Genomic DNA, 54401 nt, shown 5'->3' with positions numbered 1-54401 from the left:
CGCCGGTGATCGAGTTCTTCTTGTCGAGGCGGTTGAAGGTCAGGGTCATCACACCGGCTTCGGTGTGGACGAGGATGTCGCTCATGGGAGGTCCTTGAAAAAAATGAATGGTCGGTCAGGCGCTAAGCGCCTCGCGGACGAACTCGAGCCGGTCCTGGCCCCAGAACATCTGGCCGCCGACGAACATCGTCGGCGCGCCGAACACGCCGCGCTGCACCGCTTCCTGGGTAGCGGCCTTGAGCTGGTCCTTGACTTCCTGCGTGTTGGCGAGCGCAAGCAACTGCGCTGCGTCGAATCCGGCTTCCTGCAGCACGGCGCCGACGGTGGCCGGCTCGTTGAGGTTGCGCGGCTCGACCCACATCGCGTGGAACACCGCGTCGACATAGGCGCGGAAGCGGTCGGGCTCGCGCATCTGCAGGCCGGTGGCGCCGCGCATCAGCAGCAGCGTGTTGATCGGGAAATGGGGGTTGTGCTGGAAAGGCACCCCATAGCGGCGCGCGTGACGCTTCAGGTCTTCGTTGAGGTAAGGCCTCTTGGCCGGGATCTCGGCCGGCGAATGGTTGCCGGTGGCCTGGAACACGCCGCCCAGCAGCATCGGCTTCCAGACCAGCGCCGCGCCGGTGTCCGCGCACAGGTGCGGCAGCTGGGTATAGGCCAGATAGGCGGCGGGGCTGCCGAAATCGAAATAGAAGTCGACGGATTTCGTCGTCGTCATGCGGGTCTCCTTGCGCTGCCCCTCATTGTCGCGGCAGCGGGCCGGCGCCGGGCCGCCCCAAGGCGGCCCGCAGCCCCCTCGGGGGGCAGTGAGTACACGAAGTGACGGTGCGTGGGGGCCATGTCTATTCCTTGAAGTAGACGATCTGGCTGCTGGTCGCCAGCAGGGCGCCCGCCTCGCTCCAGAGCTGCGCAGCCTGGTCGAAGTATCCATTGCGGAACTGCTGCCCGGTGGCCCGGCCCAGCAGGTAGCCGGTGCCCACTTCGGCCAGCAGCGCGGCGTCGGTATGAAAGTAGGTCGTGAGCGACACCGTGCCGATCGGCACCGGCGTGGCGCGCCGCAGCCAGACCCGCGGGTAGAAGGTGTCGCTGAGCGCCATGAGCGCGGCGAAATCCAGCGGCCGCGGCTCGGCGTCGCGCAGCCACATGCGCGTCTCGCTGGCTTCGCCGCTGCCGTCCCAACGGCTCGGGATCGAGCCGATGATCGGCCGCATCTCGTAATGCCGGACCCATTCCACGCCCTTCGGGCCGATTTGCATGGGCTCGACCGCCGAAGGCGGCGGCGCCTCGGGCATCGGAAAGTCGTTGGCGCCCCAGGTCTCGCGCCGCAGCGCCGTGACCGCCGTGCCCGTGGTGGTCACGTGCAGCTTGCCGTCGGCGCCGGTCTGCGACATCTGGATCGTCCAGTGCTGCGTCGAGCGGTTGGTGCGAACCGGCACGGCGAGCACCTCGAAGGCGCCTTCGCCGAGGGCTGCCGCGAAGTTCACCGTGGCCGCCACCGGCTCGCCGAGCAGGTCCGGATGCCGCAGCACCGCCTGCAGCATCACCGCCGCGGTCATGCCGCCGAAGGGGCCGACCATGTTCCAGTAGTCCGGACTCGTGGCGCCGAAGAAGTGGCCGGCCTGGAGGTCGCTGTGCGCGAGATCGAGGGCCTGGTCGAGAGGGTGTCGTTTCATGGTCGCAGTGTGCCTCCGTGTCGGCAAGTCGTGCAGTCGTATCGGAGACGCCTGCGCATGGTCACAAACCCTGATGGCCTAGACGCGCTCGAAGATCCCCGCCGCGCCCTGCCCCATGCCGACGCACATCGTGACCATGCCGTACTTGAGCTTCTTGCGCTGCAGTGCGTGGATGACGGTCGCCGAGCGAATGGCGCCCGTCGCGCCGAGCGGATGGCCCAGCGCGATCGCGCCGCCCATCGGGTTGACCTTGGCCGGATCCAGGCCCAGGGTGTTGATCACCGCCAGCGACTGCGCCGCGAAGGCTTCGTTGAGCTCGAACCAGTCGATGGCGTCCTGCGTCAGCCCGGCATAGCGCAGTGCCGCGGGAATCGCCTCGATCGGGCCGATGCCCATGATGTGCGGCGGCACGCCCTTGCTGGCAAAGCTCACGAAGCGCGCCAGCGGCTTCAAGTCGTACTGCTTGCAGGCCTTCTCGCTGGCGATGATCAGCGCGCCGGCGCCGTCGGAGGTCTGCGAGCTGTTGCCGGCCGTGACCGAGCCGCGCGCGGCGAACACAGTGCGCAGCTTGGCCAGCCCTTCGAGCGTGGTGTCGGGGCGCGCGCCCTCGTCGAGGCTCACGATGCGGCTCTTCGCCTTCGATTCGCCGGTGGCGAGGTCGGGCGTGCGGTCGGTGACTTCGATCGGCGTGATCTCGTCGGCGAACTCGCCGGCCTGCTGCGCGGCCAGCGCGCGGCGGTGCGACTCGAGCGCAAAAGCGTCCTGCGCCTCGCGGCTCACCTTCCACTGCTGCGCCACCTTCTCGGCCGTGAGGCCCATGCCGTAGGCAATGCCGACGTCGCCTTCGCGCTCGAAGATCGAGGGCGACAGCGACGGCGAGTTGCCCATCATCGGCACCATGCTCATGCTCTCGACACCGGCCGCGATCATCACCTCGGCCTCGCCGACGCGGATGCGGTCGGCCGCCATCTGCACCGCCGACAGCCCGGAAGCGCAGAAGCGATTGACCGTGATGCCGCCGATGCTGTGGGGCAGGCCGGCGAGCACCGCGCCGATGCGCGCCACGTTGAGGCCCTGCTGCGATTCGGGGATCGCGCAGCCGCAGATGATGTCCTCGATGGCCTTCGGGTCGAGCCCGGGCACGGCCGCCAGCGCCGCCTTCAGCGTGGTCGCGAGCAGGTCGTCGGGGCGGTAGTTGCGGAAGAAGCCGCGGTGCGACTTGCCGATCGGCGTGCGCGTGGCGGAGACGATGTAGGCATCTTGAATCTGTTTCATGAGGAGCTCCTGAAATCTCTGTTCGGGGAACACCGAGGAACCGGCTTTGCCGGGCCGCTGGTGTTGCCCCCTGGAAGGGGGTGGGCGCGCGCGACACGAAGTGCGCGAAGCCTTGGGGGTGGGCTAGTTCCTCACCGGCTTGCCGGTGCTGAGCATGCCCATGATGCGTTCCTGCGTCTTGGGATGCACGATGAGCGAGCAGAAGGCCTTGCGCTCGAGCGTCATCAAATACTCCTCGGTCACCAGCGAGCCGGCATCGACGTCGCCGCCGGTGACCACTTCGGCGATCAGGCTCGCGATGTGGAAGTCGTGGGCGCTGATGAAGCCGCCGTCGCGCATGTTGACCAGCTGGCCCTTGATGGTGGCGGCGCCGCTGCGGCCCGCGACCTTGAACATGCGGCGCAGCGGCGGGCGCCAGCCGGCGTCGGCCATCGCCTTGGCCTGCTGCAGTGCCACGTACAACAGCTCGTCCTTGTTCGGCACGATGACGTCGCTGTCGAGCAGGTAGCCGAGCTTCTTCGATTCGAGCGCGCTGGTGCCGACCTTGGCCATGGCCGCGGCGGTGAAGCCTTCGGTCAGGAAAGGCAGCAGGTCGTTGCCGGTCGATGCGGCGGCGTTCTCGGCCGCGCGGCGCGCGATGTAGGTCAGGCCGCCGGCGCCCGGGATCAGGCCCACGCCGACTTCGACCAGGCCGATGTAGCTTTCCATCGCCGCGACGCGCTTCGCCGAATGCACCGCGAGTTCGCAGCCGCCGCCGAGCGCCATGCCGCGCACGGCCGACACCACCGGCACGCTGGCGTAGCGGATCTTGAGCATGACGTTCTGCAATTCCTGCTCCGCGCCTTCGACCGCGCCGATGCCCGCGACCACGAAGGCCGGCAGCATCGCCTGCAGGTCGGCGCCGACCGAGAACATCTCGTCGGGCGACCAGATCACCAGCGCCTTGTAGTCGCGCTCGGCCAGCTCGACGCCGGCCGCCAGCGCTTCGGCGACATCGGGGCTGATGGCATGCATCTTCGAGTGGATGCTGGCGATCAGCACCTCGCCGTCGAGCGTCCAGAGGCGCACGTCGCCTTCGTCCTGGATCGTGGTGCCGGCCTGGCTGGCGTCGGGTGCATCGGCGCCGAGCACGCTTTCGGGGAAGAGCTGGCGTTCATGCACCGGCAGCTTGCGGGCGGCCACGAAGCCGTTCTTCGAAGCGCTCCATGAGCCTGCGGGCGTATGGACGCCGCCGGCTTCGGCCACCGGCCCTTCGAACACCCACTTCGGCAGCGGCGCGCTCGACAGCGCCTTGCCCGCATCAATGTCTTCCTGGATCCACTTGGCGACCTGCGTCCAGCCTGCTTCCTGCCACAGCTCGAACGGACCCTGCTTCATGCCGAAGCCCCAGCGCATCGCGAAGTCGATGTCGCGCGCGCTCTCGGCGATGGTCGCCAGATGCACGGCGGCATAGTGAAAGCTGTCGCGCAGGATGGCCCACAGGAACTGGCCCTGCGCGCCTTCGCTCTCGCGCAAAAGCTTCAGGCGCTGCGCCGCGGGCTTCTTGAGCATGCGGCCGTAGACCTCGTCGGCCTTGTCGCCCGAGGGCACGTAGTCACCCTTGGCCAGGTCGAAGCGCAGGATGTCGCGCCCGGCCTTCTTGAAGAAGCCGGCCTTGGTCTTCTGGCCCAGGTTGCCCAGTTCGAGCAGCTTGGCCAGCACCGGCGGCGTCGCGAAGTTGGGGTAGAACGGATCGCTCTTCTCGTCGAGGTTGTCCTGCAGCGTCTTGACCACGTGGGCCATCGTGTCGAGGCCCACCACGTCGGCGGTGCGGAAGGTGCCCGAGCTCGCGCGGCCCAGCTTCTTGCCCGTGAGGTCGTCGACCACGTCGGGCGTGAGGCCGAACTTCTCGACTTCCTTCAGGGTCGCCAGCATGCCGGCGATGCCGACCCGGTTGGCGATGAAGTTGGGCGTGTCGTGCGCGCGCACCACGCCCTTGCCGAGCGCGCTGGTGACGAAGGTCTCGAGCTGGTCCAGCACTTCGGGTTCGGTGGTCGGCGTGTTGATCAGCTCGACCAGGAACATGTAGCGCGGCGGATTGAAGAAGTGGATGCCGCAGAAGCGCGGCTTGAGCGCCTCGGGCAGGGCCTCGCTGAGCTTGGTGATCGACAGGCCCGAGGTGTTCGAGGCCAGGATGGCATGCTTCGCGACATGCGGCGCGATCTTCCTGTAGAGATCGAGCTTCCAGTCCATGCGCTCGGCGATCGCCTCGATCACCAGGTCGCATTCGCCGAGCTTGGTCAGGTCGTCTTCGTAGTTGGCCTGCTCGATCAGCACAGCATCGGCCACGTCGGCCAGCGGCGCGGGCTTGAGCTTCTTGAGGTTGTCGATGGCGCGCGTGACGATGCCGTTCTTCGGGCCTTCCTTTGCAGGAAGATCGAACAGCACGACCGGCACGCGCACGTTGACGAGATGCGCGGCGATCTGCGCGCCCATCACTCCGGCGCCGAGCACGGCGACCTTTTTCACTTGGAATCTGGACATAACTTGCTTTCGAAGTTCTGATTCTGTTCGGGAAACACCGTGGAACCGGCTTTGCCGGGCCACCGGTGTTGCCCCCTTGAGGGGGAGGCTGCTACACGAAGTGAGCAGCATTCGGGGGTGGGCTATTGAATGCGGTTCCAGGTTTGGGTGCGCCAGAAGGGCCCGAGGTAGCCGCGCACTTCGAGCTTTTTGCCGCCGTCGATGGGCGTGAAGCTGGCGCGGTATTCCTTGCCGTTCTCGGGGTCGAGGATCTTGCCGCCTTCCCAGACGTCCTTGCCCTCGGCCTTCTTGCCGCCGCGGATGATCTCCAGCCCCGTGATCGACTTGCCTTTGCGCTCGTCGGTGCACTCCTCGCACACCGCATCGGCCTTGGCATCCTTCTTCAGCGACTTCTCGATGCGGCCGGCCAGCGCGCCGCCCGACTCGGCGATGCGGATCTCGGCTTTGGACTCGCCGGTCTTGTCGTCGATGCTGCGCCAGACACCCACGGGGCTCATCTGGGCAAAGGCGCTGCCGCTTGCCAATACAAGCACTGCGGCAAGCGCAGCGAAGCCCGTTCGGGAACTGCCGCGGAACCGGCTTTGCCGGGCCGCAGGCAGTGCCCCCTTGAGGGGGAATCCGAAGCGACACGAAGTGCGCGGAGATTCGGGGGTGAGCATATTTATGCCAGCGCGGCGTCGGTGTTCATCAACGGGGCGCTGCCGGCGCGCGCGGTGCGCATCAGCGTCGCGGTCTCGGGGAACAGCTTGGCGAAGTAGAAGCGCGCGGTCTGCAGCTTGGCGACGTAGAACGGGTCGGTGTTGCCGGCCGCGATCTGCCGCAGCGCGGTGCGCGCCATCAGCGCGAACATGTAGCCGAACACGAAGTGGCCGGCGACCCGCAGGTAGTCCACCGCGGCGGCGCCGACTTCGTCGGGGTTCTGGAAGCCCTTGAAGCCGATCTCGGTCGTGAACTTGGTGAGCTGGTCGCCCAGCACCGCCACCGGCGTGATGAATTCGCTCATCTTCTCGTTGACGCCCTCTTCCTCCACCAGCTTGCCCACCAGCTTGCCGAACTTCTTCAGCGTCGCGCCGTTGTTGCCCAGCACCTTGCGGCCCAGCAGGTCCAGCGACTGGATGGTGTTGGTGCCTTCGTAGATCATGTTGATGCGGTTGTCGCGCACGAACTGCTCCATGCCCCATTCCTTGATGAAGCCGTGGCCGCCGAAAACCTGCATGCAGGCGTTGGTCGCGGTGTGGCCGTTGTCGGTCAGGAAGGACTTCACGATCGGCGTCAGCAGCGCGACGATCTCGCCCGCGTCCTTGCGCACCTTCTCGTCGGGGTGGTTGTGCTCCTTGTCGAGCAGCAGCGTGCAGTAGATCGCCATCGCGCGGCCGCCCTCGGCGTAGGCCTTGGCGGTCATCAGCATCTTGCGCACGTCGGGGTGGACGATGATCGGATCGGCGTCCTTGTCCTTGGCCTTGACGCCCGACAGCGAGCGCATCTGCGTGCGGTCCTTGGCGTAGGCCAGCGCATTCTGGAAAGCCACTTCGGTCAGGCCGAGCGACTGGTTGCCGACGCCCAGGCGGGCGGCGTTCATCATCACGAACATCGCCGCCAGGCCCTTGTTGGGCTGGCCGACCATCGTGCCGGTGGCGCCTTCGATCACGATCTGCGCGGTGGCGTTGCCGTGGATGCCCATCTTGTGCTCGAGGCCGCCGCAGTAGATGCCGTTGCGGCTGCCCAGCGAGCCGTCGGCCTTGACGTTGAACTTGGGCACCACGAACAGGCTGATGCCCTTGCTGCCCTTGGGCGCGTCCGGCAGGCGGGCCAACACCAGGTGGATGATGTTGTCGGCCATGTCGTGCTCGCCGGCCGAGATGAAGATCTTGTTGCCGGTGATCTTGTAGCTGCCGTCGGCCTGCGGCTCGGCCTTGGTGCGCAGCAGGCCGAGGTCGGTGCCGCAATGCGGCTCGGTCAGGCACATGGTGCCGGTCCACTCGCCGCTCGTGAGCTTGGGCAGGTAGGTCTTCTTCTGTTCGTCGGTGCCGTGCGCCGCGAGCGCCTCGTAGGCGCCGTGCGACAGCCCCGGGTACATGGTCCAGGCCTGGTTGGCCGAGTTGAGCATCTCGTAGACGCACTGGTTCACGACATAGGGCAGGCCCTGGCCGCCATAGGCCGGGTCGCAGGAGAGCGCCGCCCAGCCGCCTTCGACGAACTTCGCGTAGGCATCCTTGAAGCCCTGGGGCGTCTTCACCTCGTGCGTGCTCTTGTCGAGCACGCAGCCTTCCTCGTCGCCGCTGATATTGAGCGGAAAGGTGACCTCGGAGGCGAACTTCCCGCCTTCCTCGAGGATCGCGTTGATGGTGTCGGCGTCGACCTCGGCGTGCTTGGGCAGCGCCTTGAGTTCCTCGGTGATGTTGAACACTTCGTGCATCACGAACTGCATGTCGCGCAGAGGCGGGGTGTAGGCGGGCATGGAAAGGTCTCCGGAGGGCAAGTGGAAAGGAAGAAAACGAAGGGAATCGAACCGTGCGCGTTCAGCGCGCGGCCTTGAGCCGCCGTGGCGCCGGGCTGCCGGCGGCGGGCTGCATGTCGGTCGCGCCGCTGCGGCGCAGGATGTTGTCGAAGCCCACGTTGGCGCGAGCCAGCGAGTCGGGCGAGCGCAGGAAGCGGGCCTCGTAGTGCAGCGCCAGGATCAGCGCGTGGATCTCGAACGCGATCTGCTTCTCGTCGGCATCCTCGCGCAGATGGCCTTCGGCCTTGGCCTGCACCACGGCGCGGTACATCGCCGCCAGCCAGGTCTTGACCGAGTCGGCCAGCGCGTCGCGCACGGGGCCGGTGCGGTCGTCGAATTCGACGGCGCCGCTGATGTAGATGCAGCCCGAATCGATCTCGGTCGAGGTGCGCTTCATCCAGTTGGCGAACATCGCGCGCAGGCGCGGCAGGCCGCGCGCGGCCTTGAGCGCCGGGTAGAAGACTTCCTGCTCGAAGCGCGCGTGGTACTCGCGGATCACGGAGATCTGCAACTCTTCGCGCGAGCCGAAATGGGCGAAGACGCCCGACTTGCTCATCTGGGTGACGTCGGCCAGCGCGCCGATCGACAGGCCTTCGAGGCCGATCTGGGCGGCCAGGTTCAGGGCTGCGTCAATGATGACGGCCTTGGTCTGCTGGCCTTTCGCGGGCGCGCGGACGGGCTTGGCAGGAGCGGCGGTGTCGGGCATCGGGGGGAATTGGAATAAAACGAACGGTCGTGCTATTTTGCAGGAAATTTCCGGGTTGCCAAAGTCAAAAGACCCACGCAATTTGCGGGTCTTTCGGATGGTTGGCCGCGTGGAGGGTCGGCATCGCGAAGCCGGCCTCCCGGGCCGGCTTCTGCGGGTTCTTCCAAGGCCACCCGAGGCCGAGGGTGTTCGTTCGATCGAATTTCGCATCGAATCGGCATTCGCTTGCGATGCATCAACAAGACGTTCGCCGCGACTGCTACCGTGAACGCTGAACGCGCGGCGCCAACGCCGCGTCCTCCCCCGCGAGCTCACACCATGTCATTCACTTCGCGCTCGTCTCCCCGCCGCCGTGCGCCGTGCCGCGTGGCGCCCTGCCGTTTCGCCGCATGATGCCGAAAGTTCCACGCTGGCGACGCTGGCCGCTCGGCCTCAAGCTGATGCTGGTGGCCGCGCCGTTCCTCGCGTTGTCGCTGGGCGCCATCGCCGCGCTGGTCTGGATGTCGGTGCAGCTCGAAGGCGGCGCCGCGGCCGTCAACGAAGCCGGCCGCATGCGCATGCAGACCTACCGCATGCTGCTGGCGGCTGGCACCGGACAGACGCAAGACCTGCCGCGGCAGGTGGCGGAATTCGAACGCAGCGTGCAACTGCTGCGCGACGGCGACCCCGAGCGGCCCTTGTTCGTGCCCTGGGATGCAGGCGTGCGCAGCAGCTTCGCCGTGGTCGAGCAGGAATGGGCGGCGTTGCGCGAGCGGCTCGCGGCGCCGCACGAGCCGCAGGGTCCCACGTCCGTCGCGGCGGACGCCGACGCGGCCTCGGTGTTCGTGCGCCACATCGACGTGTTCGTGCGGGGCATCGAGGCGCACATGGCGCGCTGGACCGCGCTGATGTATCTGCTGCAGATCGCCATGATGGGGCTGGCGCTCGTCGGCACCGCGGCGCTCCTGTTCACCGGCTACCTGTTCGTGCTGGAACCGGTCGGCCTGCTCTACCGGGCGATCTGCAGCGTGCAGGCCGGCAACATGGACGCGCGCGTCGAATGCGAGACCCACGACGAATTCGGCACCCTGGCCGAGGGCTTCAACAGCATGGCGAGCCAGTTGCAGGCGATGTACCGCAACCTGGAAGCCCGGGTGCGCGAGAAGACTGCCGAACTCGAGGAGAAACGCGGCCGGCTCGAGAGCCTGTACGAGGTTACCAAGCTGGCGAGCCAGGCCACCACGCTCGAGGCGCTGGCGCAGGGCTTCACCCGCAGCATCGCCGGCATCGCGCACGCCGACGGGGTCGCGCTGCGCTGGTCGGACCAGACCAACCGGCGCTACCTGATGCTTTCCTCTCAAGGTCTGCCCGAATCGATGGTCGAGGCGGAGCACTGCCTGATGGCCGGGGACTGCCACTGCGGCTCACCGCAGGCACCGCACGGCGCGCGGGTGATCCCGATCCGGTCGATGCAACCGGCGCGCATGCGCAACTGCGCGCAGGCCGGCTTCGAGACCGTGGTGTCGATCCCGATCCGGCTGCACGATCGCCTGATGGGCGAGGTGGACCTGTTCTTCCACGCGCAAGTCGGCATCACCGATGCCGAGCGATCGCTGCTGGAAGCCATGACGGTGCATCTGGCCGGCGCCATGGAGAGCTTGCGCCTCAGCGCATTGGAGCGCGAGGAAGCCGTCTCGCAGGAGCGCAGCCTGCTGGCGTCCGAACTGCACGACTCCATCGCCCAGTCGCTGGCGTTCCTGAAGATCCAGGTTCAGCTCATGCAGGATGCGCTCGACGCGGGCAACGCCGCCCAGGCCCAGCACGTGCTCGGGGAGATCGGCCTCGGCGTGCGCGAGAGCTACGGCGACGTGCGCGAACTGCTGCTCCACTTCCGCACGCGGGCCAATGACGAGGACATCGAACCCGCGCTGCTCACGACCCTGCGCAAGTTCGAGCACCAGACCGGCGTCCAGGCGACGCTGCGGATGCAGGGCCATGGCATGCCGCTGGCGCCCGACATCCAGATCCAGGTGCTGCACATCGTGCAGGAAGCGCTCTCGAACGTGCGCAAGCATGCGGGCGCGACGCGGGTCTGGCTGGACGTGCAGCAGCAGCCGCGCTGGCGCTTCGAGGTGCGCGACGACGGCGTCGGCTTCGACCGCCTTGCCGGCCGGCTGGACGAAACCCACGTCGGGCTCGACATCATGGCCGAGCGCGCCGCGCGGCTGGATGCCGCACTCGAGGTGCGATCGACGCCGCATTCCGGCACGTCCGTCATCCTGACTCTTCCGGCGATTCGGACCGCGACACCGGAGACTCCGCCCGTGTTGCCCTCCACCCCACCATTCGCTGCCGCCCTGCCATGACCGATTCCACCCCCCGCATCCGAATCCTCGTGGTCGACGACCACACGCTGTTCCGGCGCGGCCTGACGGCCCTGCTGCAGCGCGATCCGCAGTTCGAGGTGGTCGGCGACGCCGGCGATGCCGGCGAAGCCCAGCGCCGCGCCGGGGAGCTGCAGCCCGACGTGATCCTGCTCGACAACCATCTGCCGGGCGTCCATGGCGTCGACGCCCTGCCGGCGCTGCACGAGGTGGCTCCGGCCGCGCGCGTGCTGATGCTGACGGTCAGCGAAGACGAGCGCGACCTCTCGGCCGCACTGCGCGGCGGCGCCTGCGGCTACCTGCTCAAGACCATCGAGGGGGATGCGCTGTCGAAGGCGATCCGGCGGGCCGTGCGCGGCGAGAACGTGGTCTCCGAGGAGATGACGGGCAAGCTGGTGGCCGCCTACCGCGACGCGGCGGCACCCGCTGCGCAGCCGCCCGAACCGCCGGCCTCGGCGGGCTCCAGGCTCGATCTGCTGTCTCCGCGCGAGCAGGAAATTCTCCAGGGCATCGCCCGCGGCGGGGCCAACAAGGAGATCGCGCGATCGCTCGGCATCGCCGAGACCACGGTGAAGATCCACGTGCAGCACATCCTGCGCAAGCTCGGCGTGAGCTCGCGGGTGCACGCCGCCGTGATCGCAAGCGAGCACAACCTGGGTTGATCCAGCGCAAGCGCGCGCTCTTTTTTCGCGCGCGTAGTTCTTCAGGACGATGCCGGCCGCGCGCCCATCGTTCCTCTGCCGTCGGCCGGCCCTCCTCCCGAAGGATGCCGCGACGGGCGCCGAATTCCTACAGTCGGTTCATGACTGATGAGCGGACTGCAGGATGACGAAAAAGAGCCAAGGACTCGCGGTGCTGCTGGTCAGCACGCTGGCCTTCACCGTGTGTTTCATGGTGTGGATGATGTTCGGCGTGATCGGCATCCCGATCAAGAAGATGCTGGGCCTGAACGCCACCGAGTTCGGCCTGCTGACGGCCATGCCGGTGCTCACGGGCTCGCTGATCCGCGTGCCGCTGGGCATCTGGACCGACAGATACGGCGGCCGCATCGTGATGGCCGTGCTGATGGCGGTCACCGTGCCGGCCATCTGGCTGATGAGCTACGCCACCGAGTATTGGCACTTCCTGGTCATCGGCCTGTTCGTCGGCCTGGCCGGCGGTTCCTTCTCGGTCGGCACGCCCTACGTCGCGCGCTGGTTTCCTCGCAACCGCCAGGGCTTCGCGATGGGCGTGTACGGTGCGGGCAACTCAGGCGCTGCCGTCAACAAGTTCGTCGCACCGGCGCTCATGGTGGCCTTCGGCTGGACCATGGTTCCGATGGCCTACGCGGCCATCATGCTGGGCACCCTGGTGCTGTTCTGGATGTTCAGCGCCAGCGACCCGGCGCATCGGGTGCCCTCGAACACGAAGTTCGCCGACCAGCTGAAGATGCTGAAGGAGCCGAAGGTGCTGAAGTACTGCCAGTACTACAGCATCGTGTTCGGCGGCTACGTCGCGCTGTCGCTGTGGATGGTGCAGTACTACGTCGGCGAGTTCGGCCTGGACATTCGCGCCGCCGCCTTGCTGGCCGCCTGCTTCTCGCTGCCCGGCGGCGTGCTGCGCGCCGGCGGCGGCTGGCTGTCCGACAAGTACGGCGCGCACAGCGTGACCTGGTGGGTGCTGTGGGTCAGCTGGATCTGCCTGTTCCTGCTGTCGTACCCGCAGACCGACTTCACGGTGCTCACCGTCAATGGCCCCAGGAGCTTCCACCTCGGGCTGAACGTCTATGCCTTCACCGCCCTGATGTTCCTGCTGGGCATCGCCTTCGCATTCGGCAAGGCCAGCGTCTTCAAGTACATCAGCGACGACTACCCCGAGAACATCGGCACCGTCAGCGGCATCGTCGGCCTGGCCGGCGGCATGGGCGGCTTCGTGCTGCCGATCCTGTTCGGCGTGCTGATGGACCTCACCGGCATCCGCTCCAGCGCTTTCATGCTCATGTACGGCGTGGTCTGGGTGTCGCTCATCTGGATGTACTGGACCGAAGTGCGCCGCACCGAAGTCATGGGCCGCAACGCCCCCGCGTTCAACCTCGGTGGCTAGCCAGACATCCGACCCTGCAAGGACTGACATGACCGAATCCCTTCGCGCGGCATCTCCCGCACCCGCATCCGCCAGCGGCGCCGACATCTCCGACTGGCGCCCTGAAGACGAGGCGTTCTGGGAATCCTCCGGCAGGCGGATCGCCTACCGCAACCTCTGGATCTCGGTGCCCGCCCTGCTGTGCGGCTTCGCGATCTGGGGCATGTGGGGAATCATCACGGTGCAGATGCTGAACCTGGGCTTTCCGTTCAGCCAGGCCGAGCTGTTCTCGCTCACGGCCATCGCGGGCCTGGCCGGCGCCACGATGCGCATCCCGGCCTCGTTCCTGATCCGCCTGGCCGGTGGCCGCAACACGATCTTCCTGACCACCGCGATGCTGCTGGCCCCGGCACTCGGGACCGGCATCGTGCTGCAGCACAAGGACTGGCCGCTGTGGTCCTTCCAGCTGATGGCGCTGTGGTCGGGCGTGGGCGGCGGCAACTTCGCCAGCTCGATGTCCAACATCAGCACCTTCTTCCCCAAGCGGCTGCAGGGAACCGCGCTCGGCCTGAACGCCGGCCTCGGCAATTTCGGCGTCACCACGATGCAGATCGTCATCCCGCTGGTGATGACGGTGGGCCTGTTCGGCAGCTTCGGCGGCGAGCCCATGACGCTGGTGAAGGACAGCGGCTGGATCCTCGGGAAGATCCTGGCCGGCACGCCGACCTACATCCAGAACGCCGGCTTCGCCTGGCTGCTGTCCCTGGTGCCGCTGTCGGCGCTGTGCTGGTTCGGGATGAACAACCTCAAGAACGTGTCGCCGAACACCGGGGGCACGATCGCGGCGTTCCTCAAGATCATCTGGCTCTACACGCTGTCGTTCCTGCCCGCGGGCCTGGGCCTGTACCTGTACCTGCCCGCGCCGACCGGCCTGGGGCTGCTGAACATGTGGGTGGCGATGCCGCTGATCATCGTCGGCACCCTGGGCGTGATGAAGCTCACGGCCTTCGGCACCATGAAGGACAACATCGCCGCGCAGTTCGCCATCTTCAGGAACAGGCACACCTGGGCGCTCACGCTGCTCTACATGGTCACCTTCGGCTCCTTCATCGGTTTCTCGATGGCGCTGCCGCTGGCCATCACGGTGATCTTCGGCATCAGCCACGTGCCCGATGCGGCCGGCGTGCTGCAGCACACGCTGAAGAACCCGAACGCGCCCTCGGCGCTCACCTACGCCTGGATCGGCCCCTTCGTCGGCGCCGGCGTGCGCCCGATCGGCGGCTGGATCTCCGACCGCTTCGGCGGCTCGATCGTCACGCAGATCATCTCCGCGGTGATGGTGGTGGCGTCGGTGGCGGTGGGCTACGTGATGCTGCTGGCCTACCAGTCGGCCACGCCCGAGCAGTACTTCCTGCCGTTCATGGCGCTCTTCGTGCTGCTGTTCACCGCCAGCGGCATCGGCAACGGCAGCACCTTCCGCACCATCGGCGTGATCTTCGACCGCCAGCAGGCCGGCCCGGTGCTGGGCTGGACCTCGGCGGTGGCCGCGTACGGCGCCTTCATCGCGCCGGTGGTCATCGGCGCGCAGATCAAGGCCGCCACGCCGCAATACGCCATGTACGGCTTTGCCGTGTTCTATGCGCTGTGCCTGGTTCTCAACTGGTGGTTCTACCTGCGCAAGAACGCGTACGTGAAGAACCCCTGAGCCGCACACCCACCCGCGAATTTACGGAGACTCTCCATGAGCCATTTTCTGGATCGACTGACCTATTTCTCGAGCCCGCGTGAGGCGTTCTCGGGCGCCCACGGCGTGACCACGGGCGAAGACCGCACCTGGGAGGACGCCTACCGCAACCGCTGGGCGCACGACAAGATCGTGCGCAGCACGCACGGCGTGAACTGCACCGGGTCCTGCTCCTGGAAGATCTACGTCAAGGGCGGCATCGTGACCTGGGAGACCCAGCAGACCGACTATCCGCGCACCCGCTGGGACATGCCCAACCACGAACCGCGCGGCTGCGCGCGCGGCGCCAGCTACAGCTGGTACCTCTACAGCGCCAACCGGGTCAAGTACCCGATGGTGCGCGGCCGGCTGCTCAAGAGCTGGCGCGAGGCGCGCCTGTCGCACGAGCCGGTGGCCGCCTGGGCCAGCATCGTCGAGGACGACGCGAAGCGGCGCGACTACCAGCAGATCCGCGGGCTCGGCGGCTTCGTGCGCTCGAGCTGGGACGAGGTCAACGAGATCGTCGCGGCGGCCAACGTCCACACGATCAAGAAGCACGGCCCCGACCGCATCATCGGCTTCTCACCGATTCCGGCGATGTCGATGGTCAGCTATGCGGCGGGCAGCCGCTACCTGAGCCTGATCGGCGGCGTCTGCATGAGCTTCTACGACTGGTACTGCGACCTGCCGCCGAGCAGCCCGCAGGTCTGGGGCGAGCAGACCGACGTGCCGGAATCGGCCGACTGGTTCAACTCCAGCTTCATCATCGCCTGGGGTTCCAACGTGCCGCAGACGCGCACGCCCGATGCCCACTTCTTCACCGAGGTCCGCTACAAGGGCACCAAGACCGTGGCGGTGACGCCCGACTACTCCGAAGTCGCCAAGCTGGCCGACATCTGGATGAACCCCAAGCAGGGCACCGATGCCGCCGTCGCGATGGCGATGGGCCACGTGATCCTGAAGGAGTTCTACTTTCCCGACCGCGGCGAGCGCAGCGCCTACTTCGACGAGTACGTGCGCCGCTTCACCGACATGCCGATGCTGGTCATGCTCAAGGAGCACACGCTGCCCAGCGGCGAGGTCGTCACCGTGCCCGACCGCTACCTGCGGGCCTCCGACTTCAACGGAAACCTGGGCCAGGCCAACAACCCCGAATGGAAGACCGTGGCCTTCGACGAGGCCGGGCGGGTGGTGCTGCCGAACGGGGCGATCGGCTTCCGCTGGGGCCCGGATGGCCGCGCCGACGAAGGCCAGTGGAACCTGCAAGCCAAGGAGGCGCGCCACGGCGAGGAAGTGCGGCTGCAGCTCTCGGTGCTCGAGGGCGACGCACCGAGCGGCGAGACGGCCAAGGTCGGCTTCCCGTACTTCGGCGGCATCGCGAGCGAGAACTTCCCGAACAATGTGCAGACGGATGTGCTGGTGCGCACGGTCCCGGTCCGGCGCATTTCGCTGGGCAAGGCCGGCGAAGCCCGCGATGCGCTGGTCGCGACCGTGTTCGACCTGCAGGTGGCGAACTACGGCGTGGCCCGCGGCCTGGCCGGCGAGATGGCCGCGAAGGACTTCGATGACGACACGCCCTACACGCCGGCCTGGCAGGAGCGCATCACCGGCACGCCGCGCGCGCAGCTGATCGCGGTGGCCCAGCAGTTCGCCGAGAACGCGCACAAGACGCAGGGCAAGTCGATGGTGATCATCGGCGCCGCGATGAACCACTGGTACCACAGCGACATGAACTACCGCGGCGTCATCAACATGCTGATGCTGTGCGGCTGCATCGGCCAGTCCGGCGGCGGCTGGGCGCACTACGTGGGCCAGGAGAAGCTGCGCCCGCAGACCGGCTGGACGCCGCTGGCCTTCGCGCTCGACTGGGTCCGCCCGCCGCGGCAGATGAACAGCACCAGCTTCTTCTACGCCCACACCGACCAGTGGCGCTACGAGAAGTTGGGCATGGAAGAGGTGCTCTCGCCGCTGGCCGACAAGAAGCTCTACGGCGGCAGCATGATCGACTACAACGTGCGCGCCGAGCGCATGGGCTGGCTGCCGTCGGCGCCCCAGCTGCAGACCCATCCCATGCGGGTGGTGCGCGACGCCGCCGCCGCGGGCATGGACCCCAAGGACTACGCCGTGCGGGGATTGAAGGACGGCAGCCTCCAGCTGAGCTGCACCGACCCCGACCATCCGGACAACTGGCCGCGCAACATGTTCGTGTGGCGCTCCAACATCCTGGGCTCCAGCGGCAAGGGCCACGAGTACTTCCTCAAGCACCTGCTGGGCACGAGCAACGGCGTGCAGGGCAAGGACCTGGGTGCGGAAGAGGCCAAACCCACCGAAGTGGCATGGCACGACAAGGCGCCCGAAGGCAAGCTCGACCTGCTGGTCACGCTCGACTTCCGCATGAGCACCACCTGCCTGTACAGCGACATCGTGCTGCCCACGGCCACCTGGTATGAGAAGAACGACCTCAACACCAGCGACATGCACCCCTTCATCCACCCGCTGTCGACCGCGGTCGACCCGGCCTGGCAATCGCGCAGCGACTGGGACATCTACAAGGGCTTCGCGAAGAAATTCAGCGAGCTCTGCGTCGGCCACCTGGGCGTCGAACGCGAGCTGGTGCTGTCGCCGCTGATGCACGACAGCCCGTCGGAGCTGGCGCAGCCCTTCGACGTCAAGGACTGGAAGCGTGGCGAGTGCGAGCTGATCCCCGGCAAGACCGCGCCGAACATGCTGGTCGTCGAGCGCGACTATCCGAACACCTACAAGCGGTTCACCGCGCTCGGCCCGCTGATGAACAAGGTCGGCAACGGCGGCAAGGGCATCGCCTGGAACACCCAGGCCGAGGTAAAGCAGCTCGGCGAGCTGAGCGGGCTGGTCACCGCCGAGGGCGTGACCTGCGGCATGCCGCGGATCGAGACCGACATCGATGCCTGCGAGACGATCCTGCAGCTCGCGCCCGAGACCAACGGCCATGTGGCGGTCAAGGCCTGGCAAGCCCTGGGCAAGCAGACCGGACTGGACCACACCCACCTGGCGATCCACCGCGAGGACGAGAAGATCCGCTTCCGCGACATCCAGGCCCAGCCGCGCAAGATCATCAGCTCGCCGACCTGGAGCGGCATCGAGAGCGAGACCGTCTCGTACAACGCCGGCTACACCAACGTGCACGAGATGATTCCCTGGCGCACGCTGACCGGGCGCCAGCAGTTCTACATGGACCACCCGTGGATGATCGCCTTCGGCGAGGGCTTCACCAGCTACCGCCCGCCGGTCGACCTGAAGACCACCTCGGGCATCCAGGGCATCAAGCCCAACGGCAACACCGAGATCGCGTTGAACTTCATCACGCCGCACCAGAAGTGGGGCATTCACTCGACCTACACCGACAACCTGCTGATGCTGACGCTCAGCCGCGGCGGGCCCTGCGTGTGGCTGAGCGAGGACGACGCCAAGCGCGCGGGCATCGTGGACAACGACTGGATCGAGCTGTTCAACCTCAACGGCGCCATCGCGGCGCGCGCGGTGGTGAGCCAGCGCGTCAAGCCAGGCATGGTGATGATGTACCACGCCCAGGAGAAGATCGTGAACACGCCGGGCTCCGAGATCACCGGCGCGCGCGGCGGCATTCACAACTCGGTGACGCGCATCGTGCTCAAGCCGACCCACATGATCGGCGGCTACGCGCAGTTCAGCTACGGCTTCAACTACTACGGAACCATCGGCACCAACCGCGACGAGTTCGTCGTGGTCCGCAAGATGAACAAGGTCGACTGGCTGGACACCCCCGTCGCCGACGAACTCATCGCCAAGGTCCAGGCACAAGGAGAAGTCGCATGAAGATCCGCGCCCAGATCGGGATGGTGCTCAACCTCGACAAGTGCATCGGCTGCCACACCTGCTCGGTCACCTGCAAGAACGTCTGGACCAGCCGTCCGGGCATGGAGTACGCCTGGTTCAACAACGTCGAGACCAAGCCCGGCATCGGCTACCCGAAGGAATGGGAGAACCAGGACAAGTGGAACGGCGGCTGGGTGCGCAAGGCCAACGGCACGATCGAGCCGCGCCAGGGCGCGAAGTGGAAGCTGCTGATGCGCATCTTCGCCAACCCGAACCTGCCCGAGATCGACGACTACTACGAACCCTTCACCTTCGACTACGGGCATCTGCAGTCGGCGCCCGAGATGAAGGCCACGCCGACCGCCCGCCCGCGCAGCCTGATCACCGGCAAGCAGATGGACAAGATCGTCTGGGGTCCGAACTGGGAGGAGATCCTCGGGGGCGAATTCAGCAAGCGCAGCAAGGACAGGAACCTCGAAGGCTTCGAGGCGATGCAGAAGGACATGCTCGGCCAGTTCGAGAACACCTTCATGATGTACCTGCCGCGCCTGTGCGAGCACTGCCTGAACCCCGCGTGCGTGGCCTCGTGCCCGTCGGGCTCGATCTACAAGCGCGAGGAAGACGGCATCGTGCTGATCGACCAGGACAAGTGCCGCGGCTGGCGCATGTGCGTCTCGGGCTGCCCCTACAAGAAGATCTACTACAACTGGAAGAGCGGCAAGGCCGAGAAGTGCATCTTCTGCTACCCGCGCATCGAGGCCGGCCAGCCGACCGTGTGCAGCGAGACCTGCGTCGGGCGCATCCGCTACCTCGGCGTGCTGCTGTACGACGCCGACCGCATCCAGGAAGCCGCCAGCGTCGAACACGACCGTGATCTCTATCAGGCGCAGCTCGACATCTTCCTCGACCCGAACGATCCGAAGGTGATCGCCCAGGCGCAGATCGACGGCATCCCCGACAAGTGGATGGAGGCGGCGCGCAACAGCCCGGTCTACAAGATGGCGGTGCAGTGGAAGGTGGCGCTGCCGCTGCACCCCGAGTACCGCACGCTGCCGATGGTCTGGTATGTGCCGCCGCTGTCGCCCATCAGCGCCGCGGCCAACGCCGGGCACGTCGGCGCCAACGGCGAGATTCCGGACGTGAGCCAGCTGCGCATCCCGGTCAATTACCTGGCGAACCTGCTGACGGCGGGCGACACCGCGCCCGTCGTGCGCTCGCTCGAACGGATGCTGGCGATGCGCGCCTACCAGCGCGAGAAGCACGTCGACGGGCGGATCAACGAGGCCGTGCTCAAGCAGGTCGGCATCACCCAGGCCGAGGTGGAGGAGATGTACCACGTGATGGCCATCGCCAACTACGAGGACCGCTTCGTGATCCCCACCACCCACCGCGAATACGCCGAGAACACCTTCAACGTGCGCGGCGGCTGTGGCTTCAGCTTCGGCAACGGCTGCTCCGAAGGCAGCAGCGAAGGCAGCCTGTTCGGCAGCGAGAAGAAACGCACCATCCCGATCCGGGCGGAGATCTGACCATGTTCACGCTGAACGCCACCCGTCCCATGTCGACCAGCCTGCGCGTGCTCGGCGCGCTGCTCGGCTACCCCGACGCGCCGATGCGCGCCCACCTGCCGGAAATGCGCGTGCTGCTGCGCAGCGAAGGCGCGCTGCCGCCGGCGCGCATCGATGAGCTCGCCGCTCTGATCGACGCCCTGTTGGGCGCCGATCCGCTGGACGCCGAATCCGACTACGTCGAACTCTTCGACCGCGGGCGCGGCACCTCGCTGCACCTGTTCGAGCATGTGCACGGCGACTCGCGCGAGCGCGGTCCGGCCATGATCGACCTGGGCCAGACCTACGAGAAGGCCGGGCTGATCCTCGCCGAAGGCGAACTGCCCGACTATCTTCCCGCGGTGCTCGAGTTCGTCTCGACCCAGCCGGTGCGCGAGGCGCGCGCCTTCCTCGGCGAGATGACGCACATCTTCAACGCCATCTTCGGCGCCCTGCAGCAGCGCGAGAGCGCCTACGCCAGCGTGCTCGGCGCGCTGCTGGAGCTGGCGGGCGAGAAGGCCCGGCCGGTCCAGCCGCCGGCCGAGGAGGCGCTCGACGACAGCTGGGCCGAACCCATCGTTTTCGACGGCTGCTCGTCCAAGGGCCAGGCCCGGCCCGGCGAGGCGCAGCCGGTACGGATCGTACGCAAGAACAACATGCCACAAGGAGCATCGTCATGAACGGCGTCCACGGTTTTCTCTTCCAGGTCTATCCCTATGTCTGCCTCGCCGTGTTCCTGCTGGGCAGCCTGATCCGCTTCGACCAGAACCAGTACAGCTGGAAAAGCGATTCGTCGCAGCTGCTGCGCGCCGGCCTGCTGCGCTGGGGCAGCAACCTGTTCCACTTCGGCATCCTGTTCCTGTTCTTCGGCCACATGGTCGGGCTGTTCACGCCGCACTCGGTGTACGGCATCTTCATCAGCGCCGGCACCAAGCAGATGCTGGCCGTGGTGGCCGGCGGCATCGCAGGCGCATTCTGCTTCGTCGGCCTGTCGATGCTGCTGTACCGGCGCGTGTTCGATCCGCGCATCCGCCTGACCAGCCACCGCACGGACATCGCGATCCTGCTAATCCTGTGGGTGCAGCTGGTGATCGGCCTGATCACGCTCCCGTTCTCGTGGCAACACGCCGACGGCAGCACGATGATGATCCTGGCCGACTGGGCGCAGCGCATCGTCACGCTGCGGCCGGTGGATGCGTCCGCACTGGCCGTGCTGCCCTGGCCGTATCAGGTCCACATCGTGTTCGGCATGACGATCTTCCTGCTGTTCCCGTTCAGCCGCCTGGTGCACGTGTGGAGCGGCTTCGCCACCGTGGGCTTCCTGTTCCGCCCGCACCAGGTGGTGCGCAGCCGGCGCCTCAATGTGCCGGCGGACCACAACCAGCCGCGCCAGCCCGGCGCCGGCGTCTGAGATTCACCAGGTGACGACCATGCAAATCGAATCTGCAGCACCTTGCGCCGTGGTGGCGCGCATCAACGGCGTGCCGCTGAACCTCGCCACCGAAGCGCTGGGTCCGGACGCCCTGCGCCAGCGCGCCTGCACCGAGCTTCTGCGCCAGGCGGCCCAGCGGGACGGCCTGCTCGATGCGGCCGACGCGCGCACGGACGACGGCGTGGTCAGCGAAGCCGCGTCGCAGGCCATCGACGCCTGGCTGGAGCGCGAGCTGCAGCTGCCCGAGCCGTCGGAGGAAGCCTGCCGGCGCCACCATGCCGCGCACGCCGCGCGCTATCGAACGGGCGAACGTGTGCGGGCGCGCCACATCCTGTTTGCCGTGACCCCCGGCATGGATGTGGTGGCGCTGCGCAATCGCGCCGAGGCCTGCCTGCTCGACGTGCGCTGCCACGACGGCAGTGCCGACGGCAGCTTCGGCAAGGCTGCGCGCGAGCTGTCCAACTGCCCGAGCGGCGAGCTGGGCGGCGAACTCGGCTGGCTCGTCGCTGCCGACTGCGCGCCGGAATTCGCCCGCGAACTGTTCGGCCATGCGGAGGTCGGCGTGCTGCCGCGCCTGGTCCACAGCCGCTTCGGCCTGCATGTGGTCGAGGTGCTCGAACGCGAAGCCGGCACGGCGCAGCCTTTCGCGGCGGTCCAGGGCGCCGTGCGCCTGGCGCTGCGGCAACAGGCCTGGGTGACCGCGCTGCGCCAGTGCCTGCAGGTGCTGGCCGGCGAGGCCGAGGTCGAGGGCGTGGCGCTCGACGCCACGGACACGCCCCTGGTGCAATGACCCCTCCGCCTGCGGACGACGAACTGCTGCTGCGGCTGCGCCGTTTCAGGTCGGACTACTTCCCGCTGCACCAGCAACGCTTCGAGGATCTGGTGGCCGGCGGCCAGCATCCCAAGACGCTCTTCATCGGCTGCTCGGACTCGCGTCTCGTTCCTTACCTTCTGACCGGTGCCGGACCCGGGGAGCTGTTCATCGTGCGCAACGTCGGCGCCTTCGTACCGCCCTACGACGGCTCGCACGGACTGCACGGTACGACGGCGGCGATCGAGTTCGCGGTGCTGAGTCTGGAGGTGGAGAGCATCATCGTCTGCGGCCACAGTCACTGCGGCGCCATCCGCGCCGCCTACGAGGGCGTGCCGGAGGAGGCGGTCGCGCTGCAGGCCTGGCTTCGCCTGGCGACCGAGGCGCTGCTGCCCGTGCAGGCCGGTCCGGAGGCCCTGCTGCGCAGCGAACAACGCGCCGTCGTGCTGCAACTCGAGCGCCTGATGGACTACCCGATGGTGCGCCGCCAGGTCGAACGCGGCCGACTCACCCTGCACGGCTGGCATTATGTGATCGAGGAAGGAGAAGTCCATGTCTTTGATGCGCAACAAGGCGGCTTCGTGGCGGCGTCCGTAGCCTCCAACAGCGGAACCGGACCCTACCTGGCCTATGTGGAACACGATGGACAAATCACTGAAGACTGAAACTCTCGTCGGCGACAACGTCACAGCGCTGCCGCGCGCGCCGCGTGGCATGCGCACCGTGGCGGCGAATCCCCCCGCCCTGCCCGGTCAACCCATCAGCGACGACGTGCTGCGCGAGAAATACCTCAAGGCCGGCGAGAGCAGCGTGGAGGATCTCTACCGCCGCGTGGCTCGCGCGCTGGCTTCGGTCGAGCCGCAGGCGCAACAGGCGAAGTACGAGGCGCTCTTCCTCGACAACCTGCGGGCCGGCGCCATCGGTGCGGGCCGCATCATGAGCGCGGCCGGCACCGCGATCCAGGCCACGCTCATCAACTGCTTCGTCCAGCCCGTCGGCGACTGCATCCAGGGCCAGGACGACGAGGGCTGCCCCGGCATCTACGAGGCCCTGCGCGAGGCGGCCGAGACGATGCGGCGTGGCGGCGGCGTGGGCTACGACTTCTCGCGGATCCGCCCGCGCGGCGCACAGGTCAAGGGCACCGCGTCGATGGCCTCGGGCCCCTGCAGCTACATCAACGTGTTCGACCAGTCGTGCGCCACCGTCGAGAGCGCGGGTGCGCGTCGCGGCGCGCAGATGGGCGTGCTGCGCATCGACCATCCGGACGTCCTGGAGTTCATCACGGCCAAGCGCACGCCGGGGCGCTGGAACAACTTCAACGTCTCGGTCGGCGTGACCGACGCCTTCATGGAGGCGCTGGCCGCCGGACAGGACTGGCAGCTGGTGCACCGCGCGCCCCCCGGCGAGGGCCAGCTGGCGGAGGGCGCCTTCCGCCGCGACGACAGCCTCTGGGTCTATCGCAGCGTCGCCGCGCGCGCGCTGTGGGACACGGTGATGCGCTCGACCTACGATTTCGCCGAGCCCGGCATCCTCTTCCTCGACCGCATCAACGAGGACAACAACCTGCGCTATTGCGAGACGATCGCGGCCACCAATCCCTGTGGCGAGCAGCCGTTGCCGCCCTACGGCTGCTGCGACCTCGGTCCGATCGTGCTGACGCGCTTCGTGCGCCGGCCCTTCGGCATCGGCGGCGAACAGGCGTTCGACTTCGCCGCGTTCGAGCAGTCGGTCGCCCTGCAGGTGCGCGCGCTCGACAACGTGCTCGACCTCACCTTCTGGCCGCTGCCGCAGCAGCGTGCCGAGGCCATGGACAAGCGGCGCATCGGCGTCGGCTTCACCGGCCTGGGCAACACGCTGGCGATGCTGTGCCTGCGCTACGACCGGCCCGAAGGGCGCGCCATGGCGGTGCGCATCGCGCGCAGCATGCGCGACACCGCCTACGCGGCCTCGGTGGCGCTGGCGCAGGAGAAAGGCCCGTTCCCGGCCTTCGATGTCGAGGGCTACCTCGCTCCGGGCGGCTTCGCCAGCCGGCTCGACGCCGCGCAGCAGGCGGCCATCCGCCAGCACGGCATCCGCAACAGCCACCTGCTGTCGATCGCGCCGACGGGCACCGTCAGCCTCGCCTTCGCCGACAACGCCTCCAACGGCATCGAGCCGCCCTTCTCGTGGAGCTACCGGCGCAAGAAGCGCGAAGCCGACGGCAGCACGAGCGAATACGAGGTCGAGGACCATGCCTGGCGGCTCTACCGTTCGCTCGGCGGCGACGTGGCGCAATTGCCGGACTACTTCGTCTCGGCGCTCGCCATGCCGGCCGAGGGTCACCTGGCCATGATGGAGGCGGTTCAGCCCTTCGTCGACACCGCGATCTCGAAGACGGTGAACGTGCCGGCCGACTTCCCCTACGACGACTTCAAGGGCCTCTACCTGCAGGCCTGGCACGCGCGGCTCAAGGGCCTGGCGACCTACCGGCCCAACGCCATCCTGGGCTCGGTGCTGGACGCCGCGCCGGCGCCGCAGGCCGATACGGCATCGCAGCCGGTACCGGTCGACCCGATGCGTGCGGTGATCGAGAGCCGGCCGCAGGGCGAGCTCGCCGCGGTGGCCGAGAAGGTCGACTACTGGACCCAGCAGGGGCGTCACACGCTCTACCTGATCGTGTCCTTCCTGCCGGTGGCGGGTGGCCAGGAGCGGGCCATCGAGTTCTTCATGCCGGTCGGCCAGAGCGGCGAATCGCAGCAGTGGATCACCTCCAGCATGCGGCTGCTGTCGCTGGCCGCGCGCGGCGGCTTCCTCGACCGCGCGCTGGCCGACATGCGCAAGGTGGCGTGGGACCGCGGTCCGGTTCGCCTGGGCAGCTACGCCAAGGCCGATGGCACGCAGGTCCCGATGTGGCACGACTCGGAAGTCGCCGCCATCGCCTACGCGGTGCAGTCGCTGATCGCGCGGCGCAGCGGCCCTGCGTTGGCGGGGCCGCCCGCCGCGGGAAGCGATCCGGCGCCGTTGCCCGGCGCCAAGTGCCCCGAATGCGGCGCGCGCGCCATGATCCGAAAGGACGGCTGCGACCACTGCACCTCCTGCGGCCACTTGGGCAGCTGCGGATGAGCGCACTGGCGCCGGATGATCTGGCCGCTCTGCTGGAAGCGCGCCGCACCGTGCTGCCCAAGCGCCTCGGCGCGCCGGGGCCGGGCCCCGCCGAGCTCGGGCAGATCCTGGAGGCGGCCGCTTCGGCGCCCGACCATGGTCGGCTGAGGCCGTGGCGCTTCGTCATCGTGCCGGCAGATTCGCGCGGGCGGCTGGCCGACGTGTTCGAACGCTCGCTGGTCGAGCGCGACGCCGCGGCCACGCCGCAGCAACGCGGGCAGGCGCGCGAGAAGGCCTTCCGCGCCCCGTTGCTGATGCTGGCGATCGCCCGCCTGGGCCCCGCCGAAGAGGACATCCCGGCCGCCGAGCGGCTGCTGTCGGCCGGCTGCGCGATCCAGAACATGCTGCTGATGGCGACCGCGCTCGACTACGGCTCGGCACTGACCACGGGCAAGGCGCTGTCATCGGCCAGCCTGCGCGCACTGTTCGCGCTCGACCCCACGGAGGAGCCGCTGTGCTTCGTCAGCCTCGGCACCGTGCTGGCGCACCGACCGGCACCGGTGCGGCCAGGCAGCGGGCTTTACGTCACCGAACTGGAGGCGCCATGAGGGCGCATGGCCGCCTGCACGCCACCGTCGCGCTGCGGCCTCAGCCGAACTGAACCGGCTGGCCCTGGGTGTCGAGCGCCAGGTAGCCACCGAAGCTGCCGCGGCGCACGTTCTCCACCATGGCCTCCAGCGCGCTGTCGATGCGGACCTGCGACGGCGGCTGGCCATGGGTCCCGGCCAGCGCCGCCACGAACACCACGCGCCAGGGCAGTCCGGTGCGGCGCGACTCGAGCGCCAGCGCCTCGAAGGTGCTGAGCTCGGCAACGCTTTTCTCCACGCAGGCGCGCGGCGCCAGGGCACCACCGCGGCCGGCCTCGAAGCCGGCGCGCTGCGCCTCGTCGGCATCGTCGGGCAGCTCGGCATCGGCAAAGACGAACAGCAGGCGCTGCGGTTCACGCTGCTGGCGCGCGGCTTGGAGAAGCTGGTCGAAGTGAGAAGTCATCCCCCCAGTCTGCCAGCTCTGGATCGCGCCGCATTGCACTGGATCAAGGCACACTCGTCCAAATGCAAATGAAAGGTCCCCGTCCTATGAATCGACGCTCTCTCCTCGGCGCGCTCGCCACGCTGCCGCTGCTGCAGACACTCCCCGCCCATGCGGCATCGAAGGTCCAGGTGTACAAGAACCCGAGCTGCGGATGCTGCACGGCATGGGTCGACCACCTGAAGGCCGCCGGCTTCGCCGTCAACGTCACCGAGGTGGACGACACCGCGGCGGTGCGCAAGCGCCTGGGCATGCCGGATCGCCTGGCCGGGTGCCACACGGGCATCGTGGAGGGCTACGCGCTCGAAGGGCATGTCCCGGCCGCCGACGTCAAGCGCCTGCTGGCATCGAAACCGCAGGCCGTCGGGCTGGCCGTGCCGGGCATGCCGGTCGGCTCGCCAGGGATGGAATACGGAGACCGCAAGGACCGCTACCAGGTCATCCTCGTCGATCGCAAGGGCCGCGAGACGGTGTTCGCGACCTATCCCGCCTGAGCGGCCTGAAGCCTCCGGGCCCTCTTCGGGCCATTGCCTTGCACCCGCCTCTTCGCGATGATGAAATGCGTGGGCGAGCCCAGGGCGCCCTGTGCGCGGTTCATCGTTCCAAACCAGGTGGTCCCACATGCCAACGCCGTCAGAGGGATGCAGGAAGGTCGTAGCGATCGACCGCGGCAGCCGAAGGGGCCCCGGCGCTTGGGTGAGCCTGCGGCGATGCATGGGCCTCGCGCTCATCGGGGCGGCGCTGTGGCTGTGCGCTGCGCCTTCGTTCGCCGCCGAGGCCGCGCCAGAACACCCCCGTGCGCTGCGCGTGGCGACGGGCGCGGTGGCGCCTTTCGTGTTCGTGCGGGAAGATCAGGTGACAGGGTTCAGCGCCGACCTCTGGAGCGAGCTGGCGCGCCGGATGCGCATCGAGTTTGCCTGGGTCGACGCAGGGTCGCGCGCCGACCAGCTGGAGAGCGTGCGCCGCGGCGACGCCGACGTCGCCATCTCGGCCATCGTGATGACGCCGGAGCGCGAACAGATCGCCGACTTCTCTCAGTCGTATTTCGATTCGGGCCTGCAGATCATGGTCCGCGCCGAGGAGGAGGGCCCGATCCTCGCGACCTTGCAAGCCATCCCCTGGATGGCCATCGGGAAGCTGTTCGCCGCGGCGATCGTCCTGGTGTTCCTGTGGGCGAACGTGCTGTGGATCATCGAGCGAACCTTCAAGCCCAATCTCGGCAAGGGCTACCTGGCGGGCGTCGGCAACGAGATATGGAACACGGTGCTGATCATCGCCACCGGCGAGCACGGCGAGCGCAGCGATCCGGGCACGTTCAGGCGGATCGTGATCGCATGCGTGTGGCTGATGGGGATCGTGCTGATCACGCAGTTGACTGCGACCGTGACCTCGTCGCAGACCGTGCAGCGCCTGCGCTCGAGCATTGCCGGGCCGGGCGACTTGCCAGGAAAGACGGTCGCGACCGTCCCCGGCACCGTCGCGGCCGATTACCTGACGCATCTGCAGCTGCCGTTCGTGGAGGTTGCCAGCCCGGCCGCCGGCATCGAGCTTCTCAAGCGCGGCAGCGTGCAGGCCATGGTCTTCGACGCGCCCACCTTGCGGTACTGGGCGGCCCGGTCGGACCACGGCGCGCTGGAGGTCGTCGGTCCCGTGTTCAGGCCCGAGAAGTACGGCATCGTGGTGGCGCTCGGCGACCCGCTGCGCAAACGGATCAACGAGGCCCTGCTCGAGATCTACCGGGACGGGAGCTACGAGCGCATCCACGACAAGTGGTTCGCCGCACACCCGTAGCCCTAGGGCGTGTTCACCCTAGCTCCCGCTCGACGCGTAGTGCCTGACGCCCACCCGCCAGACGGCGAATGAAGCCCCCAGGAACGCGAACCCTGCCAGCGGCGACACCCAGCCGACCCAGGTCGGCGCGCCGAGCGGGTCGACCCGCCCGAGGATCGACAGACCCGGGTAATAGACCACGCAGGCCAGCGGCACCACGAAGGTCAGCAGCCGGCGAAACCAGCGCGCGTAGAGCGCCATCGGGAACTGGCCGGCTTCCACCCCGCCATAAGTGAAGACGTTGGCGACCTCCAGGCTTTCGACGGTCCAGAAAGCCAGCGTGCCCTGCAGCACCAGAATGCCGAGAAACAGCGCCACTCCGCCCGCAATGGCGAACAGCGCAAGCACGACGGCTTGCGGCGTCCAGTCGATGCCGCCCTGGAGGGTGGCAAAGACCAGCACCAGCAGGCCTTGAAACAGCCGGCCGAAGCGGCTGAGGCGAACGTCGTGCCCCATCAGTTGCAGCGCCAGCGACCGCGGCCGCAGCAGCAGCCGGTCGAAGGCGCCGGTGCGCAGGAGCTCGGTGCCAAGCGCGTCGAAGCCACGGCCCAGCGCATCGGCCAGCGCGAACATGATGTGGACCAGGCCGTAGAACAGGGCCACCTCGCCGATGCGCCAGCCCTTCACCTCGCCGAAGCGATCGAACAGGGCCCAGATCGCGACCACCTCGATGCCGGTCGCGAGAAACTGCGACAGCGTCAGCAGCAGCGCCGACGCCGGATAGCGCGCCTGGCCCTTGACCGACGCGGCGACGAACCGGAAGAAAAGCGACACGCCGTTCATCTCAGTAGGCCCACGACGCCATCGCATGACCCGCGACATATGAAACCGGCGCAGCCCAAGTCCAGGGATACCGCGGAACCGGCTTCGCCGGGCCGCTGGTATCGCCCCCTTGAGGGGGCAGCGCCGCAGGCGCTTCGGGGGTGTTCCATCCTATCCGCCTTGGACTTCGAGCCGGCGCATGGTGCGCGCCAGGGCGAGCCGGCCGAGCGCGATCAGGGCCACGATCCAGAAGGCCTGCAGCGCGAGGCCGCCCAAGGCCTGCCACCCGGTGAACTGTGCCGAATAGAGCCGCATCGGAATGTCGAGCAGACCGGCCAGCGGTTGCAGCAGCAGCGCCGTCTGCCAGGCGTCGGGCAGCAGCGCCAGCGGCAGCAGGTTGCCCGACAGCACCACCACCAACGGCACCGCGAGCGCATTGATGCCGCGCTCGTTCAGCGCCGCCACGGCCGCCACGTTGAGCAGCATGACCATCGACGCCGACAGCAGCCATGCGAGCGCGGCGGACAGCACGAAGCCCGCGCCGGCGCCGATGTCGCGCGGCAGTTGCCAGCCCCATTCGCCCCATCCGAGCAGAGGCAGCGCCACCGCCGCGAAGCCCGCCATCAGCGCCAGCCGCGGCAGCATGCGAGCAGCGATCCAGCCCGCGCTGCGCACGTACCAGAGCGCATAGGCATCGACCGGCCGCAGCCGGTCGTAGGCGACCGAGCCGCTGCGCACGGCCTGTGCCACCTCCGGGTCGCCGGCCCAGGGCAGCAGCGTGAGCAGCCCCTGCGCGAGCCAGGTGTAGGTGATGGCGTGTGCCAGCGTCATCGGCAGCGGGTCCGCCGTGGCGCCGGCGTAGAAGGCCGCCAGCACCATCACCTTGATGCCGCCCCACCAGCACTGCGTGCCGAAGCCGGCCAGCGCGGCCGTGCGGTACTGCAGCATTTGCAGGAAGCGCGAGGCGAAGGCGGCGGTGTAGGGGCGGACGAGGTCGCGCCAGGTCATTTTTGGCATCTCCGGCGGCTCATGCTTCGGCCGCTCCGTGCATTGCGTAGAAGCGCGCGATGATCTCCTCGATCGCCAGGCCTTCGAGCCTGATGTCCTCGATCGCATGGTCGGCGGCGATGCGCGCGATCAGCGCCTGCGGGGTCACGCGCGCCGGATCGAAGCCCAGCACCGCCGTGCGCCCGTCGCGCGACAGCAGGCCGACGCCGGGCAGGTCGATCTGATCCGGCGCGGCGCCCGCGAAGTCCACCACCAGGCGCCGATCGGCCAGCACCTGGGCGCGCAGCGCCTCGATCGGGCTGTCGGTCAGCACGCGGCCGTGGCCGATGACGATCACGCGCTCGGCCAGCGCCTCGATGTCGTGCATGTCGTGGGTGGTCAGCAGCACGGTGGTGCCGCGCTCGCGATTGGCGCGCCGCACGAAGTCGCGCACCGCGAGCTTCGACGGTGCGTCGAGCCCGATGGTCGGTTCATCGAGGAACAGAAGGTCGGGCTCGTGCAGCAGCGCCGCCGCGATCTCGGCGCGCATGCGCTGGCCGAGCGACAGCTGGCGCACCGGCTGGTCGAGCAGCCGCTCGAGCTTCAGCAGCGCCACCAGTTCGTCGCGCGTGCGGCGGTAGCGCGCCGGCTCGACCCGGTAGATGTCGCGCAGCAGGTCGAAGCCCTCGCCCACCGGCAGGTCCCACCACAGCTGGGTGCGCTGGCCGAACACCACGCCGATGCGGCCGACGTGGCGCTCGCGGTCGTGGAACGGATCGCGCCCGTCGACCGCCACCTGCCCGCCGTCGGGGCGCAGGATGCCGGCGAGGATCTTGATGGTGGTCGACTTGCCGGCGCCGTTCGGGCCGATGAAGCCGAGCAGCTCGCCGCGCTCCAGCGCGAACGACACGCCGGACAAGGCCTCGACCGTGCGGTGGCGCCGATGCAGCACGCCCCGGATCGCGCCGATCACGCCCGGATCGCGCTCGGAGATGCGGTAGGTCTTGACGAGGCGGTCGACGAGGATGTGAGGCATGTGGCGAAGCGCCCGCTGTGCGCGGCGAGAAATCGGCGGGGGGCGAATTCTAGGGGTTCGTGCAAGCCCACCGGCGCGGTGGCGCCCCACCAAGGCGACGCACGGCGCAGGAGACCGCCGACATGCAGCGAGTACGGACGCGTGCGGGATCTGTCCGCGGCCCCGCGCTTTGCCAAATTTTGCCAAACAGCATAAGCTTGCGTCATGAGCACCATGAACGTATCCCTGCCGGACGCCATGAAGTCGTTCGTCGATGAGCAGGTGGTCGAACGCGGCTATGGCACAAGCAGTGAATATGTGCGCGAGCTCATCCGCAAGGACCAACAGAGGCTTCAGCTGCGCAGTCTGCTTCTCCGAGGAGGCCTCTCGGCGCCCGCCGCCGGGGCGGACAAGGCCTACTTCGATGGCCTGCGTGAGAGGGTGCGCGCCTCGGGCAAGAAACCAGATCGGGCCGGCAGCAAAAGGTGAAGGCAAAAACGGTCGTCCCGCGAGAACAGGCAAACCGAGACGTTGACGACGCCATTGCCGTCTACCTGGGAGAGGATGCGAAAAGTGCCGCCCTTAGCTTCATCGACGAGCTCGAAGCTGCCTACATCCACATCAGCCGGCACCCCGGCACGGGCTCCACGCGCTGCGCACATGAGCTCGACTTGCCAGGACTGCGCTTTTGGCCATTGGCTCGCTTCCCACACTTGGTTTTCTACTTCGAACAGCCAGACTGCATCGACGTCTGGCGCGTCCTCCACGGCCAGCGCGATCTACTTGCATGGATGCAGGCGTCGGACATAGGCTCCTGACCTGCGTGCTGGCGAACGCGAACGAGAGGCCGCTTTGACGTCAATCCGCGAAGACTTCGGTATCGACCTCGGTACTGCTCTGCGCGCGGTAGCGTTCACCGACCACGGTGCGCTGGTTGATCAGCGCATCGACCCGTGCGAACAGCTCGGGCGTCAACCGCGCCTCGGCGGCCTGCAGGTTCTCGTGCAGGTGGTCGAGGCTCGTGGTGCCGGGGATCGGGATGACGTGCTCGCCCATCGAGTCCTCGATCGGCACCGACTTGACCCAGAGGTGCACGATGACTTCGCGTTGTGCCTGGCTCAAGCGATCCGCCTTCACTATTTGCTCTCTTGCACGAAGGGGAGATTGCAGCGCTGCGACGGCATCGGGCCCAGAGGGCAGTAGTCGGAAGAGCCCGGATCGTCATGGCGCTGGTGGTAATCCTCGACGCTTTGATAACCAATTGCGGCCCAGTGGTCCCCGCCTTGCTTTGCGATCTCCATGACCTCGTACAGACAGGCCTTGCTGCGCTTCTTGAACCTGTAGGCGACGAAGGGCTTTTCACCCTTGAGGTCGCTCGCGATGACTTCGTATGGGCTCGCCTTGCAGACGCTGAACTGCGCCTGCCATTCGATGGTCCTGGCAGTGATGTTGACACGGCCGTAACACGCGCGCCCCCAACTCGGATAGCTTCCCGCGCAAGGCGGACCGGAGATCGCAGCTGACGTGAACCCCAACACGAGAGCGGCGACGCATGCCGAGAAAAGGGCCTTCATCGTGGACCTCTCTGCCTGACTGCATTCATCGCGTATTCAAGCTTCATCGAATATCTCGGATCGCCCTTCGGTTGGCCGTTGCCGTTGTAGCGCCTTGCCACCATTGAGAAGGTCCAAGGCTTCCAGTCAGCGACGATCTTCCGTATCGACGCCCTCTGGCATTTCAGCACCTGTCCCGCTCTGAGGCCATGAATCCCGGGGTTCAGCTTCTGCATGGTCTCGACAGTGCTGCGGTTCCTTCGTGCCAGCGTACTGAAGCTGTCCCCTGCGCCCGCCGTTACGTCAAATACGTTGGCGTCGTCGGGCACCGTGGTGAAGCCATAGTCGGCCATGCGCATGAGCAAGTAGCCGACGGCACATCATGGCCTTGACCGCAATCGCTGCCGGCCCGGTTGATGCCTTCTTTCCACTTCTGAAATCCGTCTTCGTCGCTGCCGCTTGCTGCCGTCGCCATGGACGCCTCCTTTTTCGATCGAACCGGTTCGGAGGCTACCGTGGGCAAGGTGGAAAACGAGCAGCGACTGGTCTCTTACCCAAACTCTCGGAAAATTCCGGTCACCTTTCGATCAAGTGCCAGCGGATGTGCGGCAGCCAGGCCCGCCTGTCGATGTAGTCCTTCAGGCCTTGGGCCGGCGGTCGAGCTCCGCCTGGGCGAAAAACGCGCTCGATTCCGTGCGAGGACCTGCCAAGCAGCGATGGGAGGGTGGGACTGTGGCCGTACGAGTTGATTCTGGACGAGGCGACATCTCGCGATCTAATGGAAGGGCTGCTCGAATGGGCGAAACCCTCGGGGATGAAGTTCAGGATCTATGCGACCAGGGATCATTTCGAGACGATCTAAGCGAATCATCAGCTGGGCCGATTCAGGGCGGCAACAAAGCGCGCCGGGCGCCTGCGACGAGGTGCCGGGTCAAGCCATCAAGAAGCGCCGAGGCTGCACGTGCATGCTGCCAGTGCAACGGGACGTCCAGCGGTGTCTTCGGCACCAACTCGACGAGCGAGCCGTCCTTCAAGTGCGGCGCAATCAACGCCTGCGGGTGTAGGCCCCAGCCCATGCCGGTCAAGGTCGCGGTCACGATGGCCTGGGAAGACGGAAGGATGTGCCGAGGCAGTTCCACGTGCCGATGGCACAGGCGCTGTGCCCACTGGGCCTGCAACTCATCCTTTGGGTTGAACACGAGGCTGGGCGCGCGGGCCAGACTACCCGCCCCGACGCCGTCGGCAAAATGACGGGCCATGAAATCCGGACTGGCGGCGGGCAGATAGCGCATCGAGCCCAATGGTCGGCTGTTGCATCCGGTGGCGGCACGGCTGCTGCCGGTCACGGCAGCCAGCACCGCGCCGCTGCGCAGCCATTCCGCCGTATGGTCTTGGTCATCCACCACTATCTCCATGAGCACCGGCGCTTTTGCCGCGAATGCGGCAACGGCCGGAGCAAACCATGTGGCCAGACTGTCGGCGTTGACCGCAACGGGCAGCGGCACCCGTGCAATCCCCTCCGGTGCCAGCGCTGGAACAGCTCCTTCAAGGTCTTGCTCCAGCAGGCGAACGCGGTCCACGTGCTGGCATAGGCGCCGGCCGACTTCCGTAGCACGGCACGGCTGTTCCCGCACTACCAGCGCGCAACCGATACGCTCCTCCAACAGCCGAATGCGCTGCGAGACGGCCGAGGGCGTCACATTCAGGGCGCGGGCGGCGCGCTCAAAGCTTCCTTCCCGCACGACGGCAGCAAGCGCGGAGAGCGCCGAATAGTCCAGCATGAAGTAAGTTTCTCTAAAGCGAGCTTAGGAAAGATAGTTTGTCTTCATTGGCTCGCACAGGCAAGCTTCGCCCATGCTGAACTTTCCAGACGCCGATTCGCTCGCGCTTCCGGTCTTCATCCAGGGCCTGGCCCTGAGTTTGGGGCTCATTGTTGCCATCGGTGCCCAGAACGCCTTCGTCCTGCGCCAGGGGCTGCGCCGCGAGCATGTGGGACCCGTTGTGTTGTTCTGCGCGGTGGCAGACGGGGCGCTGATTGCCGCGGGGGTCTTGGGCATGGCGCAGGCCTTGGGTGAACGTCCCGGGCTGGCGCGAGCGCTAGCGCTGGCTGGCGCCGTCTTCTTGGCAGTCTATGGGACCCAGGCGCTTCGCCGTGCACGTCAACCGCATCAGTTGCGGGTAGCGGAAGGGAATGCGGCTTTCAGCCGGGGTGCAGCCGTGGCGCAGGCCGCTGCCTTCACGCTGCTCAACCCGCATGTCTACCTGGACACCGTGCTCTTGGTCGGCAGCATCGGCGCGCAGCAGCCCGGGGCGCTACGTGGGTGGTTCGTCGCCGGCGCAAGCACGGCCAGCATGTTCTGGTTCGGACTTCTAGGCTATGGCGCGCGCTGGCTCGCACCCTGGTTTGCTCGTCCGCGAGCCTGGCAGATGCTGGACGGTCTGGTTGGCCTGACCATGATGGTGTTGGCTGCGCTTTTGGTTGGTCGCGCCTTCACGGGCTTTTGACTTCAGAGGTCAACGTCTCCGACCTGGCGCAACTCCTTGCGGCCAGGCCGCTGACGTCAATCCGCGAAGACTTCGGTATCGACCTCGGTACTGCTCTGCGCGCCGTAGCGTTCACCGACCACGGTGCGCTGGTTGATCAGCGCATCGACCCGTGCGAAAAGCTCGGGCGTCAACCGCACCTCGGCGGCCTGCAGGTTCTCGTGCAGGTGGTCGAGGCTCGTGGTGCCTGGAATCGGGATGATGTCGCCGCTGCGTGCGAGCAGCCAGGCCAGCGCCAGCTGGGCCGGCGTGCAACCGGCCTCGCGTGCGAGCACCGTGTAGGCCGGCAGCAGTTCGAGGTTGCGCGCGTAGTTCTCGGCCGAGAAACGCGGCATCGCGCGCCGGATGTCCTTCGCGTCGAGCGTCGACACGTCATGCAGCACATCGCACAGGAAGCCACGCGCCAGCGGGCTGAACGCGACCAGCGCCGCGCCCAGTTCGCGGCAAGCCTGCAGAACGCCGATCTCGGTGTTGCGACTCCAGAGCGAATACTCGTTCTGCACCGCGGCGATCGGGTGCACCGCATGCGCGCGGCGCAGCGTGGCCGCCGAGACTTCCGACAGCCCCAGCGCCCGAAGCTTGCCCTCTTCCACCAGGCGCGACAGCTCGCCCACCGAGTCCTCGATCGGCACCGACTTGTCCCAGCGGTGCAAGTAGTAGAGGTCGATGACCTCGGTCTGCAGGCGGCGCAGGCTGTCCACGCAATTGCGGCGCAGCGTGGCCGGACGACCGTCGATCACCCGGCGCACCGTGCCGTCGTCGCCGCGCACGCCGGCCATGCCGCCCTTGCTGGCCAGCGTGATGGCGCTGCGGTGCGGCTTGAGCACGCGCCCGACCAGCTCCTCGTTGGCGCCGAAGCCATAGAGCGCCGCGGTGTCGAACAGGGTCACGCCGGCGTCAAGCGCCGCCAGCAGCAGCCGCTCGCCCTGCGCCGCCGACGGCGGCACGCCGTAGGCGTGGCTCAGGTTCATGCAGCCCAGGCCGATGGCGCTGACCGGGAAGGGGCCGAGTTGTCGCTTGTGCATAGCGTTTTTCATCCTAGTGCTCCAGCACGCGATCGCGTGACCCGCGACGCCCGAAACCGTCACTCCCCAAGTCCAGGGATACCGCGGAACCGGCTTTGCCGGGCCGCCGGTATAGCCCCCTCGAGGGGCTGAGGTCCGCGGCTCCAAGCCTGCCTGCGCAGGCTTGGACGGACCCGAAGAGCCGCTGCCTCTGGCAGCGACTCGGGGCGCCGCAGGCGCATCGGGGGTGCTTCATGCCAATTGCTGTTCCAGCTTCTGCAGCACCTGGTAGCAGGGCAGCACCTGGGCCACGCTCGAGTTCGGCTCGCGGCCTTCGCGGATGGCGGCGAAGAACTCGCGGTCCTGCAGCTCGATGCCGTTCATCGACACGTCCACCTTCGAGACGTCGATCGGCTCTTCCTTGCCGGTGAAGAGGTCGTCGTAGCGCGCGATGTAGGTGCCGGTGTCGCCGATGTAGCGGAAGAATGTGCCCAGCGGGCCTTCGTTGTTGAAGGACAGCGACAGCGTGCAGATCGCGCCGTTGGCCGCCTGCAGCTGGATCGACATGTCCATCGCGATGCCCAGCGTGGGATGGATCGGGCCCTGCACCGCATTGGCCTTCACGATCGGGCTGCCGGCCTGGTAGGCGAAGAGATCGACCGTGTGGGCCGCGTGGTGCCACAGCAGGTGGTCGGTCCAGCTGCGCGCCTGGCCCAGCGCATTCATGTTGGTGCGGCGAAAGAAGTAGGTCTGCACATCCATCTGCTGGATGTTGAACTCGCCGGCCTTGATCTTGTGGTGCACCCACTGGTGGCTGGGGTTGAAGCGGCGCGTGTGGCCGCACATCGCGACCAGGCCGGTTTCCTTCTGCAGGTCGACCACCGCTTGCGCGTCCTTGAGCGAATCGGCCAGCGGGATCTCGACCTGCACATGCTTGCCGGCCTTGAGCGCGGCGATGCTCTGCGAGGCGTGCATCTGCGTCGGCGTGCACAGGATCACGGCATCGACTTCCTTCAGCGCCAGCGATTCGGCCAGGTCGGTCGTGACGTGGCCGATGCCGTACTTGGCCGCCACTTCACGCGTCTTGTCGAGTTCGCGGCTGACCAGCGAGACGACTTCCACGCCGTCGATGTTCTTGATGCCGTCGAGGTGCTTGATGCCGAAGGCGCCGGCGCCGGCGAGGGCGACTTTGATGGTCTTGGTCATTGGTTCTCCAGGATGAGATGGCCCACGGCCGTGTTGGACGCGGGAACGTGGAAGAAACGGCGCGCGACTTTCGGCGGCTTGCCGCCGGCGACGTCGGACATGGCGCCGCGCGCGATCAGCCACATCACGAGCTCGATGCCCTCGGAGCCGGCTTCGCGCACGTAGTCGATGTGCGGCATCTTCGAGAGATCGTCGGGGTCGGCGATCAGGCGGTCGAGGAACTTGTTGTCCCACTCGGCGTTGATCAGGCCGGCGCGCGGGCCCTGCAGCTGGTGGCTCATGCCGCCGGTGCCCCAGATCTGCACGTTGAGGTCTTCGTCATAGGACTCGACCGCGCGGCGGATCGCCTGGCCCAGCATGAAGCAGCGGCGGCCGCTCGGCACCGGGTACTGCACCACGTTGACCGCGAACGGAATCACCGGGAAGGGCCAGGCCTCAGGCTGGCCGCACATCAGCGACAGCGGCACCGTGAGGCCGTGGTCGACGTCCATCTTGTTGACGATGGTGAGGTCGAAGTCCTGCTGGATCACGCTCTGCGCGATGTGCGCGGCCAGCGGCGCATGGCCCATGACCGTCGGCACGGGGCGCGGGCCCCAGCCCTCGTCGGCCGGCTGGTACGAATCGGCGGTGCCGATCGCGAAGGTCGGGATCATGTCCAGGCTGAAGGCCGTGGCATGGTCGTTGAAGACCAGGAACACGACGTCGGGCTTGTTGTCCTTCATCCATTGCTTGGAGAAGTCGTAGCCCGCGAACAGCGGCTGCCAGTAGGGCTCGTTCGACTTGCCGAGGTCGAGCGCGGCGCCGATGGCGGGCACGTGCGAGGTGTAGACGGATGCGGTGATGCGTGCCATGTCAGTTTGCCTTCTTGCCTGCGGCGCCTTGCGGCTGCCGATGCGCCTGCGCGCTGCCGTCCTCGCCGATGCGGCGATTGCCTTCGACCGAGCGGCCGCCGTGGATCATCATGTCGCGGTACTCCTCCTCGGTCATGCCGGTCATGCTGCCGGCCATCTGCTGGAAGCTCTTGCCGTCGGTGGCGCCGATCTTGGCCAGGAAGTAGATGTTGCCGCCGAGCGCGATGCAGCGGTTGAGGTCGCGCGCCAGCACGGCCTGCTTCTGCGCCTCGGTCATCGGCCATTCGTCGAGGTAGGCCCGCTCGTCGGCCTTGAAGCGCTCGCGGTTGGCGGCCTTCATGAGCGACATGCAGAACTGGTTCAGGTGGTAGCCGAGGCGCGATTGCTCGGCGTCGAAGATGGTCGTGCCGGGTACGTCCTTGTAGGGTTTTTCGAGCGACATTACTTGATCTCCGGCCAGTACAGGCGCGTCGGGTTGTCGACCAGCAGCTTGCGCTGCAGCTCGGCGGTGGTCGCGATCTGCGGGATGAAATCGACCAGCAGGCCGTCGTCGGGCATGTGGTCCTTGAGGTTCGGATGCGGCCAGTCGGTGCCCCACAGCACGCGGTCCGGGAAGCTCTCGACCACCTTGCGGGCGAAGGGCACGACGTCCTGGTAGGCCGCCTGCTCGCCGTTCAGGGCCTTCGGGCCGGTGAGCGACAGGCGCTCGGGGCAGCTGACCTTGCTCCAGACGTTGGTGTGCTCGCGCATGAACTTCAGGAACAGCTCGAACTCGGGGCCGTCGATCGGCTTGCTGACATCGGGGCGGCCCATGTGGTCGACCACCACCGTGGTCGGCAGGGCGGTGAAGAAGTCCCACAGCTCGGGCAGGTCGACCGCCTCGAAGTAGATCACCACATGCCAGCCGAGCGGCGCGATGCGGTTCGCGATTTCGAGCAGCTCGTCCTTGGGCGTGAAGTCGACCAGCCGCTTGACGAAGTTGAAGCGCACGCCGCGCACGCCGGCCTCGTGCAGTTCCTTCAGCTCGGCGTCGCTGATGCTGCGCTTGACCGTGGCGATGCCCTTGGCGCGGCCGTTGGAGGCCTTCAGCGCATCGACCATGGCGCGGTTGTCGGCGCCGTGGCAGGTGGCCTGCACGACCACGTTCTTGTCGAAGCCCAGGTGATCGCGCAGCGCGAACAGCTGATCCTTCGAGGCGTCGCAGGGCGTGTACTTGCGCTCGGGCGCGAAGGGGAACTGGTCGCCCGGGCCGAACACGTGGCAATGCGCGTCGACGCTACCGGCCGGCACCTGGAAGCGCGGCTTCGAGGGGCCCGCGTACCAGTCGAGCCAGCCCGGGGTCTTGGTGAAGGTGGTCATGGTCTCAGTCCAGGGTGATGTTGGCCTTGCGGATCACGTCGCCGAAGCGCTGCGTCTCGGCCTTGACGAATTGGTTGAACTGGTCGCGTGTCTGCGGGAAGGGTTCATAGCCGAAGCTCTTGAACTTCTCCAGCACGTCGGGGCTGGCCAGCGCGGTCTCGATGTCCTTCTTGATCTTGTCGGTGACCGCCGGCGGCAGGCCCGGCGGCACCGCGATCGCGTTCCAGCCCGTGACCTCGAAGCCCTTCGGGCCGCCCGACTCGCCCACCGTGGGCACGTCCGGGAAGCTGGCGTTGCGCTGCGGCGCGGTCACGGCCAGGAAGCGCAGCTTGCCGGCGCGCTGCAGCGGGCCCGCGGTGGCGGCGCTGCCCAGCGCGAAGGCCAGTTCGCCGGTCGACACCGAGGTGTAGAGCTGCGTGGTTTCCTTGTAGAGCACGTGCTCCATCTTGATGCCGGTGGCGGATGCGAACATCTCGGAGCCCAGGTGCACCGGGTTGCCGATCGACCAGGAACCGAAGTTGAGCTTGCCCGGATGGGCCTTGGCGTCGGCGATGATGTCGCCGACCGTCTTGTACTTGCTGTCGGTCGCGACCGTGAAGAAGAAGTAGGTCTTGAACAGCGGCAGCAGCGTGTCGAAGTCCTTCACCGGGTCGTAGGGCAGCTTCTTGAACAGCGCCGGGTAGGCCGCCAGGTGCACGTTGTCGAGCACGATCATGTCGGTGCCGTCCTTGGCGCCGCGCTTGAAGGCGTCGATGGCGATGAAGCCGTTGCCGCCCGGACGGTTTTCCACCACCACCGGCTGGCCCCAGGCACGCGAGAGCTTGTCGGCCACCAGGCGCGCCACGCCGTCCGGACCGCCGCCGACCGGGAACGGCGTGATGATGCGCACCGGCTTGGTCGGGAACTGCTGGGCGAAGGCACCCATCGGCAAGGCTGCGGCGGACAGTGCGCCGGCAGCGAGGGCGAGCGTGCGGTTCGTCAGGAAGCGTCGAGTGATTGGCATGGGAGGATCAGGTGAGGATGGAAGGAAATCAGTCGATATAGCGCAGGCCGGCCTTCTCGAGGGGCTCGCGCATCTTGTACATGTCGAGGCCGAGCACGCCGGAAGCCAGCTTCTCGCGCTTGGCGCCTTCGTTGGCTTCACGCGCCACAGCGGCCTCGAGTGCCTTGGCCGCCATTGCGCGGGGCACGCAGACCACGCCGTCGTCGTCGGCCACGATCACGTCGCCGGGCGTCACCAGCATGCCGGCACAGACCACCGGGATGTTGACCGAGCCGAGCGTGGCCTTGATGGTGCCCTTGGACGAGATCGCGCGGCTCCAGACCGGGAAGTTCATTTCCTGCAGGGTCTTCACGTCGCGCACGCCGGCGTCGATGATCAGCGCGCGGGCGCCGCGGGCCTGGAAGCTGGTGGCCAGCAGGTCGCCGAAATAGCCGTCGGTGCATTCGGCCGTGACCGCCGCCACCACCACGTCGCCGGGCTGGATCTGCTCCGCCGCCACATGCATCATCCAGTTGTCGCCGGGCTGCAGCAGCACCGTGACCGCTGTGCCCGACACCTGCACGCCGGGATAGATCGGCCGCATGTAGGGCTTGAGCAGGCCGACGCGGCCCATGGCCTCGTGCACCGTGGCCGAGCCGAGCTTGGCCAGCGCGTCGGCCGTGGCGCGGTCGGTGCGCTGGATGTTGCGATAGACGACTCCGAGTTCGTACATGGTCATGTCTCCTTGAATGGTCAGAGGCCCTTGGCCTTCAGGGCGGCGTCGAGCCGCGGGAACACGCGGCGCGCATTGCCTTCGTAGATCTGGTGGCGGTCGGCGTCGCTCAGGATCTTGCTCGACTCGATGTAGCGCTTGGTGTCGTCGTAGTAGTGGCCGGTGGTCGGGTCGATCCCGCGCACCGCACCGATCATCTCGGAGGCGAAGAGCACGTTCTTGACCGGAATCACGGTGTTCAACAGGTCGATGCCCGGCTGGTGGTAGACGCAGGTGTCGAAGTAGATGTTGTTGAGCAGGTGCTCGTCGAGCAGCGGCTTCTTGAGCTCTTGCGCGAGACCGCGGAAACGCCCCCAGTGATACGGCACCGCGCCGCCGCCGTGCGGGATCAGGAAGCGCAGCGTCGGGAAGTCCTTGAACAGGTCCGAGGTCAGGCACTGCATGAAGGCCGTGGTGTCGGCGTTGAGGTAGTGCGAGCCGGTGGTGTGGAAGGCCGGGTTGCAGCTGGTGCTGACGTGGATCATCGCGGGGATGTCGTACTCGACCATCTTCTCGTAGATCGGGTACCACTGGCGGTCGCTCAAGGGCGGGCTGGTCCAGTGGCCGCCGCTCGGGTCGGGGTTCAGGTTGATGCCGACGTTGCCGTATTCCTTGACGCAGCGCTCGAGCTCGGGGATGCAGGTCTTGGGGTCGACGCCCGGCGACTGCGGCAGCATCGCGGCCGGGATGAAGTGGTCGGGGAACAGCTGGCTGACCCGATAGCAGAGCTCGTTGCAGATCGCGGCCCAGGTCGACGAGGTCTCGAAGTCGCCGATGTGGTGGGCCATGAAGCTGGCGCGCGGGCTGAAGATGGTCAAGTCGGAGCCGCGCTCCTTCATGAGCTTGAGCTGGTTGTTCTCGATGGTCTCGCGGATGTCGTCGTCGCTGATCTGGAGGTCGCTGGCCTTGGGCGCCTTGGACGGATCCTTGAGGCCGGCGATCTGCAGGTCGCGCCAGGCGCCGAGTGCGGCAGGGGCGGTCGTGTAGTGACCGTGGACGTCGATGATCATGTCGTGTGCTCCTGGGACTGAAAGGTCGATGACGGTGAGGGGTTCAATGGGCCACGGGTTCCGCGGCGGGGTCGCGCAGGCTCCGGCCCACAGGCGCTTGCGGATGGACCCACTGCTTGACGACCAGGGCCGCGGTGGCGATCAGGCCCGGAATGGCCACGATGGTGAAGATGCGGTCGAAGCCCAGGCTGCGGGCCGCCAGCTCGGCCACCAGGAACGAGCCCGCGATGCCGCCGAAGCGGCCGATGCCGAGCATCCAGGCGACGCCGGTGGCCCGGCCCTGCGTGGGGTAGAAGACCGCGGCCAGCGCGGGCATCGACGACTGCGCCGTGTTCATGATGGTGCCGGCGACGAACACCATCACCACCAGCCAGCCGTCGTTGCCCACGGTCTGGCCGATCAGGTAGACCGACAGGGCGGTCAGCGCATAGCCGACGGCAATGATCCGGTTGGCATTGAAGCGGTCCATCAGCCAGCCGCAGAACACGGCACCGACGCCCCCCAGCGGAAACAGCGCCGCCACCAGCACGGCCTTGTGCGGATCCATGCCGGCGTCCTTGAGCAGGATCGGCATCCAGTTGATCAGCGCATAGAAGATGACCAGGCCCATGAAGTAGGCCAGCCAGAGCATGAAGGAGCCGATGCGGTGGCTGCGCCCCAGCACCAGCGCCAGCCCGCTGCCCGCCGCCGGGCCGGCCTGCCGCTCGGTCAGGACGAAGGAGGTCGCCGTTGCCGCCGTGGCGGAGATGCGCACCAGCACGCGGCGGATGCGTTCGCTCGGCTGTCCCCGGGCCACCATGTAGCGCACCGATTCCGGCAGCACCACGAGCATCAGCAGCGCCAGCACCACGGGCACGATGCCCCCCAGCAGCAGCACGCTGCGCCAGCCCCAGTGCGGAATCATCCAGGCGGCCAGGAAGCCGCCGAAAGCCGCCCCCAGCGGAAAGCCGCAGAACATCGCGTTGGTCAGCATCGAGCGTTGCTTGTCCGGGCAGTATTCGCTGGTCAGGGTGACGGCATTGGGCATGGCCGCGCCGAGGCCCAGCCCGGTCACGAAACGCAGGGCGGTCAGGCCCTCGAGGCTGCCGGCGAAGCTGGACGCCAGGCTCGCCAGGCCGAACACGAGCACCGATGCGGTCAGCACCGCCCGGCGGCCGAACCTGTCGGCCAGCGGGCCGGCGCTCAGGGCGCCCGCTGCCAGCCCGAACAGCGCCGCACTGAGCACCGGCGCCAGCGCGGGCTTGGACACGCCCCACTCGCCGATCAGCGAAGGCGCGATGTAGCCGATGGCGGCGGTGTCGAAGCCGTCGAGCAGGACCACCAGGAAGCACAGGCCGAAGATCAGCCACTGATAGCCGGAGAAGCCCTGCGAATTGAAGAACGCCTGGACGTCCAGCGGCGTGTTGTTTGCTTTGTTCATGATCCCTGCGATTCCGTACGGGTTGCTCAGGCCGGGTCCATGCCCTGCGCGCGCTTCGCGGCGTCGGCCTCGGGCGAGGCCATGAAGGCCAGCATGGCACGCACCGTCTCGGCCTGGGCCGATCCGGTGCCGACGCCAGCGGAAAAAGTGGTGACGATCTGGACCGCGGGCGGCATCGGGCCCAGCAGGTCGATGCCCTCGACATGGATCAGTTCGCTGAGCTGCTGGAAGCCCAGCTCGACCTCGCCGCGAGCGACCAGGGTGCCGACCGGCACGCCCGGGGGCGCCTGCATGATGCGCGCCTTGATCTGCTCGGCGATGCCCCAGCGCTCGAACAGCGCGGCCAGCGCGACGCCGCTCGGGCCGGTCGAATAGCTGAGGCTGCGGGCGGCCAGCACGGCGCTGCGCAGCGCTTCCTCGGAGCCGATGTCGGGATGCGCGGCGCCCGCCTTCACGGCCACCGCGACGCCGGAGCGCACCAGGTCGGTCTTGCTGCCGGCCTCGATGCGGCCGGCGGCGATCAGCTTGTCGATGGCGTCGGAAGCCAGCACGACGACGTCGAAGGGCTCGCCGGCCAGGACCCGCTTGGCGGCATCGACGCCGCCGACCGATTCGATCGTGACCGAGGCCCCCGAGCGCTGCTCGAAGGCGGCCACCAGATCGGCCAGCACCTGGCGGGTGGCCATCGACGAAATCCCCTTGATCGCGGTCTTCTGCATGCTTTTCGCCTTGTCTCCAATGCCGGTGCGGCCGGCTCGATGGAGCGGATTTTGCGGCGGTATGGCCCTGCGAGATTTGCCATAAGCCACTAGCAGCTAGAACAAATCGGCATATCATCAGCGGCTGAGCCTGGAGAAGCCCCGTGGACCTGAAACAGCTGGCGTATTTCGTTCGCGTCGCCGAGTTGGGCAGCTTCACGCGTGCCGCCGTGGCGCTGAAAGTGGCGCAGCCGGCGCTGAGCCGGCAGGTGCGCCTGCTCGAGGTCGAGCTGCGGCAGAACCTGCTGGTGCGCAATGGCCGCGGCGCCACGCCGACCGAGGCCGGGCAGGTGCTGCTGGCCCACGGGCGCGGCATCCTCCATCAGGTGGAGCGCGCCCGCGAAGAGCTCGACCGCGTGCGCGGCTCGCTGGCCGGCCGGGTGGCGGTCGGCCTGCCGCCCAGCATCGCGCGCGTGCTGACGGTGCCGCTGACCCGTGCCTTCCGCGAGCAGATGCCGCAGGCGCAGCTGTCGATCAGCGAAAACCTCTCGACCGCGATGCAGGACCAGGTGCTGCATGGCGGGCTGGACATCGCGGTGCTCTACGACGCCCGGCCGATGCCCGGGCTCGACGTGCAGCGGCTGCTGGACCAGTCCCTGCTGCTGGTCGGCCGCCGTCCGCCCGGGCTGCAGGAAGACCCGCCGCCGGCACCGATGGCGCTGGCCGAGGTGGCCCGGCTGCCGCTGGTGATCCCGAGCCGGCCCAATGCGATCCGGATGTACGTGGAATCCGAGATGGCCGGCATCGGCTGCACGCCGCATGTGGCGCTCGAGATCGATGGCGTGTCGGCGATGCTCGACCTGGTCGCCGACGGCGCCGGCTTCGCGATCCTGTCGCGCAACGCGGTGATCCGCTCGATCAACCCCTCGGCCTACACCCTGCGCGAGATCGTGTCGCCGCCGCTGCGCATCCCGGTCTTCACCGCGGTCAGCGCGCTGCGGCGCGCGACGCTGACGCAGCAGGCGACGCTGGACCTGATCCGCAACACCGCCGAGACCCTTCTCAAGGGCTGAAAAGGCCTCAGTCCGCCGCCGGGCCGCCCCAAGGCGGACTGCGCCCCCTCGGGGGGCAGCGAGTACACGAAGTGACGAGCGTGGGGGCTCAGTCCTTGCGCGCGGCCAGCAGGCGGTCGGCGTAGTCCTGCCAGGGCGACTGCGCGTCGAGCCCGTCGAACACGCCGGCCCTGGCCTGGTCGGCCACCCACTGCTGCTTGTCGGCGATGGCCGCCGTCATGGTCGGCGCGAAGCCGGCCTCGCGCACCGTGTTGGCGGCTTCCCGCATTTCCTCGGCCCGGCGCTGGCCGTGCTGCACCACGCGGCTGAAGAAGTAGGCGCCCTGCCGGCTCCAGTCGATGCTCGGAAATGTTTCCTGCAGGGTCGGCAGCACATGGTCTTCCACACCGTAGGCGCGCGCCGTGGCGTAGCTTTCGATGACCAGTGCCTCGAGGCCCTTGATCATCACGCTGCGGCTCATCTTGATCGCGCTGGCGACGCCCAGGCGCTCGCTCACGGCCTTCGTGTCCAGGCCCCAGGCGGACAGGGCCTCGGCCAATGCGGCCGCGCGCTCGCCACCGAGCAGCATCGGCACGCGGATGCCGTAAGGCGGCACGGAGGTCATCACGCCGGCTTCGACGTAATGCGCGCCGGCGGCTTCGACCAGCGCCGCGCACTGCTGCTTGGTCCCGGGCGAGGCCGAGTTGAGGTCGAGGAAGACGGTGCCCGGGCGCAGCTGCGGCGCCGCCTCCTGCGCCACGCCCAGCGTGTTCGAGGCGGTGACGGCGGAAATCACCAGCGTGCTGGCCTGGCACAGCGCACCCATGGACGGGTGCGCCACCACGCCGGCCTGCGCCGCGTGCGCCTGCTCGCTCGCCTGGCGCGCCGGGTCGATGAACTTCAGGTCCCAGGCGCCGACCGTCTGGACGCCGGGCTTGTCCTTGAGACCGAGCGCGAAGGTCTTGCCCACCTCTCCATAGCCGATCAGGCCGATGTGTTCGAGTTGCATGTCTGTCCTCGTCTGGAAATCTACTGCCGCGGGATGTGCGCGGCGGCGATCACGCCGCTCCAGCGGCGGATGTCGCTGTCGAGCAGCGCCGCCAGTTCTTCGGGGCTGCTGGCACGCGGCTGCACGTTCAGTGCGGCCAGCTGCTGCTGGACTTCGGGCGATGCCAGCGCCGAGCGCACCGCGCGGTTGAGCCGGTCGATCCGCTCGCGCGGCGTCTTCGCCGGTGCGGCCAGCGCGTTCCAGGAGCGCACGTCGAAGCCCTTGATGCCGGCGCTTTCGGCCGCCGTGGGCACATTGGGCAGGGCCGGGTTGCGCTTCTCGCCCATCACGGCCAGCACGCGAAGTGCCTTCCCCGTGATCTGCGGCATGACCGGCGACAGGATCTCGACGCCGGCGTCGATCTGGCCGCTGCGCAGCGCCGTCACCACGGCCGGCGTGCCGTTGAAAGGCACCACCTGGGCGTCGATGCCGGCCCGGCTCTTGAACAGCTCCGCTGCCAGGTTCTGCGTGCTGCCGATGTTGACCGTGCCGATGTTCAGCGCGCCCGGCCGCGCCTTGGCGGCCGCCACCAGGTCCGCGAGGCTGCGCAGCGGCGAGTTCTCGGGCACCACGATCGCGATGTCGAAATAGCCCAGCAGCGAGACCGGCGCGAAATCCTTGCGGGTGTCGAAAGGCAGGCGCTGGAACAGGCCCTCGCTGACCGCCGTGCCGTTGCTCATCAGCAGCAGCGTGAGGCCGTCGGGCGCGGCCGAGGCCACCATCGTGCCGGCCACCACGCCGCCGGCCCCGGGGCGGTTGTCGACGATCACGGGTTGATTCAGCTGGCTGGCCATGGCCTTGCCGACCACGCGCGCCGTGAGGTCGGCGACCCCGCCGGCACCGAAGGGCACGACCAGGCGGATCGGCTGGGTGTCGCGGCTGTCGGCACGGGCCGCGAACGGCAGGGCGGCGGCGAGGCCGATGGCCGCCAAGGAAAGAAGAAGCGGTCGACGCTCCATGCGCATGGGAAGTTCCTTCATTTTCTGGGGCTGCCAGTGTAGGCCGCTGCTTTTGCCAAACCGACCTGGTGTGCCACGCTTTTCGCCATGAACGCGTCGTTACAAAGGGCTCGATCGATATGCTGGATTGCAGCGGAGATGGCATTCCTCCCTTGACCGCCCATTCGGGCTGATGATGCCTACCCGGGTCCAGCGTGGACCGGCGTAGGCATTTTTGATGCGCAACTCGCGCGCCATTGCCGCACCGGTCGCTTCGGCCCCCTTAACCAAGGAGCGACATGGGCGGCCTTTCTTTTCTTGCAGTCTTCGGCGGTGCCGGTTGCGGTGCCTTGCTGCGTTGGTGGCTGGGTGGCTGGCTGAACCCGGTGTTCCCCACGATTCCCCTGGGCACACTGGCCGCCAATCTCATCGGCGGCTTGCTGGTTGGCGTGGCCAGCGCCTTCTTCACCCACAACAGTGGCCTCGCACCTGAATGGCGGCTGCTGATCATCACCGGCTTCATGGGCGGCCTGACGACGTTTTCCACGTTCTCGGTCGAGGTCGTGACATTGATCGGCCGGCACGAGCACTGGTGGGCCTTGGGTGCGGCGAGCGTGCACCTCGCCGGCTCGCTGATCCTCACCGGGATCGGCATCCTGATCGCCAACGCGCTCTTCGTCAGGGCCTAGTGGAGACTGCCATGGCCCCCCCCGCCTGTCCCTTCTGCAATGACGACGATGCCGTGCTCGCCAACGCGCTCGCGATCGCGCGTTGGGACGTGTATCCGGTGTCGCCAGGACACATCCTGATCGTCACCCGGCGCCATGTCGCGGACTTCTTCGAGACGACCGCCGACGAGCGGCAGGCGCTGCTCGCCTTGGCCCCAACAAGCAGTCCTATGGAACCAAGTCACTCGAGCCTAAGGAGACCACCATGCAAGGCATCTACCTCAAGTTCTATGTCCAGGAGAAACGCCGCCATCACGGCGTACTCGCCTATGAATGGCTCCTGGAGGAGGCCAAGAAAGTGGGCCTCCATGGCGGCTCGGCCTTTCGTGCCATCGCGGGCTTCGGCCGCCACGGCAGGCTGCACGAAGAGCATTTCTTCGAACTCGCCGGCGATGTCTCGGTGGAGGTCGGCTTCGTGCTGAGCGAGCAGGAGGCGCAGAGTTTTCTCGCGCACCTGGCCGGCGAGAAGCTCAAGCTGTTCTACATCAAGGTGCCGCTGGAGATGGGGGTCGTTGGGGCAGAACCATGACCTCCACCTGGGCGCTGGCCTCGCTCCGGCTCGGGTTGTCGCTTGCCGCGACGCTGCTGTCGATCTGGCTTCGCGTCGCCACGGCCCCGTCGGAGAGATCGTCGTCGGTCTCGGCGGGTCCTGGCCGGCGAGTTGGCTGGCCGGCATCGCAATGTCCACCACGCCGGTGGCGGGGTCTACGCCGTGATGCTTTCGGCACCATTTCCGCATTGTTGGGTCTATCGTACAAAGGGATCGACCAAGCGCAGCACTGCGACCGTACAGCGGTAGGACTGGAAATCCAGAAAAGGAGACGCACCATGTTCAGCAAGATTCTCCTGGCGTACGACGGAACCAAGCCCGCGGATCTGGCGTTCGAGCGCGCGATGGAAGTCGCACGGCTGGCCCATGCCCCTCTTCATGTCGTGGCCGTCGCATGGTCTGCCGAGGTCGAGACCCGTGCCTCGATCGACAAGGCTCGCGTGAAGTGCTGGGCGTATCTGACGCAATTGCGAAAGATGGGCGCGGACTCACAACTCGATCTCGAGATGGAAGTTGTGGAGGGAAATTGCTCCGAACAGATCGTCGCGACCGCAGATCGACTCGGCGCCGATCTGATCGTCATGGGCCATCGCAAGCGCACGCTGCTGAGTCGCCTATCGGAGGCGTCTCTCGCCAAGCGCGTCATCGATCATGCACATTGCTGCGTGCTTGTCGCGAGTTGAAGACTCGCTCGGGTGATGGCGAGCGCGTCGCGCGTGCCATGCACTTGGCTGGCGATTCCACGCGCCCCAAAAAATCCCCGCGTGGCAATATTCGCTTTCGCAAACCCCGCTGCACCGGCATGAACGACGCCCATTCAATGGCCAGTTCCTTGGTCGCCCACTGGCGACCCAAGCCAATTCTCGAAGTCCATGAGGCGCGGACGATTGAACAAGAGTTCTTCAGGCTGACGTTTCCGGGCCCCTACTTGGTCGCCGTCACGTTCTACCGCGTCGACGGGCGCCCCGACCTCATGCGGGTGCGCTCTACCAACTGGCGCTTGCAAGACGCGCCGAACGGAATCTTTCGGCTTGAGGATTGCCGCGAGTTTTACCGACGGCTCAGAAAGGCAGGATTTGGATAGACATCGCCTTACGACGCCGACCAGCAGTGAACGCGGATGAGGGCGCGTGCGCGCGCGAACCCTCTGGCAGTAAGTTCTACTCGTAGCGCTGCCCCGCCGCCATCAGCGCCGGCGTCCCGATCACTTCATTGAGCCCATCGAAGTCGAGCATGCGGTCGCGCCAGGGCAGCGTCGTGCGATGCGCCTGCAGGCTCGCGTAATAGCCCTGCAGCGTGTGCACCACCGCGCGGGCCGTGCCGCCCGGAAAGATCGCGATCCGGAAGCCATGCGCCTGCAGCGCGTCCGCGTCCTGCACCGGCGTCTTGCCGCCCTCGACCATGTTGGCCAGCAGCGGCACGCGCTGCGCGAAGCGGCGGCAGGCCGCGTCCATCTGCGCGGGCGAACGCAGCGCCTCGATGAAGAGCGCGTCGACCCCGGTCTCCAGATAGGCTTGCGCGCGGTCGAGCGCCGCGTCCAGCCCTTCGACCGCGACCGCATCGGTGCGCGCGAGGATCAGCGTCCCGGGCGAGGCGCGTGCGTCGAGCGCCGCCTTGAGCTTGCCGACCATCTCACGCTGCGGCACCACGGTCTTGCCGTCGAGGTGGCCGCAGCGCTTGGGAAATCCCTGGTCCTCGATCTGGACCATGGCGGCACCGGCGCGCTCGAAGCCGCGCACGGTGCGCTGGGTGTTGAGCGCATTGCCGAAGCCGGTGTCGGCATCGACGATCACCGGCAGGCCGACGCGCTCGGTGATGCGCGCCAGCGTGTCCTCGACCTCGGTGAAGGTGGTGAGCCCGACATCGGAGCGCCCGAGCCGCGTGTAGGCGATCGAGGCGCCCGAGAGGTACAGCGCCTCGAAGCCGGCCTGCTCCGCCACCAGGGCGCTGAGTGCGTCGTAGACGCCCGGCGCCAGCAGGATGTCGTTGCGCGCGAGGCGCGACTTGAATGATTCATCGGCCATGGGATGCCTTCCTTTCCTTGACCAGTGCGGCGGCGGTGCGCGCCGCGATAGAGCCGCCGGCGACTGCGCTCAGCAGGCCGTTGCCCGACAGATAGCCCCAGACCTCGTCGCCCGAGACCCCGCCCGCGGCGCCGCCGGCCGCCAGCAGGTTCGGCAGCGGCGAGCCGTCCTGCCGCAGCACGCGCGCATCCGGCGCGATGTCGAGTCCGCCTTGCGTGTGGAACAGCGCGCCCGTGACCTTGACCGCGAAGTACGGCGCGGCCAGCACGCGCTGGAAGACGCGGCCATCGGACTGCGGCATGCCGGCCTGCAGCCCATCGAGGGTCGACTGCAGTGTCGCCGCATCGCAGCCGATGCAGACCGCGAGATCGGCCACGGTGTCGCAGCGCCTGAGCGCGCCCGCAGCCTCCGCTTCGCAGAAATCGGGGAAGCCGCGCGCAAGTTCGAGCAGCGGCGCGTCGAACACGTTCCAGGCGACAGCGCCTGGCTGCGCCAGCACATGCACCGCGGCTTCGGAATAGCCCTGCGTCTCGTCATGGAAGCGCCGGCCCTCGCGGTTGATCTGCACGCCGCCTTCCATCATCACGGCCCAGGACATCAGCGCGCCCTGCGGCGTGACCCAGGAGCCATGCCCCTGATAGCCGCCGAGGTCGCGCAATCGGGCGCCGATCGCCTGGCCCCAGAGAATGGCGCTGCCGTCGTTGCCCACATGGCCGCCGAAGGCCGCTTCGGCCATGTCGGGCAGCAGCGCGCGGACCATCGCCGCATTGCCGCCGAAGCCGTTGCAGGCCAGCAGCAGTGCGTCGCAGGCCAGCGTTTCCTCGTGGCCATCGGGACGGCGGTAGCCGATGCCGATCACACGGTCGGCGTCGTCGCACCACAGCGTGTCGACCAGCGCCTGCGTCAGCACCGGGATGCCTGCCGTTTCCACCGCCGCTTGCAGCCGCGCCATCAGTGCCGCACCGGTCTTCTGCGGCAGGGCATGCATCCGGTGAACGCTGTGGCCGGGATAGAGGAAGCCGTCGAGCACGATCCAGTCGAGGCCGTGCCTGGCCTGCAGGGCATCGAGCGCCGGTCCGATGGCCTCGGCATACGCCAGCACCAATGCCGGTGCCGCGCGACCATGGGCCTTGGCCTGGATGTCGGCCGCGAAGCACGCGGGACTGTCGCCCTCGATTCCTTGCTGGCGCTGCGCGTGCGTGCCGGGTGCGGGAATGAAGCCCGAGGACAGCGCGGTCGATCCCCTCGGCACAGCATCGCGCTCGAGCAGCACGCATTCGATGCCGGCGTCGTGCAGCATCAGCGCCGCCGTGAGCCCGCAGGCGCCGGCGCCGACGATCGCGATGTCGACGTGCATCTCGGCCTCGATCCGGGCGGCGCGGCGGACGCTGCGCACCGGTCCTTCGACCTGGGCCGTCATGCCAGCGACCGGACGAAGGCCGCGCAGTCCGTGACTTCGGCCACGTTGCGCATGTCGGCCAGCGAGGTCTGGTGCCGCTCCTCGCCGAAGGCCGCGCAGCCATCGGCCAGCACCAGCGTTCGGTAGTCGCGCATGTGGGCGTCGCGCACCGTGCTCGCCACGCCGCCATTGGTGACGATGCCGCACACCGCCACGGTGTCGATGCCGGCGCGGCGCAGCACCCAGTCGAGCTGGGTGTTGAAGAACGCCGAGTAGGCGACCTTGCTGACCGCGACGTCGACCAGGCCGGCCAGCGCCTCGACGTTCGCCTGGCCCCAGCTGCCGGGCGCGAAATCGCCCCTGCGAAGGTACGGGCGCAGCGCCTTCAGGTGCGGCGACACCATCGGCTCGCCGGCCGCATCGGGCCACAGCGTGAACTGGCTTGAGGCCACCAGCCCGCCGGCCGCCTTGAGGGCGCGCGCCACGGTGGCCACGCGATCCGGCAGCAGCAGCGCGGGCGGGTTGCTGTCGCCGCCGCGGGCGTAGGCGCCCTGGGCGTCGAGGAAATCGTTCTGCAGGTCGATCACGACCAGCGCGGTGGTCGCCCCGCGAAGCTTCGCCGTGCTGCTCACGACAGCCTCACGAGCAGGTTGCCATGCGCATCGACCTCGGCCTGGAAGCCGGGCTCGAGCCACACGGTGGTGTCGGCCTGCTCGAGGATCGCCGGCCCGTCGATGCGTGCGCCGACCGGCAACTCGAGCCGCGCATAGCGCAGCGCCTCGCGCCATTGCCCGTCGTGAAACACACGCTGCGTACCCAGCGGCGCGCTGCTGCCCTCGCCTACCGGTGCAAGCACAGCCAGATCGAACTTGGGCCGCACGCCGATGCGGGCATAGCGAAGGTTCATCACGCGGATGCCGATGCCGTCGAGCACGCGGCCGAAGGCGGTGCTGTAGCTGGACTCGAAGGCGGTGCGGATGGCTTCACGCGTCAAGGCTTGCGCCGTGGCTGCCGGCAGCAGCACCGGCAGCGTGTGCGTCTGGCCCGCATAGAGCATGTCGAGCGCGATCACCTCGCGCACCTCGTCGAAGCGCACGCCCGACGAATCGAGCCGCTGCTGGCAGGCCTCGGCGAGTTCGGCGATGCGCTGGCCCAGATGCGCGACATCGAGTTCGTCGAGCGGGCGGTTGAGGGTCTGCACCGCGTCGTGCCGCATGTCGGCGATCACGCAGCCGAGCGCCGAGGTCACGCCGGGGTAGCGCGGCACGATGCCGATGGCGACGCCCACCTCGCGCATCATCGCGCACACATGCAGCGCACCGCCGCCGCCGAAGGGCATGTAGGCGAAGCGCCGCGGATCATGCCCGCGCTCGATCGACACCAGCCGGATCGCGCCGGCCATGCGCGCGTTGGCCACCGTGAGGATCGCCTCCGCCGCCTGGTACACGTCGAGCCCCAGCGGCTTGGCGACATGCGCGTCGATGGCCTGGAACGACTTCCCGGCGTCGAGCGCCGCGAGCAAGCCGCCGCCGAGCGGCCGGTCGGCGGCGATGCGGCCAAGCAGCACATTGGCATCGGTCACCGTCGGGCGCATGTTGCCGCGGCCATAGCAGGCCGGCCCGGGGATGCTGCCGGCCGACTCGGGGCCGACCTGCAGCATGCCGCTGGCGTCGACCGAGGCGATCGAGCCGCCACCGGCGCCGATGGTCTCGATCTGGATCATCGGCGAGCGGATCACCATGCCGAATTCGATCGCGGTCTGCGCCGCCAGCGCCGCCTCGCCATTGGCGACCAGGGAGACGTCGAAGGAGGTACCGCCCATGTCGCCGGTGATCGCGTTCGGAAAGCCAGCCGCGCGCGCGATGGCCGCGCAGGCGATCACGCCGGCCGCCGGGCCCGACAGTGCGGTGCGCACCGGCAGGTCGCTCGCAGTCTGGCGCGACATCACGCCGCCGTTGCTCTGCACCACCAGCAGTTCGCCCTCGAAGCCCTGCGCGCGCAGGTCGGATTCCAGGCGTTCGAGGTAGCTGCCCACCACGGGCTGCAGCGCGGCGTTG

Annotated in this window: 54 protein-coding genes, 1 pseudogene and 1 riboswitch (2 of these 56 only partly in view); of the genes and pseudogenes, 23 read left to right on the top strand and 32 right to left on the bottom strand. The window is 67.8% G+C overall.

The window, feature by feature from the left end:
• From AC1D2O_RS25735 to AC1D2O_RS25700, 8 genes are all read right to left on the bottom strand, one after another.
• Positions 1-85 carry the 5' portion of an enoyl-CoA hydratase gene (locus AC1D2O_RS25735; RefSeq protein ID WP_478158125.1) on the bottom strand. It extends 680 nt beyond the left edge of the window, so 85 of the gene's 765 nt are visible here — the first part of the coding sequence; the start codon lies at positions 83-85; its stop codon lies off the left edge, out of view.
• 30 nt (positions 86-115) lie between these two features.
• A complete protein-coding gene (locus tag AC1D2O_RS25730) occupies positions 116-715 on the bottom strand; it encodes a 2-hydroxychromene-2-carboxylate isomerase (RefSeq protein WP_478158124.1) in 600 nt (199 codons plus the stop codon).
• A gap of 124 nt (positions 716-839) precedes the next feature.
• Positions 840-1670, bottom strand: coding sequence for an acyl-CoA thioesterase (locus tag AC1D2O_RS25725; RefSeq protein ID WP_478094536.1), 831 nt, complete (start codon positions 1668-1670; stop codon positions 840-842).
• A 78-nt stretch (positions 1671-1748) separates the two neighbouring features.
• Entirely contained in the window at positions 1749-2945 is a 1197-nt protein-coding gene (locus tag AC1D2O_RS25720) for an acetyl-CoA C-acyltransferase (protein WP_478094538.1), read from the bottom strand.
• Between the two features lie 123 nt (positions 2946-3068).
• Positions 3069-5468 carry a 3-hydroxyacyl-CoA dehydrogenase/enoyl-CoA hydratase family protein gene (locus tag AC1D2O_RS25715; protein WP_478158123.1) on the bottom strand — a complete coding sequence of 800 codons (2400 nt, stop codon included), beginning with the start codon at positions 5466-5468 and terminating at the stop codon, positions 3069-3071.
• A gap of 122 nt (positions 5469-5590) precedes the next feature.
• Positions 5591-5965 (bottom strand): DUF2147 domain-containing protein, encoded by a 375-nt coding sequence (locus AC1D2O_RS25710; RefSeq protein ID WP_478086672.1) that lies wholly within the window; start codon positions 5963-5965, stop codon positions 5591-5593.
• 164 nt (positions 5966-6129) lie between these two features.
• The gene (locus AC1D2O_RS25705; protein WP_478086666.1) at positions 6130-7926 is read right to left on the bottom strand and encodes an acyl-CoA dehydrogenase C-terminal domain-containing protein; all 1797 of its coding nucleotides are present in this window, start codon (positions 7924-7926) and stop codon (positions 6130-6132) included.
• 61 nt (positions 7927-7987) lie between these two features.
• Positions 7988-8671 (bottom strand): TetR/AcrR family transcriptional regulator, encoded by a 684-nt coding sequence (locus AC1D2O_RS25700; RefSeq protein WP_478086665.1) that lies wholly within the window; start codon positions 8669-8671, stop codon positions 7988-7990.
• A gap of 392 nt (positions 8672-9063) precedes the next feature.
• Here AC1D2O_RS25700 and AC1D2O_RS25695 point away from each other — a divergent pair, with 392 nt between their 5' ends.
• From AC1D2O_RS25695 to AC1D2O_RS25640, 12 genes are all read left to right on the top strand, one after another.
• Complete coding sequence (locus tag AC1D2O_RS25695) at positions 9064-11016, top strand: type IV pili methyl-accepting chemotaxis transducer N-terminal domain-containing protein (RefSeq protein WP_478086663.1); 1953 nt, start codon at positions 9064-9066, stop codon at positions 11014-11016.
• Positions 11013-11696: a response regulator gene (locus tag AC1D2O_RS25690; RefSeq protein ID WP_478086661.1), complete on the top strand. Its 684-nt coding sequence runs from the start codon at positions 11013-11015 to the stop codon at positions 11694-11696. The genes AC1D2O_RS25695 and AC1D2O_RS25690 overlap by 4 nt, the downstream gene beginning before the upstream one ends.
• A gap of 163 nt (positions 11697-11859) precedes the next feature.
• Positions 11860-13116: an MFS transporter gene (locus AC1D2O_RS25685; protein WP_478158122.1), complete on the top strand. Its 1257-nt coding sequence runs from the start codon at positions 11860-11862 to the stop codon at positions 13114-13116.
• A 28-nt stretch (positions 13117-13144) separates the two neighbouring features.
• Complete coding sequence (locus AC1D2O_RS25680; protein ID WP_478158121.1) at positions 13145-14800, top strand: MFS transporter; 1656 nt, start codon at positions 13145-13147, stop codon at positions 14798-14800.
• Positions 14801-14836: 36 nt separating this feature from the next.
• On the top strand, positions 14837-18652 hold the full coding sequence (locus AC1D2O_RS25675; protein WP_478086656.1) for a nitrate reductase subunit alpha: 3816 nt from the start codon (positions 14837-14839) through the stop codon (positions 18650-18652).
• Positions 18649-20181, top strand: a complete 1533-nt coding sequence (gene narH / locus AC1D2O_RS25670) for a nitrate reductase subunit beta (protein ID WP_478158120.1) — start codon at positions 18649-18651, stop codon at positions 20179-20181. Before AC1D2O_RS25675 ends, narH begins: the two co-directional genes overlap by 4 nt.
• Positions 20182-20183: 2 nt before the next feature.
• Positions 20184-20879 carry a nitrate reductase molybdenum cofactor assembly chaperone gene (gene narJ, locus AC1D2O_RS25665; protein ID WP_478158119.1) on the top strand — a complete coding sequence of 232 codons (696 nt, stop codon included), beginning with the start codon at positions 20184-20186 and terminating at the stop codon, positions 20877-20879.
• Positions 20876-21610, top strand: a complete 735-nt coding sequence (gene narI / locus AC1D2O_RS25660; RefSeq protein ID WP_478086651.1) for a respiratory nitrate reductase subunit gamma — start codon at positions 20876-20878, stop codon at positions 21608-21610. The genes narJ and narI overlap by 4 nt, the downstream gene beginning before the upstream one ends.
• Before the next feature lie 19 nt (positions 21611-21629).
• Positions 21630-22421, top strand: coding sequence for a peptidylprolyl isomerase (locus tag AC1D2O_RS25655; RefSeq protein ID WP_478086649.1), 792 nt, complete (start codon positions 21630-21632; stop codon positions 22419-22421).
• A complete protein-coding gene (locus AC1D2O_RS25650; RefSeq protein WP_478086647.1) occupies positions 22418-23107 on the top strand; it encodes a carbonic anhydrase in 690 nt (229 codons plus the stop codon). The genes AC1D2O_RS25655 and AC1D2O_RS25650 overlap by 4 nt, the downstream gene beginning before the upstream one ends.
• Before the next feature lie 49 nt (positions 23108-23156).
• Complete coding sequence (locus tag AC1D2O_RS25645; protein ID WP_478086670.1) at positions 23157-25544, top strand: adenosylcobalamin-dependent ribonucleoside-diphosphate reductase; 2388 nt, start codon at positions 23157-23159, stop codon at positions 25542-25544.
• Positions 25541-26131, top strand: coding sequence for a nitroreductase family protein (locus AC1D2O_RS25640; protein WP_478086646.1), 591 nt, complete (start codon positions 25541-25543; stop codon positions 26129-26131). Before AC1D2O_RS25645 ends, AC1D2O_RS25640 begins: the two co-directional genes overlap by 4 nt.
• A 40-nt stretch (positions 26132-26171) precedes the next feature.
• Here the strand turns inward: AC1D2O_RS25640 and AC1D2O_RS25635 are convergent, their stop codons facing one another.
• Positions 26172-26573 (bottom strand): ribonucleotide reductase subunit alpha, encoded by a 402-nt coding sequence (locus AC1D2O_RS25635; RefSeq protein WP_478086644.1) that lies wholly within the window; start codon positions 26571-26573, stop codon positions 26172-26174.
• An 86-nt stretch (positions 26574-26659) separates the two neighbouring features.
• Between AC1D2O_RS25635 and AC1D2O_RS25630 the strand changes: the two genes are divergently transcribed.
• Both AC1D2O_RS25630 and AC1D2O_RS25625 read left to right on the top strand, forming a co-directional pair.
• Complete coding sequence (locus AC1D2O_RS25630; protein WP_478086642.1) at positions 26660-27106, top strand: DUF411 domain-containing protein; 447 nt, start codon at positions 26660-26662, stop codon at positions 27104-27106.
• 220 nt (positions 27107-27326) lie between these two features.
• Positions 27327-28403, top strand: coding sequence for a transporter substrate-binding domain-containing protein (locus AC1D2O_RS25625; protein WP_478086640.1), 1077 nt, complete (start codon positions 27327-27329; stop codon positions 28401-28403).
• A gap of 18 nt (positions 28404-28421) precedes the next feature.
• On the opposite strand, the gene AC1D2O_RS25620 is transcribed toward AC1D2O_RS25625, so the two are convergent.
• The 3 genes from AC1D2O_RS25620 to AC1D2O_RS25610 all read right to left on the bottom strand — a co-directional run bounded on the left by AC1D2O_RS25620 (position 28422) and on the right by AC1D2O_RS25610 (position 31227).
• Complete coding sequence (locus tag AC1D2O_RS25620) at positions 28422-29225, bottom strand: ABC transporter permease (RefSeq protein ID WP_478086638.1); 804 nt, start codon at positions 29223-29225, stop codon at positions 28422-28424.
• 150 nt (positions 29226-29375) lie between these two features.
• A complete protein-coding gene (locus tag AC1D2O_RS25615; protein ID WP_478086669.1) occupies positions 29376-30212 on the bottom strand; it encodes an ABC transporter permease in 837 nt (278 codons plus the stop codon).
• Between the two features lie 19 nt (positions 30213-30231).
• On the bottom strand, positions 30232-31227 hold the full coding sequence (locus AC1D2O_RS25610) for an ABC transporter ATP-binding protein (RefSeq protein WP_478158118.1): 996 nt from the start codon (positions 31225-31227) through the stop codon (positions 30232-30234).
• A 204-nt stretch (positions 31228-31431) separates the two neighbouring features.
• Here AC1D2O_RS25610 and AC1D2O_RS25605 point away from each other — a divergent pair, with 204 nt between their 5' ends.
• Together AC1D2O_RS25605 and AC1D2O_RS25600 are read left to right on the top strand one after the other, a co-directional pair.
• Positions 31432-31695 carry a ribbon-helix-helix domain-containing protein gene (locus AC1D2O_RS25605; protein ID WP_478086634.1) on the top strand — a complete coding sequence of 88 codons (264 nt, stop codon included), beginning with the start codon at positions 31432-31434 and terminating at the stop codon, positions 31693-31695.
• Positions 31692-32024 (top strand): type II toxin-antitoxin system RelE/ParE family toxin, encoded by a 333-nt coding sequence (locus AC1D2O_RS25600; protein ID WP_478086632.1) that lies wholly within the window; start codon positions 31692-31694, stop codon positions 32022-32024. Before AC1D2O_RS25605 ends, AC1D2O_RS25600 begins: the two co-directional genes overlap by 4 nt.
• A gap of 40 nt (positions 32025-32064) precedes the next feature.
• On the opposite strand, the gene AC1D2O_RS25595 is transcribed toward AC1D2O_RS25600, so the two are convergent.
• From AC1D2O_RS25595 to AC1D2O_RS25580, 4 genes are all read right to left on the bottom strand, one after another.
• Entirely contained in the window at positions 32065-32328 is a 264-nt protein-coding gene (locus AC1D2O_RS25595; RefSeq protein WP_478158117.1) for a hypothetical protein, read from the bottom strand.
• Positions 32329-32342: 14 nt separating this feature from the next.
• On the bottom strand, positions 32343-32780 hold the full coding sequence (locus tag AC1D2O_RS25590) for a hypothetical protein (protein ID WP_478086629.1): 438 nt from the start codon (positions 32778-32780) through the stop codon (positions 32343-32345).
• The gene (locus tag AC1D2O_RS25585) at positions 32777-33118 is read right to left on the bottom strand and encodes a LysM peptidoglycan-binding domain-containing protein (protein ID WP_478086627.1); all 342 of its coding nucleotides are present in this window, start codon (positions 33116-33118) and stop codon (positions 32777-32779) included. Before AC1D2O_RS25585 ends, AC1D2O_RS25590 begins: the two co-directional genes overlap by 4 nt.
• A gap of 525 nt (positions 33119-33643) precedes the next feature.
• Positions 33644-34540, bottom strand: a complete 897-nt coding sequence (locus AC1D2O_RS25580; protein WP_478087306.1) for a LysR family transcriptional regulator ArgP — start codon at positions 34538-34540, stop codon at positions 33644-33646.
• Between the two features lie 73 nt (positions 34541-34613).
• Here AC1D2O_RS25580 and AC1D2O_RS25575 point away from each other — a divergent pair, with 73 nt between their 5' ends.
• Entirely contained in the window at positions 34614-35264 is a 651-nt protein-coding gene (locus AC1D2O_RS25575) for a LysE/ArgO family amino acid transporter (protein ID WP_478158116.1), read from the top strand.
• 56 nt (positions 35265-35320) lie between these two features.
• Here AC1D2O_RS25575 and AC1D2O_RS25570 read toward each other — a convergent pair whose 3' ends face one another.
• From AC1D2O_RS25570 to AC1D2O_RS25525, 10 genes are all read right to left on the bottom strand, one after another.
• Complete coding sequence (locus AC1D2O_RS25570; protein WP_478087303.1) at positions 35321-36328, bottom strand: aldo/keto reductase; 1008 nt, start codon at positions 36326-36328, stop codon at positions 35321-35323.
• A gap of 231 nt (positions 36329-36559) precedes the next feature.
• The gene (locus AC1D2O_RS25565) at positions 36560-37513 is read right to left on the bottom strand and encodes a Gfo/Idh/MocA family oxidoreductase (RefSeq protein WP_478087302.1); all 954 of its coding nucleotides are present in this window, start codon (positions 37511-37513) and stop codon (positions 36560-36562) included.
• Entirely contained in the window at positions 37510-38364 is an 855-nt protein-coding gene (locus tag AC1D2O_RS25560; RefSeq protein WP_478087301.1) for a class III extradiol dioxygenase subunit beta, read from the bottom strand. The genes AC1D2O_RS25565 and AC1D2O_RS25560 overlap by 4 nt, the downstream gene beginning before the upstream one ends.
• Position 38365: 1 nt before the next feature.
• Positions 38366-38806, bottom strand: coding sequence for a protocatechuate 4,5-dioxygenase subunit alpha (gene ligA / locus AC1D2O_RS25555; RefSeq protein ID WP_478087299.1), 441 nt, complete (start codon positions 38804-38806; stop codon positions 38366-38368).
• On the bottom strand, positions 38806-39723 hold the full coding sequence (locus tag AC1D2O_RS25550) for an amidohydrolase family protein (protein WP_478087297.1): 918 nt from the start codon (positions 39721-39723) through the stop codon (positions 38806-38808). Before AC1D2O_RS25550 ends, ligA begins: the two co-directional genes overlap by 1 nt.
• A 4-nt stretch (positions 39724-39727) precedes the next feature.
• Positions 39728-40726, bottom strand: coding sequence for a Bug family tripartite tricarboxylate transporter substrate binding protein (locus tag AC1D2O_RS25545; protein WP_478087295.1), 999 nt, complete (start codon positions 40724-40726; stop codon positions 39728-39730).
• A 28-nt stretch (positions 40727-40754) separates the two neighbouring features.
• A complete protein-coding gene (ligK, locus tag AC1D2O_RS25540; protein ID WP_478087294.1) occupies positions 40755-41438 on the bottom strand; it encodes a 4-carboxy-4-hydroxy-2-oxoadipate aldolase/oxaloacetate decarboxylase in 684 nt (227 codons plus the stop codon).
• A gap of 20 nt (positions 41439-41458) precedes the next feature.
• On the bottom strand, positions 41459-42487 hold the full coding sequence (locus AC1D2O_RS25535; protein ID WP_478087292.1) for an amidohydrolase family protein: 1029 nt from the start codon (positions 42485-42487) through the stop codon (positions 41459-41461).
• 43 nt (positions 42488-42530) lie between these two features.
• Positions 42531-43907, bottom strand: a complete 1377-nt coding sequence (locus AC1D2O_RS25530; protein WP_478087290.1) for an MFS transporter — start codon at positions 43905-43907, stop codon at positions 42531-42533.
• A 26-nt stretch (positions 43908-43933) separates the two neighbouring features.
• Positions 43934-44626 (bottom strand): substrate-binding domain-containing protein, encoded by a 693-nt coding sequence (locus tag AC1D2O_RS25525; RefSeq protein WP_478158115.1) that lies wholly within the window; start codon positions 44624-44626, stop codon positions 43934-43936.
• 143 nt (positions 44627-44769) lie between these two features.
• Between AC1D2O_RS25525 and AC1D2O_RS25520 the strand changes: the two genes are divergently transcribed.
• On the top strand, positions 44770-45678 hold the full coding sequence (locus AC1D2O_RS25520) for a LysR substrate-binding domain-containing protein (RefSeq protein ID WP_478087286.1): 909 nt from the start codon (positions 44770-44772) through the stop codon (positions 45676-45678).
• An 88-nt stretch (positions 45679-45766) separates the two neighbouring features.
• Here AC1D2O_RS25520 and AC1D2O_RS25515 read toward each other — a convergent pair whose 3' ends face one another.
• Together AC1D2O_RS25515 and AC1D2O_RS25510 are read right to left on the bottom strand one after the other, a co-directional pair.
• Positions 45767-46666 carry an NAD(P)-dependent oxidoreductase gene (locus AC1D2O_RS25515; RefSeq protein WP_478087284.1) on the bottom strand — a complete coding sequence of 300 codons (900 nt, stop codon included), beginning with the start codon at positions 46664-46666 and terminating at the stop codon, positions 45767-45769.
• 20 nt (positions 46667-46686) lie between these two features.
• Complete coding sequence (locus tag AC1D2O_RS25510) at positions 46687-47664, bottom strand: Bug family tripartite tricarboxylate transporter substrate binding protein (RefSeq protein WP_478087309.1); 978 nt, start codon at positions 47662-47664, stop codon at positions 46687-46689.
• Positions 47665-47789: 125 nt separating this feature from the next.
• Positions 47790-47853, top strand: a riboswitch (Fluoride riboswitch).
• 89 nt (positions 47854-47942) lie between these two features.
• Between AC1D2O_RS25510 and crcB the strand changes: the two genes are divergently transcribed.
• From crcB to AC1D2O_RS25485, 5 genes and pseudogenes are all read left to right on the top strand, one after another.
• The gene (gene crcB / locus AC1D2O_RS25505) at positions 47943-48332 is read left to right on the top strand and encodes a fluoride efflux transporter CrcB (protein ID WP_478087282.1); all 390 of its coding nucleotides are present in this window, start codon (positions 47943-47945) and stop codon (positions 48330-48332) included.
• An 11-nt stretch (positions 48333-48343) separates the two neighbouring features.
• Positions 48344-48514, top strand: a pseudogene (locus AC1D2O_RS25500) (HIT family protein); the annotation flags it as partial.
• A 62-nt stretch (positions 48515-48576) separates the two neighbouring features.
• Positions 48577-48900 carry a DUF190 domain-containing protein gene (locus AC1D2O_RS25495; RefSeq protein ID WP_478087281.1) on the top strand — a complete coding sequence of 108 codons (324 nt, stop codon included), beginning with the start codon at positions 48577-48579 and terminating at the stop codon, positions 48898-48900.
• Between the two features lie 299 nt (positions 48901-49199).
• Positions 49200-49604: a universal stress protein gene (locus AC1D2O_RS25490; protein ID WP_478087280.1), complete on the top strand. Its 405-nt coding sequence runs from the start codon at positions 49200-49202 to the stop codon at positions 49602-49604.
• 119 nt (positions 49605-49723) lie between these two features.
• Positions 49724-50005 carry a hypothetical protein gene (locus AC1D2O_RS25485; RefSeq protein WP_478158114.1) on the top strand — a complete coding sequence of 94 codons (282 nt, stop codon included), beginning with the start codon at positions 49724-49726 and terminating at the stop codon, positions 50003-50005.
• A gap of 76 nt (positions 50006-50081) precedes the next feature.
• On the opposite strand, the gene AC1D2O_RS25480 is transcribed toward AC1D2O_RS25485, so the two are convergent.
• The 4 genes in view from AC1D2O_RS25480 to AC1D2O_RS25465 are tightly spaced (each overlapping or abutting the next) and all read right to left on the bottom strand, a layout consistent with a single transcriptional unit that may run on beyond the window.
• Positions 50082-50945 (bottom strand): isocitrate lyase/PEP mutase family protein, encoded by an 864-nt coding sequence (locus AC1D2O_RS25480; protein ID WP_478087277.1) that lies wholly within the window; start codon positions 50943-50945, stop codon positions 50082-50084.
• The gene (locus tag AC1D2O_RS25475) at positions 50935-52365 is read right to left on the bottom strand and encodes an FAD-dependent oxidoreductase (RefSeq protein WP_478087275.1); all 1431 of its coding nucleotides are present in this window, start codon (positions 52363-52365) and stop codon (positions 50935-50937) included. Before AC1D2O_RS25475 ends, AC1D2O_RS25480 begins: the two co-directional genes overlap by 11 nt.
• Positions 52362-52976 (bottom strand): cysteine hydrolase family protein, encoded by a 615-nt coding sequence (locus AC1D2O_RS25470; protein ID WP_478158113.1) that lies wholly within the window; start codon positions 52974-52976, stop codon positions 52362-52364. Before AC1D2O_RS25470 ends, AC1D2O_RS25475 begins: the two co-directional genes overlap by 4 nt.
• A protein-coding gene (locus AC1D2O_RS25465; protein ID WP_478158112.1) for a hydantoinase/oxoprolinase family protein crosses the window boundary here: on the bottom strand, positions 52973-54401 show its 3' portion. It continues 644 nt past the right edge of the window; the window shows 1429 of its 2073 coding nt (coding positions 645-2073); its start codon lies beyond the right edge, outside the window; its stop codon occupies positions 52973-52975. The genes AC1D2O_RS25470 and AC1D2O_RS25465 overlap by 4 nt, the downstream gene beginning before the upstream one ends.

The organism is Variovorax sp. P1_G12 (genome assembly GCF_056405555.1).
Note: the sequence above shows the minus strand (reverse complement) of the source record. Positions and strands in the feature narration are given on the sequence as shown.

What these genes read in the sequence shown, in the direction of transcription:
- AC1D2O_RS25730 (WP_478158124.1), bottom strand. Translation starts at nt 715, where the DNA reads ATGACGACGACGAAATCCGTCGACTTCTATTTCGATTTCGGCAGCCCC.
- AC1D2O_RS25725 (WP_478094536.1), bottom strand. Translation starts at nt 1,670, where the DNA reads ATGAAACGACACCCTCTCGACCAGGCCCTCGATCTCGCGCACAGCGAC.
- AC1D2O_RS25720 (WP_478094538.1), bottom strand. Translation starts at nt 2,945, where the DNA reads ATGAAACAGATTCAAGATGCCTACATCGTCTCCGCCACGCGCACGCCG.
- AC1D2O_RS25715 (WP_478158123.1), bottom strand. Translation starts at nt 5,468, where the DNA reads ATGTCCAGATTCCAAGTGAAAAAGGTCGCCGTGCTCGGCGCCGGAGTG.
- AC1D2O_RS25710 (WP_478086672.1), bottom strand. Translation starts at nt 5,965, where the DNA reads ATGAGCCCCGTGGGTGTCTGGCGCAGCATCGACGACAAGACCGGCGAG.
- AC1D2O_RS25705 (WP_478086666.1), bottom strand. Translation starts at nt 7,926, where the DNA reads ATGCCCGCCTACACCCCGCCTCTGCGCGACATGCAGTTCGTGATGCAC.
- AC1D2O_RS25700 (WP_478086665.1), bottom strand. Translation starts at nt 8,671, where the DNA reads ATGCCCGACACCGCCGCTCCTGCCAAGCCCGTCCGCGCGCCCGCGAAA.
- AC1D2O_RS25695 (WP_478086663.1), top strand. Translation starts at nt 9,064, where the DNA reads ATGCCGAAAGTTCCACGCTGGCGACGCTGGCCGCTCGGCCTCAAGCTG.
- AC1D2O_RS25690 (WP_478086661.1), top strand. Translation starts at nt 11,013, where the DNA reads ATGACCGATTCCACCCCCCGCATCCGAATCCTCGTGGTCGACGACCAC.
- AC1D2O_RS25685 (WP_478158122.1), top strand. Translation starts at nt 11,860, where the DNA reads ATGACGAAAAAGAGCCAAGGACTCGCGGTGCTGCTGGTCAGCACGCTG.
- AC1D2O_RS25680 (WP_478158121.1), top strand. Translation starts at nt 13,145, where the DNA reads ATGACCGAATCCCTTCGCGCGGCATCTCCCGCACCCGCATCCGCCAGC.
- AC1D2O_RS25675 (WP_478086656.1), top strand. Translation starts at nt 14,837, where the DNA reads ATGAGCCATTTTCTGGATCGACTGACCTATTTCTCGAGCCCGCGTGAG.
- narH (WP_478158120.1), top strand. Translation starts at nt 18,649, where the DNA reads ATGAAGATCCGCGCCCAGATCGGGATGGTGCTCAACCTCGACAAGTGC.
- narJ (WP_478158119.1), top strand. Translation starts at nt 20,184, where the DNA reads ATGTTCACGCTGAACGCCACCCGTCCCATGTCGACCAGCCTGCGCGTG.
- narI (WP_478086651.1), top strand. Translation starts at nt 20,876, where the DNA reads ATGAACGGCGTCCACGGTTTTCTCTTCCAGGTCTATCCCTATGTCTGC.
- AC1D2O_RS25655 (WP_478086649.1), top strand. Translation starts at nt 21,630, where the DNA reads ATGCAAATCGAATCTGCAGCACCTTGCGCCGTGGTGGCGCGCATCAAC.
- AC1D2O_RS25650 (WP_478086647.1), top strand. Translation starts at nt 22,418, where the DNA reads ATGACCCCTCCGCCTGCGGACGACGAACTGCTGCTGCGGCTGCGCCGT.
- AC1D2O_RS25645 (WP_478086670.1), top strand. Translation starts at nt 23,157, where the DNA reads ATGCGCACCGTGGCGGCGAATCCCCCCGCCCTGCCCGGTCAACCCATC.
- AC1D2O_RS25640 (WP_478086646.1), top strand. Translation starts at nt 25,541, where the DNA reads ATGAGCGCACTGGCGCCGGATGATCTGGCCGCTCTGCTGGAAGCGCGC.
- AC1D2O_RS25635 (WP_478086644.1), bottom strand. Translation starts at nt 26,573, where the DNA reads ATGACTTCTCACTTCGACCAGCTTCTCCAAGCCGCGCGCCAGCAGCGT.
- AC1D2O_RS25630 (WP_478086642.1), top strand. Translation starts at nt 26,660, where the DNA reads ATGAATCGACGCTCTCTCCTCGGCGCGCTCGCCACGCTGCCGCTGCTG.
- AC1D2O_RS25625 (WP_478086640.1), top strand. Translation starts at nt 27,327, where the DNA reads ATGGGCCTCGCGCTCATCGGGGCGGCGCTGTGGCTGTGCGCTGCGCCT.
- AC1D2O_RS25620 (WP_478086638.1), bottom strand. Translation starts at nt 29,225, where the DNA reads ATGAACGGCGTGTCGCTTTTCTTCCGGTTCGTCGCCGCGTCGGTCAAG.
- AC1D2O_RS25615 (WP_478086669.1), bottom strand. Translation starts at nt 30,212, where the DNA reads ATGACCTGGCGCGACCTCGTCCGCCCCTACACCGCCGCCTTCGCCTCG.
- AC1D2O_RS25610 (WP_478158118.1), bottom strand. Translation starts at nt 31,227, where the DNA reads ATGCCTCACATCCTCGTCGACCGCCTCGTCAAGACCTACCGCATCTCC.
- AC1D2O_RS25605 (WP_478086634.1), top strand. Translation starts at nt 31,432, where the DNA reads ATGAGCACCATGAACGTATCCCTGCCGGACGCCATGAAGTCGTTCGTC.
- AC1D2O_RS25590 (WP_478086629.1), bottom strand. Translation starts at nt 32,780, where the DNA reads ATGAAGGCCCTTTTCTCGGCATGCGTCGCCGCTCTCGTGTTGGGGTTC.
- AC1D2O_RS25585 (WP_478086627.1), bottom strand. Translation starts at nt 33,118, where the DNA reads ATGCGCATGGCCGACTATGGCTTCACCACGGTGCCCGACGACGCCAAC.
- AC1D2O_RS25580 (WP_478087306.1), bottom strand. Translation starts at nt 34,540, where the DNA reads ATGCTGGACTATTCGGCGCTCTCCGCGCTTGCTGCCGTCGTGCGGGAA.
- AC1D2O_RS25575 (WP_478158116.1), top strand. Translation starts at nt 34,614, where the DNA reads ATGCTGAACTTTCCAGACGCCGATTCGCTCGCGCTTCCGGTCTTCATC.
- AC1D2O_RS25570 (WP_478087303.1), bottom strand. Translation starts at nt 36,328, where the DNA reads ATGCACAAGCGACAACTCGGCCCCTTCCCGGTCAGCGCCATCGGCCTG.
- AC1D2O_RS25565 (WP_478087302.1), bottom strand. Translation starts at nt 37,513, where the DNA reads ATGACCAAGACCATCAAAGTCGCCCTCGCCGGCGCCGGCGCCTTCGGC.
- AC1D2O_RS25560 (WP_478087301.1), bottom strand. Translation starts at nt 38,364, where the DNA reads ATGGCACGCATCACCGCATCCGTCTACACCTCGCACGTGCCCGCCATC.
- ligA (WP_478087299.1), bottom strand. Translation starts at nt 38,806, where the DNA reads ATGTCGCTCGAAAAACCCTACAAGGACGTACCCGGCACGACCATCTTC.
- AC1D2O_RS25550 (WP_478087297.1), bottom strand. Translation starts at nt 39,723, where the DNA reads ATGACCACCTTCACCAAGACCCCGGGCTGGCTCGACTGGTACGCGGGC.
- AC1D2O_RS25545 (WP_478087295.1), bottom strand. Translation starts at nt 40,726, where the DNA reads ATGCCAATCACTCGACGCTTCCTGACGAACCGCACGCTCGCCCTCGCT.
- ligK (WP_478087294.1), bottom strand. Translation starts at nt 41,438, where the DNA reads ATGTACGAACTCGGAGTCGTCTATCGCAACATCCAGCGCACCGACCGC.
- AC1D2O_RS25535 (WP_478087292.1), bottom strand. Translation starts at nt 42,487, where the DNA reads ATGATCATCGACGTCCACGGTCACTACACGACCGCCCCTGCCGCACTC.
- AC1D2O_RS25530 (WP_478087290.1), bottom strand. Translation starts at nt 43,907, where the DNA reads ATGAACAAAGCAAACAACACGCCGCTGGACGTCCAGGCGTTCTTCAAT.
- AC1D2O_RS25525 (WP_478158115.1), bottom strand. Translation starts at nt 44,626, where the DNA reads ATGCAGAAGACCGCGATCAAGGGGATTTCGTCGATGGCCACCCGCCAG.
- AC1D2O_RS25515 (WP_478087284.1), bottom strand. Translation starts at nt 46,666, where the DNA reads ATGCAACTCGAACACATCGGCCTGATCGGCTATGGAGAGGTGGGCAAG.
- AC1D2O_RS25510 (WP_478087309.1), bottom strand. Translation starts at nt 47,664, where the DNA reads ATGGAGCGTCGACCGCTTCTTCTTTCCTTGGCGGCCATCGGCCTCGCC.
- crcB (WP_478087282.1), top strand. Translation starts at nt 47,943, where the DNA reads ATGGGCGGCCTTTCTTTTCTTGCAGTCTTCGGCGGTGCCGGTTGCGGT.
- AC1D2O_RS25495 (WP_478087281.1), top strand. Translation starts at nt 48,577, where the DNA reads ATGCAAGGCATCTACCTCAAGTTCTATGTCCAGGAGAAACGCCGCCAT.
- AC1D2O_RS25490 (WP_478087280.1), top strand. Translation starts at nt 49,200, where the DNA reads ATGTTCAGCAAGATTCTCCTGGCGTACGACGGAACCAAGCCCGCGGAT.
- AC1D2O_RS25485 (WP_478158114.1), top strand. Translation starts at nt 49,724, where the DNA reads ATGAACGACGCCCATTCAATGGCCAGTTCCTTGGTCGCCCACTGGCGA.
- AC1D2O_RS25480 (WP_478087277.1), bottom strand. Translation starts at nt 50,945, where the DNA reads ATGGCCGATGAATCATTCAAGTCGCGCCTCGCGCGCAACGACATCCTG.
- AC1D2O_RS25475 (WP_478087275.1), bottom strand. Translation starts at nt 52,365, where the DNA reads ATGACGGCCCAGGTCGAAGGACCGGTGCGCAGCGTCCGCCGCGCCGCC.